This window comes from Acinetobacter sp. CIP 101966 (assembly GCF_000369725.1).
GTDB classification, from domain to species: domain Bacteria; phylum Pseudomonadota; class Gammaproteobacteria; order Pseudomonadales; family Moraxellaceae; genus Acinetobacter; species Acinetobacter lwoffii_Q.
This window is the reverse complement of sequence record NZ_KB850159.1, coordinates 554,832-612,502: the sequence shown is the minus strand read 5'-3', so window position 1 is coordinate 612,502 and position 57,671 is coordinate 554,832. Positions and strand designations below refer to the sequence as shown.

Genomic DNA, 57,671 nt, shown 5'->3' with positions numbered 1-57,671 from the left:
AATGTTTTGCTGCTCTACTGACCACCGTCGGCCTGTATTTTATTTATCAAGGTTTTATGGCCTGATTTAAATTTTTTAGGTTGGACTGATGTACCGTATTAGGAGAATAGCTCATTATTCTCCTTTTTTATGGGCCTAAGTTGGCTATATAGACATAAGATTGTCTGACAATGTCAAAGTATTTATGGATAAAAACCCGTTTAATAGCAACATAGTCCAAATAAAGGGCTAAACCAGTATCCATAAAAATAAAGACAGGAACGGTATGCCATTAGAACAAGCGCACAGTTTGTCTGAGCAGATTGCCAAGCACATTAGCGAACAGATTATTCGCGGTGAACTGGTCGAAGGCGAACGTATACAGGAGCTCAGGATTGCCTCGGAGCTCGATGTCAGTCGGGGTTCGGTTCGTGAAGCCCTGCTGTTGCTGGAACGCACCCAGCTGATTGAAATCTTTCCGCGCCGTGGGGCGATTGTCTCGGAAATGTCGGCCTTGCAGGTGCGTGCCTTATTTGATATGACCTCGTTATTGCTCGGGCAGATGGTGCATCGCATGGCGGAAACCTGGCGGGTGCATGAAGCTGAGCGTATTCAGCTATTATTAGAGCAATTGGAAGCAGAAACCCGCCAAGGACACACTGAAAAGTTTTATGATCTGATCTTTCAGGGCATGGCCCAGCAACATGAGATGGTCGGGAATCCTTATCTGATGCGCTACTATCAGGAACTGCTGCCTTCTTTACGTCGGAGCTATTTTTTGACCCTGAATATTTCCAGACGCGAGTTACAGGAATCTTTTGACTTATTTAAACTGGTCACTGAAGCAATTTTGATACGAAAAAGCCATCAGGCCACTTTATTTATGGAAGATTTTTGTCGACACTTGCGCAACCTTGTGTTGGAATCTCTGACACGGATGAAACAAATTGAACTCGCGTGGGCCAGACGCTCACGACGTTAAATCAGGACATTATGCGTTTAAGCAGTTTAAAACTTTCAGGCTTTAAATCTTTTGCCGACAGTACCACTTTGCATTTTAAAGATAATCGTACTGCGGTCGTGGGACCGAATGGTTGTGGTAAATCTAACGTCATTGATGCCATACGCTGGGTCATGGGCGAGTCCAGTGCGCGCCAGCTGCGTGGTGGCAGCATGCAGGACGTCATCTTTACCGGAACTGCGAAACGTAAACCGGTGGGCATGGCCAGTGTAGAACTGCGCTTTGACAATACCTATGGCAAGCTGGGCGGTGCTTATAATGCCTATAATGAACTGGCAGTACGCCGTCAGGTCAACCGCGATGGCAAGTCCGAATATTTCCTGAATGGCAGCAAATGCCGTCGTCGTGATATTACCGATATTTTCCTTGGTACCGGTCTTGGGCCACGTTCTTATGCGATTATCGAGCAGGGCATGATCAACCGTCTGGTCGATGCCAAGCCAGATGAAATGCGGGTTTATATTGAAGAAGCCGCGGGTGTATCACGCTATCAGGCGCGTCGCCGTGAAACGATGCTGCATCTGGATCACACCACACAAAACCTGTCGCGTCTGGGAGATATCGCCTCCGAACTGAAATCCCAGTTAAAAACCTTGAAACGGCAGTCGGAAAGTGCGATTCAATATAAAGAACTGGAAGGACAGATCCGAACGATCAAGATCGAAATTCTGTCTTTTCAATGTGAGCAGAGCCAGCGCTTACAGCAGGAATATACCCTTGAGATGAATACGCTCGGGGAAAACTTTAAGCTGGTACGTTCCGAACTGACCACTGTTGAACATGATTTGGGTAGCACCAGTGAGTTGTTCCAGCGTCTGATTCAGCAATCCACCCCTTTGCAAAGCGAATGGCAACAGGCCGAGAAAAAACTGGCTGAACTGGAAATGACCCTGCAACAAAAGCAGTCTTTGTTAGAGCAAAATTCTACAAGTCTGGTCAAACTGGAACAACAAAAAGCCCAAACCAAAGAGCGTTTGCAGTTGATTGAACTGCAACTCGATACTTTACAGCAGCAATTTGAAGATCAGCAGGCGCAGTTGCAGCAGCAAGATGGCCAGAGTCAGGCGCAAAGCCAAAACTTGACTGAGCTCAAAGCTCAACATAGCACTGTGGCAGCGCAATTTACCCAGATCAAAACCCAGGTCGAACAGCAGCAACAGCGTAAATTACAGATGTTGGCTCAAAGCGAGCAACTAGCAAAGAATATTGAGCGGATTGAACAGCAGAAACAGACGCTCCAACAGCAAAGTGCACAGATTCAGCAACAGGCGCAGCAAGATGAGCTGGAGCAGTATCAGGCAGACAAAGCCCAAGCTGAACAGCAAATCGCTGGCTATGAAATTCAATTAACAGATTTAAGAACTCAATTCGAGCAGTTTCAGGCAGAGCAGGCGGCCCATCAGCAGCGCTTGATGCAGCTCAAATCTGAAATTCAGGTGCTTCATTCAGAAAAGAAAAACCTGAGCCAATTACTGACCAAAGCCAATCCAAATGCTAAAAACGATGCGGTCCAGCTGATGCATGTACTTAAGCTCAATGATGCAGGCAAAGGACATGCCAGCCTGATCGAAAAGTTTTTGGCTAAGTGGCTGTCTGCCCAGATTTTGACAGAGGGCGAGCACTTCCTTGAAGATTGTGCGCGTCAGTTAAAGCAACAGGCTGTTCAGAATAAAATTCAGATTGCCAATACGATGTGTCTGGCCGATTGGATTGAATCTCCACATTATTCACTGTGGCAACAAGTCGCGGTCGTAGATACATTAGCGCAAGCATTGCCTCTTCAAACTGAGTTATTACAAGGCCAGACATTACTGAGTTTAGATGGCTACCATGTTGGTGCGGATTGGATGATTGCACTGGACTATGATGAAGCTAGTCAGGCCGGACAAGGTGCATTGAGTCATCGAATCCGTCTGGATGAAATCGAGCAGCAACTTGCAGAACTTGAACCTAAGTTTATGCAGTTGGAGCAGCAGTTACCTGAACTCACCGATCAGGTTAAAGCTTTGCAAAGCCGGATTCAAAGCATCAGTGAGCAGCACAAGCATACCCAAAAGCAGCTGCAGCAACTCGATGTCAATATTGCCAAAGTACAAAGTAGTGCTCAGGCTTTCGCATTGCAAAAGCAGCAATTACACCATCAGTTACAACAACTGGATGAGCAGCTTGAAGAAGATGCCATGCAGAAAGATGATCTGGAAATTGATCTGCATGCCTTGAATATCAAACTGGAACAGGCGCTACCAAATTATAAAACCCTGCAATTCCAGCTAGAAGAATTGAGTGCTCAGCTGGATGACTCACAGCAGCTCAATCAGCAAGCGCAGCAGGAACTGGAAGTGTTGCGCCGGCAAAATGTGCAAAGCCAGCAGCAGATTGAATTACTGGAAAAAGATCAGGTTTTCCTAAAAGAACAGTCTCAGCAAATTACTGCACAAATCGAACAAGCCAAAAAGTTTGTCGATCCGGCACAGTTGGAATTACCTGCTTTACAGAGCCAGTTCAATGAACAGGCGCAGATCACTGAAAAGCTGCAAAAAACCTGGGCCGACTGGCAGGTTGAATTAAATCAGGTGCAGAGCAAACAGCAGCAGCTGACCGAACAGCGTCACAGCTTCCAGCAGCAGGATGAAAAACTTCGCAGTACACTGGAAGAAAAACGTCTGGCCTGGCAGGCAGCCAAATCTGATTTGCAGCATTATTCTGAACAACTGAAAGAGTTGAATAGTGAAGTAATTTCCGGGCTGGATATTGATGTTAAAGCACATCAAGCCAAACTGGAAAAAGCTCAGGCTCAGTTCGATAAACTTGGTGCAGTCAATCTGGCGGCTTCTGAAGAATATGAAGAAGTATCAAAACGTTATGAGGAACTGAGTCACCAGATGCAGGATCTGGAAAATACGGTTGAACAGCTACAGGCTGCGATGAAGAGTATTGATCAGGAAACCCGTAAACTGTTTATGCACACGTTTGATCAGGTCAATGCTGAACTGCAAAACCTGTTCCCGAAAGTGTTTGAAGGTGGTGAGGCGAGTTTAAGCCTTGAAGATGGCTGGCAGTCGGGTGTAAAACTCATGGCCCGACCACCGGGTAAACGAAACAGCTCATTGGCCTTACTCTCTGGTGGAGAAAAGGCCTTAACTGCATTAGCATTGGTATTCGCGATTTTTCGCTTAAACCCGGCACCATTTTGCGTACTGGATGAAGTCGATGCACCGCTGGATGATGCCAATGTGGGACGCTTTTGTAATTTAGTCAAAGAGCTTTCTGAACACGTGCAATTTATTTATATTACCCATAACAAACTTGCAATGATGATGGCGACTGATCTTTTAGGTGTAACCATGCCTGAACCGGGAACATCAAAATTAGTGACAGTTAATTTGGAACAGGCAAAAGAATACGGACTAGCTGCGGAGGTATAATATGGAAATCACCACCATTATCGGGATTGTTATCGCAATTGTGATTATGCTGTTTGGTATAAGAATGCTGTTCAAAAAACCTGTAGAGGCTGTACCTTCACTGGATGCCAACCTGCATATCGACCCGGATAGCCAGACACCGATCATTCCAAGGCATGTACGTTCTCAATTGGCACAACAGGATGTCGAATCTGATCGTATCGAGCCAAGCCTAGGCATAGATGAACCAGCTCCTGAAAAACCTTCAGTATTTCAAAAGGCTGAATCAACTCCGGTTGAGCCGACAGTGGTCGAAACTCTTGCTGTTGTCCCGTCAACAGAAGCTGAAGGAGTGGCAAAGTCGGCAGCAACAGCAGCAGATATTCCGCAAGTAAAAGCAGAGCAGGAGAATAGCCAGACTGAAACCAAGGAAGAAACGCCTGAATTCAGCCTGAACAGCAACATCGAAAAAGCAGAAATTTCTGAATTTAATGATGAAAGCAGTATTCTGGATGCACATCTGCATGAGCAAAAAATAGTGGATGAAGAAAGTGCTTTGTCCAATGCTGAAACCATTATTTCTTTGCATATCTATCCGCAAGGCCGTGTACTTTCAGGTGATAAAACCCTGAAAGTTTTACTGAAATATGGCCTGCGTTATGGCGAACTGGCCTGTTTTCACCGTTATAGTGAAGACGGTTCAAAACTGCTGTTTTCGGTATTGCAAATGACCGATACTGGTATGGAAGGCTTTGATCTGGAAACACTTTCGACTCAGGAAGTGAAAGGTCTGGCATTCTTCCTGGCTTTACCGCATAGCGATGTACAAAATGCGTTTGATACCATGGACAGTATTTCACGTTTGATTGCACGTGAAGTGGATGGTCTGGTCTATGACCAGAACCAGCAGGAATTTACCCCACAATTACGTGAATTCTGGCGCCATCAAGCAATTGATTATCGTGCTGGACAAGGTACGGAAGTTTAAGGCTGCTTTGTTCAATCTCCAAGTTGAATCTGTAGACTGCAATTTTTATAATAGCCAAAAGCTGAATATTCTACAGGGCGGATTTTCCGCCCTTTTTTATGGTGAAATTATGACCCAAGATGCCACTGTCATTGCGCAAATGCGTCAACTGATTCAACTGCTTGCCAAGCATAACCATGCTTATTATGTGATGGATCAACCGAGCATTGAAGACAGTGAATATGATCAGCTCTTTCATCAGCTCAAAGCCTTAGAACAACAATATCCTGACCTGATCCAGTCCGATAGCCCGACCGATAAAGTGGGTGGGCAGGCGCTTTCAAAATTTGTGACCGTAACACACGCCGTGCCGATGCTGTCATTGGGTAATGTCTTTCATCAGGAAGAGCTGCTGGCTTTTGCCCGCCGTATTGAAGAACGTTTGCCAAATCAAAAAATTGAATATGATGTTGAACTGAAATTTGATGGTCTGGCCATTTCACTCTGGTATGAGCATGGCGTACTGACGCGTGGGGTGACGCGCGGCGATGGGGAAACCGGTGAAGACATCACCCAAAATGTCAGAACCATTCGTAACCTGCCGAAACTTTTATCTCCGGTGAATGGCATCATTCCCGATTTACTGGAAGTACGCGGCGAAGTATTGATGCCAAAATCCGGTTTTGAAAAATTGAATGCAGCCAATGCCGCCAAAGGTGAAAAGACCTTTGCCAATCCGCGTAATGCTGCGGCAGGAAGTTTGCGGCAGCTGGACCCGAATATTGCTGCCTCGCGGCCATTGGCTTTTTATGCTTATGGGATTGCTCAGTGCGTGCCGCATCATGGTCAAACCACTATGTCCGCCAGTCTGGAATGGTTACATCAGTTCGGTTTTGCGGTTGGCGAGCGTCACTTTATCTGTGACAGTATTCAAGACGTGCAAAAGGTCTATGAACAGATCATTGATGAGCGTGCCAGCCTCAGTGTCGAAATCGATGGCATGGTAATCAAGGTCAATGATCTGAAACAGCAACAAAAATTAGGTTTCCTGAGCCGTGAACCACGCTGGGCCACAGCCTATAAATTCCCTGCAGTAGCAGCCCTGACCACAGTTGAGAATATTAACTGGCAAGTCGGTCGTACTGGAACCCTGACACCGGTCGCGCGTTTAAATCCGGTCGCTGTCGGTGGAGTAACAGTTTCCAATGTGACCTTGCATAATATCGGCGAAATTCACCGTCTGGATGTACGTATTGGCGATACCGTCAGTGTCTATCGTAGTGGTGATGTGATTCCTAAAGTTGAAAAAGTCTGGCCAGAATTCCGTCCGGTTGATGCAGTCGAGGTGCATTTACCTGAACAATGTCCAGTCTGTGATTCACCCGTGGTCATGCCAGAAGGCGAAGCCTTAGCGCGTTGTTCGGGTGGACTATATTGTGCAGCACAGCGTATTGAGGCGATTCGTCACTTTGTCTCGCGCAAGGCTATGGATATTGAAGGTCTGGGTGACCGTTGGGCAGAATCGTTGCTGCATCTGAATCTACTTAAAGATGTCTCAGATATTTACCATCTGCATGAACATCGTGAGACTTTGCTCGGTATTGAAAAGATGGGCGCCAAATCGGTTCAAAATCTTTTAGATGCTATCGAAAACAGCAAAAAAACCACACTGGCTGCTTTTATCTATGCTCTCGGTATTCGTGGGGTGGGTGAAACTACGGCGCGGATGCTGGCTAATACTTTCCAGACGCTGGATGCCTTACGTGAGGCAGATCTGGAAGCATTAAAGAAAACTCCAGATGTTGGTGATATCACAGCAGAATGGATTCTGGATTTCTTCCAGGCACCGCATAATCTGGAAGTCCTGGATCGTTTGTTAGCTGCGGGTATTCACTGGGATGCGCCAATTGCAGCAACGCGCCAACCACTGAATGGCGAAAGCTGGGTGGTGACGGGTACTTTAAGTTCCATGGGACGTGATGAAGCGACGCAATTGCTGCAAGCCTTGGGTGCACGTGTTAGCGGTAGTGTTTCTAGCAAGACCAAATGTGTGGTGGCGGGTGAAAAAGCGGGTTCTAAGCTCGATAAAGCGGAAAAACTCGGTGTACCTGTGATCAATGAAGCGCAATTTATTGCTTTGATGAAAGAGTATGGGCAAATCGAAGACTAATCAGTTCTAAACAATGACTCAAATAAAAAAGACACCGAGGATGATGAATCTTCAGGTGTCTTTTTTATTGCTAGTTCAAAACTATAGGTGAATGAGAGGGGGAGGATAGACAAATACAAGGACGGGTTCGGCAATGTGAGTTGAATTCACGTACAATATCGATTCATTTGCAGGTATAGATCCTGCCTTATTGATTCTGTTCTCCCGTTGATGATTGGCATACACATGGCTCAAGCAAAGAAATCTTTTCCGCAACAAAAATCGGAATTACATGCACGAAATCTGCATCGTAGTCGTTACGATTTTCCTCAGTTAATCAAGAGTTGTCCGGAACTTGCCCCTTTTGTCAGCCCGAATCAATATAACGATCTTTCAGTCAACTTTTCTGATCCTCAAGCTGTGAAAATGCTCAATAAAGCATTGCTCAAGCATTTTTATGGTATTCAATATTGGGATATTCCTCAAGATTATCTTTGCCCACCTATTCCGGGTAGAGCCGACTATATTCACTATTTAGCGGACTTGTTGAGTGATAGCAATAAAGGTCAGATTCCAACAGGACACGCCGTTCACGTATTAGATATTGGGGTGGGCGCGAACTGTATTTATCCGATTATTGGTCATCGTAGTTATGGTTGGAAATTTGTTGGCTCAGACATTCATCCTGCATCGGTAAAAAGTGCTCAATTTATTGTGGAGGCAAATCCAAATCTCAGGAAGGGGATTCAAATTCGATTGCAAAAGACACCGAGCAATATTTTCAAAGGTGTGATTAAACCTTCAGATCGTTTTGATTTGACCCTGTGTAACCCACCATTTCATGCTTCGCAAGATGAAGCAAATGCCACAGCAACGCAAAAAATACGCAAACTTGGTAAACCGGTTGATCGGTCTAAAGTGGTGTTAAACTTTGGCGGACAAAAGAACGAGCTGTGGTGTGACGGTGGAGAAGAACGCTTTGTTTGTCAGATGGTACAAGAGAGCACACAGTTTGCTGAGCAATGTCTTTGGTTTAGTACACTGGTTTCTAAGAAAACCACATTGCCTATGCTGTTAAATACCTTGCGTAAGTGCGGTGCAGTGGAGGTAAAAACCATTAAAATGACGCAGGGGCAAAAAGAGAGTCGTTTTGTGGCTTGGACTTTTCTAGATGCAAAGCAACAGCAAGCGTGGAAAAATGCGCGTTGGACTTCTGCTTAGCTTGTTTTTAGGCAGGAATAGTGAGCTTGTGGGCGCATAAGTCGGTGTAGTAGCTCAAATTTAATCTGACAGACACAATAAAAAATCGGTAACTGTCAGATCAGGTTTGAGCTAGTACGATTAAGGAATGTATTTTTTTACGACGCCATCATCGAGCAGCTGCTGGAAATGTTCTACCAGACTTTCTTTCACCGGACGATACTCAATACCGAGCTCATCTTTACTTTTCTGCGCATTAAAGAAAATTGGATAACCCATATTCAGTTCTACAAATTTGCGGCTAAAACCTGCTACAGGCCCGAATATTTTGAAAGCTGCTTTGGGCAGTTGATTGCGTGGGAACGGAAACTTATTGCCGAAATGTGCCCGTAGAATTTGGCCCATTTCCAGCAGGCTCAAGCTTTCACTACAAATGATATAACGGCCATGCGCTTGCGGATTAAACGCAGCACGGATATGCGCTTCAGCGACATCCTGAACATCGACCACGCCATTCCACATCGGTGGAACGCCAAGCAGCATCATGCCATTGGCAAACTGTTGCAGGACTTCCACACTGCCGGATTGGGTATTTGGCGTTAAGGATTGACCAAAAACCAGTGCCGGATTGATACAGATCAGGTTCCAGCGATCTTGTGCTTCAGCCATTTCCCAGGCTTTGCGCTCTGCCATGACTTTGGAATAAGGATAAGGCTGATGCGTGGCCGAACTGGTGGTATTCCAGCATGATTCATCAAAACTGTTATTTTCAGTTTGTAGAATATCAATGGCATCGCCATAGGTGGATGCGATACTCGATGTGACGATCACGCGTTTCACTGATTCGGCCTGATTGACACTATTCAATACATTTTCAGTGCCTAACACCGCAGGTTTGATAATATCTTTGACTGCATCTTTATAATTGGTGACGACAAAAGGTGAGGCCATATGAAAGACAATTTCACAACCTTGCATCGCCTGATCAAAAGAGCCTGGGCTTAATAAATTGGCCTGAAATAACTTGAGAGTTCCCGGCGTGCTGTCGGCAATTTTTTCTAAATGAGCAAAGCTTTTACTTTTATTCAGGTCACGCACCGTGGCATGTACGGTATAGCCTTGTTTGAGTAATTTCTGGATGACCCAGCTGGCAATATAACCCGATGCACCGGTAACCAGAACAGGCGCTATTGTTTGTGGATGTGTCATATCGGAACCGTTGTTGTTTTAAATTTGTGTGAATGATAAGCGAAATTCAAGCATGAAGTACGCCAATGCAGTGATGTTTATACAAAAAGAATGAATCTCTCTGGTCAAAATTGAGATTTACAAATTTTAACGTATGTGTTTATTTGCCGGTTTTAGGTTATTGCCAAGCGTAATGAAAATGCAAAGTGTTGTTTTATAAATGGGATTTCATTAAGAACGAAGTGTAAATGCAAGTACTTCTCATTTTAATTATATAAAAATCAAATATTTAACCATGGTTAAGCTTTGCAAATTCAATTGCTTTTCGCCATAATAGCAAGATACAGGTAGGGAGTTATTCAAATGCGCGGAAATCCAGAAGTCGTAGATTATTTAAATATGTTGATCGGTGGCGAACTGGCTGCTCGTGACCAATACTTGATTCACTCTCGTATGTATGAAGATTGGGGATTGACCAAAATCTTTGAACGTATCGATCACGAAATGCAGGAAGAGTCCCAGCATGCGGATGCGATTATCCGTCGTGTTCTGTTCCTTGAAGGAACGCCAAACATGCAGCGCGATGACGTTGAGATTGGCGATGATGTAGTGAGCTGCCTGAAAGCCGATCTAAAACTTGAATACCATGTGCGGGAAAAACTGGCGCAGGGCATCAAGTTATGCGAAGAAAAAGGTGACTATATCAGCCGTGATATGTTACGCCAGCAAATGTCAGATACCGAAGAAGACCATACTTACTGGTTAGAAAAACAATTGCATTTAATCGAACTGATTGGTCTGCAAAATTATATTCAGTCACAGATGTAAAACCGGATGAATAAAAAACCCAGCATACGCTGGGTTTTTTTATATGTTGAAAATGCTTAGTTGTTGTTACTCATAATGCCAATTTTTTTGACTTCCAGCCGTTGAGCCGCCGCCATGACCATGGCGATATGTTTATATTCTGTCGCACGATCTGCCTTGATTTTAATCTGATCCTGATCCGCTTTTTGCGCTACTGTCTTGAATAAGTTTTCCAGAGCTTGGGTATTTGCTACCGGCTGTTCATTCCAGAAAATCTTGCCTTGTGCATCGAGACGTAATTCCACCAGTTCCGGTGGTTTTTCATCGGTTACAGGAGGTGTTCCATTCGGCAGGTCAATATTAATCGAGTTATTTGGCAAAGGAATCGTGATAATAAACATAATCAACAAGACCAGCATGACATCAATTAGTGGCGTCATGTTCACATCTAACATCACATCATCATCTTGATTTGAACCAACATTCATACCCATAAACTTAATCCTTCTTTGTGCTTAAGGTGTAGCGGGCGGAGTGGTGACAAAAGCAATTTTGCCAATACCGGCCTGTTGGGTGGTACTAATCACCTGATCAATTGCTTCATAAGGTGTTAACTGATCACCACGAATATGCACTTCAGGCTGCGGACGTTTCTGGGCTTCTGCCTGTAAACGGCTCAGTAAAACGGTTTTATCTGCGATATAGATTTCGTTCCAGAAAATATCGCCAGTTTTATTGACAGCCAGCTGAACATTTTCTGGCTTGGTTTCATACGGTACATTTCTTTCTTCGGGTAGATCGACAGGTACGGTATGAATGGCAACCGGTACAGTAATCAGGAAGATAATGAGCAGAACCAGCATAATATCAACCAAAGGTGTGGTATTAATGGTTCCAATTACCTCATCATCGCTGTCGTTTGAATTGACCATCATTCCCATGGCTGATGCCTCACTCTTACTTCACGTCACGATTAACAGGATTATTGGTTGTAATTTCACCGCTGAGTAATACTGCGTGTAAATCAGAACCAAAGGTACGGACTTCTTCCATGACCGCTTTATTACGGCGAGTTAACCAGTTGTAGCCAAGTACTGCCGGTACTGCAACTGCCAGACCAATTGCAGTCATGATCAGTGCTTCACCCACTGGACCTGCTACTTTATCAATGGATGCTTGTCCTGAAACACCAATGGCAGTCAGAGCATGGTAAATCCCCCAAACCGTACCAAACAGGCCAACGAAAGGTGCGGTAGAACCGACTGTGGCAAGGAAGGCTAGGCCGCCACTCAGATGGTTCTGGATCTTGTCAATTGCACGGGAAATTGAGATGGTGACCCAGGTATTGAAATCAATACGCTCAAGTAAATTGCCACCATGATTTTTGGTTGATTTAATCCCTTTTTCCGCAATAAAACGGTAGACGCTGGCTTCATCCAGGTTCTCGGTGGCATTATCTAGAGAAGAAGATTCCCAGAAAGTATTTTCAGCTTGCTTAGCCTGTTTGCGAATCTTGCCTTGTTGTAGGCATTTGCTGATCATGATGTACCAGGTGCCGATCGACATGACCACCAGAATAAACAAAGTGATTTTCGAAACAATATCACCTTCTTTCCACATGGCTTCTAGGCCATAAGGATTGTGAGCAGGTTCTTCAGCCGCAGCCGGTGCTGGAGGCGTCGGTTCAGCCACTGTCGCTGGTGTTGCCGCTGTTTCCGTTACGGTACTAGTTGGCGTAGCAGACGGTTCGGCAAAAACTGCTTGCAGGGGCAATAAAGTGCTCATGGCAATCACACCGGCAGCAGTCATGTTTTTTAAAGGTTTGAATGATTTTTTCATAGTGGATCTCCTGATTTTTCTTTATCTTTTGTATGTGTTAGTCAAGGACAAATTCATATGGAATGTCATACCAAGATTCTTGCGGCTCGCCATTTTTCATTGCTGGTTTGAAAGTACATAAACTGAAGGCCTTGGATGCTGCGCGATCCAGCGCACGGCTACCGCTCGACTTTTTCACTTTGGCATCCTGGACCTTGCCGGTGGTATTTACATATACAGAGATCAGAACTTCACCTTGCTCTTCATTCATCAGTGCATCACGTGGATAGTCTGGGCGTTTACAACCTGCTTCACCTTGTGAAACACCACGAGTTACGCCAGCGGGTGGAGGAGCTGGGGCTGGAGCGGCTGCGACTACTGGAGCCGGTGCTGCTACCGGACTTGGTGAAGGACTCGCTGCAACGGGAGTAGGTACTGCAACAGTTGTCGGTTGGGTTGGTGTTGGAAGTGTTTTCTGTACAGGAACGACTTTTTCAACCGGTTTCACCTCAGGCACTTGTGCTACTTTTTCCACGATTTTTGGTGGTTCAGGTGGTGTTTCTTTTGGTGGCTCAGGTTCAGGCGGCTTAATATCTTGAATAATCATTAGCTCAACTGGCTGTTCCGTCGGTTTAATAATGTCTTTTGCCATACCAGCCATGAGTACCAGGCCAACCAGGATATGCAAAAAAACAACGACCCCAATACCAGTCAGTTTTTTGGCGGAGTTTTTTTCTAAGTCTTCAAACTTTGTGCCCATCATGACTCCTAGAATTTAAGACAAACAGGAAATAGTGCACTGATGAGAAATTTTTTTTAGTTACAGGCAGCATTATTTTTTGTTTGGCTAAAATTAAACGGGGAAAACCGCAAACACCGCTTGACAGCAGTGTTTGCGAAGTAATTAATTAAAAGAATTTATAAGTACCACGTAGGAAGTAGGTACGGCCCATTGGATCACCGTGACGAGGGTCATAGCCATATTGAGCATTGTTGGTTGCATCAGAAGCAGGTGGTTCTGCATCAAACATGTTGCGAATACCTGCAGTTAGCTCTAAATTCTTGAATCCGCTATAGGTGCCTGCAAAGTTATAAAGCGTATAGGCACTTACATCACGTTCTTGAGAAAAGTCTTCATAACCACGGATATATTGTTGTTCTAGTCTCATTTTCCAGTCTTCATAAGACCAGTTGATATTGGCAATATGTCTCCAGCGGACGACTGCAGGATCATCATAGATGCCGACGAGCCCTTCCCATTCACCGTTTGGTTCTTCTTGCTCATCCATTTTGATGACATAGGTACCATCAATCCCAAAACCAAAACGGCCTGTTGCTGTCATTGGGCTTAAGTAGTTCAGGCTGAGGTCAATCCCTTCAGTTTTTAATCCACCCATATTTTGTAGAGTTGTATTTAAATACTGGATACGACCATCTGGAGCGTAAACGATCAGATTGCCATAGCGATCAAGGTCATTAAAAATGTCATTAGGAGTAACTGAGCTGACTAAACCTTCAATGTCAATATTGTAGTAATCAGCGGTGAATACCAGATTCTTGATTGGTTCATATACTAATCCGGCTGTAAAAGAGGTTGATTCTTCTGGCTGTAAGTCTGGGTTACCACCTTGTTTACGCTTGAACTGCATACCACATTGGTCTGCAAATTGGGTGCTGGTCGGTTGACCGTTAGCATCACAAAAACGTGGGTTATTGAAGTTAGTGCTAGTATTGGTTTCACTTTGTAAAGAGTTGATTTCCCACATACTTGGGGCACGGAATCCAGTACTATAAGAACTACGGAACATTAACTCTTTAACCGGTTCCCAACGTAGGGATACTTTTGGATTGAAAGTATCACCAAAGTCACTATAGTCATCATAACGTGCCGCAAGTTGAGCTTCTAGAGTCGGCAAGATCGGTACATGTAATTCAGTAAACACCGCAGTAATATCACGGTCACCTGAACTTGACGGTTTATTTGGATCAATACCAGAACCTGGAACCTGGCGAACAAGATCGGCATTCACCTTGGCTTCCCAGTCCTGAGTGGTGTAGCTACCACCCAAGGCAAATCCAACTTCACCTGCAGGTAGTTCATAGATTGGACGGCTGACGGTGAAATCTATAGTGGTAGAATCCAGACTTGCCATATTTGTTGGGCCTGCCACATCAAAAGTAGACCATTTCCCAGCATCTGCAGCGGCCTGAGGACCAAATGGGTTTAAGGTGCCATCATTAAGTGCGGCTTGAACCAAACTTTGATTCAGGTAACCACTGACGAAATTATCAGTTGCTTCACTTTTGGCATAAGTAACGCCACCATTTACATCCCAACCGTAGACTTCACCTTCAATCCCTGCAAAAAAGCGGTTTGATTCATTTTCTGATTGAGAAACACGGTTACCTGATTGTGAACGTAAATAAAGTGCTGCTCTTGGATCTACCAGACCAGCGATGTCTGGTGTAATGCCGTTGCCTGGATAATATTTGCTGGTATTTGGAATAGAAAGACTACCTCCCCATACATCAGGTGCTATCGAGGTTTTTACTTTACTTTCAGTATAAATATATTCAGCAACCGCATTTAATGAATCGGTTAATTTGAAGGTACCTTTACCTAGAGCTGAAAAAGTTTCTTCTTCTGGAGTAATACCAATGAGTGCTTGAGTGTTTAACAGGCAACGTGTACCAGATACAAACATATTTGGTGCATTATTACAGTTTTGATTGATATAAGGGTTAACTACACCTACACCTGAATCTAAAAGGTTGGCAGGGAAGCCGGCACTTGAACCGATCGCCATGTTCAACTCTGGAATTAAACCACCACGACGGCTGACTTTACGATCTTTGGCCATGATCATGTCAGAAGTACGATAATCGACTACACCGTAAACGTTGAAACCTTGTTCATCCAGATCACCATAACCACCGAAAATAGAGACATCATATTTGTCGCCATTCTTTTCTTCAGGTGCTTGCAGTCCACCAGAAATACCGAAACCTTGGTATTCCTTTTTGATAATAAAGTTAATTACGCCGGCAATTGCATCTGCACCATATACTGCAGAAGCACCATCACGCAGAATCTCGATTCGCTCAACCATCGCGAGCGGAATAATATTCAGGTTAACTTCAGAAGTACTAAATGGGCTGTTAGCCAAACGACGCCCATTTAATAAAACTAAGGTCTTATCAGTACCAATCCCACGCAGGTTGGCAGAAGAACCTGAAGTATTACTTTTACCAATATTTTGAGAAACAGCAAAACCAGCTTGGTTAGCACTTACTTTATTAATGGCTTCTTCAACCGTGGTGACCCCCTGATTCACCAGATCTTCGACTTTAAGCACAGTAATAGGAGATGCACTTTGTGCAGCTACTCCTTTAATAGATGAACCTGTCACTGTCACTTTTTGAACCTTGGTAGGTTGAGCGGCAGAGTTTTCTGGTTCATCGGCTGCATGTGCCAAAGACAAGCACATCATACTTAAGGTAAGCGTACTTAACTTGAGTATTGTCTTGCCAACTGTTGGAGCCCCCATAGATCCGACTAGTTTGTTTATTTTCATCGTAATTTTCACCCTTTTGTTATGTGAAGTAGTGCTGGGAGGAGTTAAGCAAAGCGGATGCCAACTTATAAATCATTATTTCTTATAATTATTAACTATATGAAAATATTGGATATAATTTGGTGTTTTTGGGGGTTGACTAAGTTCTGATGAAGAAATATCAAGATATTGAGGTTGAAAATGTGAACTAAGTCACTAAAGAAAACCATGGTAAAGTAAAAAATAAATATTTAATGAATAAGAAAGGAGTCTAAAACTGAAGGGGAAATTGAATAAAGTTTAATCATGGTGCATGATTTTTACATAAAATATACAATAATTTAATAAGATAATAATTATATATTTCATTTGCTTATGTATGTATTTTCTTGGGTTGAAGTAGTGGGAGGATGCAATAATATGAAACAGGTCTGGTTTATTTTTGTGCAGACTAGGCTTGGAGCTAGATTTTAAGAATAAATATTAAATTAATGATTCATGGAAAATATTATGTTATTGATAATGTTTTAAATGATTAATAAAAATAAGCTTTTTTGAGTTAATAACAGGAAAAAATCGTTATTTTTCGAGGATGGCATGAAATTCGCTTTGTTCATTTTATTCCATCTGTCCAGCTTTGACCCATCCATTGAAGCAAATATGGGATGATGTGTTAAAGACTTCCTATAGCAATAAAACTTCAAGATCAAGAATAGGTACAAATTTGAAATCAGCACTTTTCAGCATGACAATTTTGGCCTTGGCCATGACTACGGGGCAAGCCTCTTGGGCAAAATCATCTGCACATCCGGATAAAGTTTTAAACTTGGCTTTCGAAGCACCTGATGATGGTTTTGATATGGTCAAAACCTATAATTTTTATAGTGGTAGCGTTGCTGAAGCCATTTTTGAACCTTTATTGCGTTATGACTATCTGGCGCGGCCGGCAATTCTGGTACCAAATACCGCCGAATCCTTACCCAAGGTTGAACAGGATGGCAAAGTTTATACCTTTAAAGTCAAGCCAGGAATTTATTTTAGTCCTGATCCGGCATTTCAGGGCAAGAAGCGTGAACTGGTGGCGCGTGATTATATCTACTCCATGCAAAGGATCATGGATCCCAAAAACCATTCTCCTTCTTTTTCTTTTATTGAGGGAAAAATCCTTGGGGCAGATCAGGTCATCCAGCAGGCTAAAAAAACTGGCAAGTTCAACTACGATGTACCTATTCCCGGTTTAAAAGCACTAGATAAATATACTTTACAAATTACCCTGACCCGTTCCGATCTGAATTTTCCATATATTCTGGCCTATGTGGCTTTTAGTGGTACCGCACGGGAAGCGATCGAACATTATGGTCATCGGGCAGGTCAGCATCCGGTTGGAACAGGGGCGTATCAATTACACAAATATGTGCCGCGTAGCCGTATTGAACTGACCGCCAACCCGAATTATCGTGGTTTTGTCTGGAACTTTAAGGGTGATGGTTCCGAATGGGATCAACGTATTGTCAAAGCCATGCAAGGCAAGCAAATGCCGCAAATTGGCAAGATCAAAATCAGTATTATTGAAGAGGAACAGTCTCGCTGGCTGGCTTTAAAGTCTGGACAACTGGACTATGACAAACTCACTGCGAGCGGCGCCGAACAGGCACTGGAAAATAAGCAGCTGAAAAGCGAATACAAGAAAAAAGGCATCCTGCATTATCCGAATAAAGAACCGGAAATTACCTATACCATCATGAATATGCGTGATCCGTTAATTGGTGGAAATTCACTGGAAAAAATTGCCTTACGTCGTGCTCTTGCCTTGTCCTATAACCAGAAAGAAGCTATCCAGCAGTTGTACAAAGGTCATGCCGATAAAGCTGAAATGATTTTGCCAGAGGGAGTGGGTGGACATGACCCGAAGTATAAAAGCAGTATTGCTTATAACCCATTACTGGCCAATAAACTGCTTGACCGCTTTGGTTATAAGAAAGGCGCTGATGGTTACCGCACCTTACCTGATGGCAAGCCTTTGATACTAAAAATGAATTCAACCAGCTCAAGCTCTTCGGTGATTTCTGCAGAATTATGGAAAAAGAATCTGGATGCGATCGGGGTACGAATTGAGTTCAAGGTCAGTAATTTTGCTGACAATTTAAAAGAAGCCACCCAATGCAAGCATATGATGTGGGGTGGAGCCTGGATTGCGGACTATCCGGAAGGGGAAAACTTTGCCCAGTTACTGTATGGGCCAAATGCGCAGCAAGGCAACCTGAGTTGCTATACCTCAAAAGCCTATGACGCATTGTACCAGACTGCGATGAAACTGCCGCCGCAGCAGCGGACTCCATATTATGAGCAGATGAACCGCCAGATGGAGGCCGATAATCCGTGGATTCTGCACAATACCCGGATACGTAACTGGTTGGTTCATCCGCATGTACAGGGCTTTAAGGCCCATCCGGTGACCAGAGCAGTTTGGCAATATATGGATATTGAACCTGTTAAAAAATAACCTGAGAAGATTAAGAACCAGTATGAATGTGAATAAAAATACTTTAAAAAAACTGGCCAGTGGGGTGTTAATGGCTGGTTTGATGATGGCAGGGAGTGCACCGACATGGGCCAGCAATCCTGCCAACCCGAATAAGGTTTTAAAAACAGTATTTCCGGCGGCTGAAACCGGTTTTGATCCGGGTTATATCCATGACCGTTATTCAGCCAAGATTAATGCCGCGATTTTTGAGACCTTATTTACCTATGACTATCTGGCCTCGCCAGCGAAACTGATACCCTTGACTGCAGTAAGTCTGCCTCAAGTGAGTGCAGACGGTTTGACTTATACCATCAAAATCAAAAAGGGTATTTACTTTGCCGATGATCCGGTCTTCGGCGGTAAAAAACGTGAACTGACCTCGTATGACTATGCTTATAGCTTGAAACGTCTACTGGACCCAAAGCTGCATTCACCGAACAGCTGGTTGCTGGATGGTCGAATTAAAGGGCTGGACGCATGGATGGCCCTAACCAAAAAGAATGGCAAAGCCTATGAAAATCCGTTTGAAGGTATTCAGACCCCAGACCGCTATACCCTGGTATTAAAGCTGAATAATCCGGATCAGAACTTTCCGATGTTGCTGGCACATGGGCCTGCCGCTGCAGTAGCTCGTGAAGTGATTGAAAAATATAAAGACAAGGCGGGTTGGGTCATGAATAGGCCAGTGGGAACTGGTCCTTATGTGCTCAGCCGCTGGACACCCGGCTCACGGATTATTTTAAAACCAAATCCAGCTTATCGTGGTTTTGTCTGGGACTTTAAAGCCAGTGGTGCAGAAGATCAGGCTATTGTAAAAGCCATGCAGGGCAAAAAAATGCCTCAAATCGGCACTATTGATGTGCGTATTATTGAAGAAGCGCAATCACGGATGCTGGCATTTAAGAAAAATGAACTGGACCTGCTCGAAATTGAGGGCGATATCGTCGTACAGGCCCTCGATGGCGATAAATTAAAACCGGAGCTGGCCCAGCAGGGGGTGAAGCTGTCACGTATTTTAGAGCCCTCCATTAGCTACCATTACTGGAATATGCAAAACCCAGTCGTGGGTGGTTTCACGCCAGAAAAAATTGCCTTACGCCGTGCCATGGCGATGGCATTTTCTGTGGAAAACATGATCAATGTATTACTTAAGGGAGATGGAGCAAAACTGCATATGCCTGTTCCGCCAGGGATAGCCGGCTATTCGCCTGCTTATAAAAGCAGTATTCCCTATTCAGTCAAAGCAGCCAACATGTTGCTCGACCGCTATAACTACAAGATCGGTGCAGATGGCTGGCGAAAGACACCTGAAGGTAAACCTCTGGTGATTGAACTGATTACTGGGAATACCAGTCGGGGCCAGCAACAGGGTGAGTTCTGGAAAAAGACCCTGGACAGTATTCATATTCAGCTGACCAGTAAGGCTATGCCATTCGCTGAAGGCATCAAGCTGGAAAAGCAATGTAAAACCATGTTCAAGAGTTCTGCATGGATTGCCGATTATCCAGACGCTGACAACTTTATGCAGTTGTTCTATGGCAAGAATGTCAATGTCACCAACAATGCCTGCTTTAAACATCCTGAATTCGACCGTCTACACGAACAAACCCAGAGCATGCCGCCAGGCCCTGAGCGTGATCTGCTTTATCGCAAAATGACCCGGATTCTCGAAGTCAACATGCCGACCCTGATGCTCTATAGCACCTACCGTAATGCCTTGACCCAACCCCAAATTATTGGACATAAGTCCCATCCGATTCTGTCTTCAGAATGGATGTATATCGATATTAATACGAAAAAGTAAGAAAAAATCTGGAGATGAATATGAAATCAAAGTCTTTAAAATTAAGTACCTTATGTTTAATGATAATGGGGGGATATCAGGGTGTAGCGGCAGATACCCAAGTACAGCTGCTGCCATTGTTCAAGGCTGCAGAAATTCCGTCTTTATGTGATGCCAGTCTGGCTTCCATGCAAAAAGATATCCAGATATTTGAAAATAAGAAAATTAAAAATAAAGCCAAGGCAGGGCCTTATCTGGCTGAATGGGATGAGTTGCATGCCAAAGCCCGGGATTTCGGTGCTGCAGTAGGACTATATAGTAATGTCGATCCGGATCCTGCATTGCGTCAGGCAGCCGATGACTGTGAACTTAAAATCAGCAAATACCAGACCACCCTGTATCAGAATCCTAAACTGTATGCCCAGTTCAAGAAACTGAAAGCCAGCGATCCGATTGATCAGAAATTTTTAGAAGATATTCTGGAACAGTTTGAGAATACCGGGGTACAACTCAGTGCAGAAAAACAGAAACGACTGAAAGAAATTATTGAAGAAAGTACCAAACTGGGGCAGGACTTTTCCAAAAATGTGCGAGATAACCCTGAAAAAGTTGAATTTACTCCAGCTGAAATGAAAGGCCTGCCAGAAAGTTACATCGCAAATTTAAAGAAAAATGAAAAGGGCAATTATCTGCTTGGCTTTGATTATCCGGAATACCAGCCTTTTATGGAGCTGGCAGAAAGTGATGAAGCACGCAAACGTTACCAGACTGCTTACACGCGTCGCGGGACCGAACAAAACCTGCAATTCATGAAAAATGCCATTGATCTGCGTTATGAAATGGCACAACTTTTTGACAAGGAAAGCTATGCCCATTCTGCGCTTGAATTCCGCATGGCCAAAACTCCGGAAGCAGTGAACGGTTTTCTGGATGAGGTTTATGCCAAAGTTGCACCTCTAGAAAAGCAGGATGTAGAACAATTACGTCAGTTCAAGGCTGAAACTTTAAAAGTTCCATTAGAGAAAGCAGAAATTACACGCTGGAATCAGGGTTACTGGAGTGAAAAACTGCGTCAGGCCAAATACAAGGTAGACCAGGAAAAATTACGGGATTATTTCCCGACAGAAGCATCACAAAAATGGTTATTCGCTGTTTCTTCGGAACTCTATGGCATTGAGTTCAAGCCGGTGAAAGTCAAAGCCTGGCATGATGAAGTGGAATATTATGCGGTACATGACAAAGCTACGGGCGAATTCCTGGGCGGATTATATGTCGATAAATACCCGCGTGAAGGCAAATATGGGCATGCAGCTGTCTGGGGAGCTTATGGTGGCAGTACCCTGAATCAGCGTCGTCCGGTATCGGTACTGGTGACCAATTTTAACCGTAAGGGCTTGAATAGCAACGAGCTGGAAACCTTTGTGCATGAAATGGGTCATGCCTTGCACGGGATTCTATCGAAAACCCGCTATACAGAACAGTCTGGTACCTCGGTAGAGCGTGACTTTGTAGAAGCACCATCACAGATGTATGAAGAGTGGGCACGCCGTCTGGAAACCTTGTCAAAAGTAGCGGATTACTGTGAGCCGGCATGTCCTCGGGTGGATGCTGCCATGACCGAGCGCTTAAAGAATGTGAAGAATTACGGTCGAGGCCTGCATTACGCCCGTCAGGCTTTATATGCCCAATATGATATGGCCTTGCATGGTAAAGATGCAAAAAACATTGAGCCTTTAAAACTCTGGCAGGATATGGAAGGCAAGACCGCCTTGGGTTATGTCAGCGGTCAGCAGTTCCCGGGACAGTTCGGGCATCTGATGGGCGGCTATCAGGCAGGTTACTACAGCTATATGTGGTCTGAAGTCATTGCCCTGGATATGCTTTCATCCTTTGGTGATCAGCTCATGGACAAGAAAGTCGGTGCGCATTATCGTAATACGGTCCTGGCTCAAGGCGGACAAAAGCATGGCGAGCAAATGGTGAAAGACTTCTTGGGTCGTGATCCGGACAGCAAAGCTTTCTTTAATGAAATCTCTGGAAAAAATTAAGGAAGGCAAGCAATGCTGGCATATATTATTCGACGGCTTTGGCAAATGATCCCGACCATGCTCGGGGTGATTTTGCTGATTTTCCTGCTGTTTAACTGGGTAGGTGGAGACCCTGCCTATATTCTGGCCGGTAAAATGGCCAATGCGGAACAGATTGAGAACATCCGTCAGCAACTGGGTGTGGATCAACCGTATTACGTACAACTCTGGATCTTTATCAAGCAGATTTTAACCTTTGATTATGGGGTGAGCTGGAGTACCGGGGAATCGGTGGCACAGATTATCACCACCCGTTTGGGACCCTCACTGACCATTTTGATTCCACTGACTATTCTGCAAACTATTATTTCTATCATTCTGGCTTTAGGTGTAGCTTCTGTTCGTGGTTCTTTGACTGATCGCATGATCATGATGCTATGTACGATCGGTATGTCGATCAGTATTCTGGTTTACATCATCGTGTTCCAGTATTTCCTGGCTTATGAATTGAGCTGGTTTCCGGTACAGGGCTGGAGTGATAATTTCGCCGATAATCTTTTCAAATATGCCTTGTTACCTGTGCTGATTATGTTGGTGGTAAGTATTGCACCAACACTACGCCTGTATCGTAGTTTCGTACTGGATGAAGTTAATCAGGACTATGTACGTACTGCGCGTGCCAAAGGCCTGGGTGAAAACCGTATCATGGGCGTGCATGTCTTGCGCAATGCCTCGATTCCGATTATTACCGATGTCATGGCAGGACTTCCGGCACTGCTGATCGGTGCTTTCCTGATTGAACGTTTTTTTGGTATTCCTGGAATTGGCCGTGAAGTCATTATTGCGGTAGAACGTTCCGATTTTCCTGTGATTAAAGCCATTACGGTCTATGTTGCTGCTGCGACCATGATATTCAACCTGATTGCCGATCTGATCTATAAATGGGTCGATCCGCGTGTACAGTTGAAGTAGGTGAATTATGCTGAGTGCGATATTTAAAAAAGAACAAGCGGCTGAAGCAGCACCTGAATCGGCTTCAACAGGATTATGGCAACTGGCCATGCGCCGTTTGAAACGTGACCGGATTGCCATGTTTTCCCTGTATGTGGTGCTGTTTTATCTGCTGCTGCTGGTACTGTCAATGAGCGGCCTAATTGCCAAAGACTGGAATAAAGAAGTGGCGGTCAGCTATGCACCGCCGAGTTTTATCAGTGCAGCGCCAGTTCCGGCTGTATCTGATACAGAGCAGGGCGCAGAATCTGTACCTCTACCAGTCAATCCAGTTGATCCTTTAAAAGATGTCATTGCTGAATTGAATGCTGAAATTGCTGCTGAGCAGGGTGCTGGTGCAGGCATCGATTATTATGGAGTGGTCGATCCGCTGGCAGAAGACATGAAGGCCATTAATCAGGAACTCGGTGGCCAGCTGATGGATGAAAGTGGGGAACTCAAGCAAAGTCTGGTCTTCGGTGCCGATAAATGGGGGCAGGATGTTTTACAGAAAACCATTAAGGGGGCTGAAACCTCGATTCTGGTTGGACTGATTGCAGCCTTTGTCGCTGTACTGATTGGGACTGCACTGGGTGCAATAGCAGGTTACTTTGGTGGTTGGGTCGATGATGTCCTAAACTGGTTCTATAATATCTTTACCTCGATTCCCTATCTGTTGCTGGTTTTGGCCATTGCCGCAGTGTTACAGCAGAAAGGTATTTTATCAATCATCCTGATTTTAGGTCTGACTGGCTGGACCGGGGTCTTCCGTTTGGTTCGTGCTGAATACATGAAGCATACGGCACGTGAATATGTGCTGGCTGCCAAGGCGATTGGCGTGAGTAATATGCGTCGTATGTTTGTCCATATTTTTCCCAATGTCAGCCATATTGCCCTGGTACAGATGTCTATTCTGGTGGTGGCATTTATCAAGTCCGAAGTCATTTTGAGCTTCCTCGGTTTCGGTGTGCCTATCGGGGTAGTGTCATGGGGCAGTATGCTAAATGAAGCACAAAGCGAGCTGATTTTGGGTAAATGGTGGCAACTGGCGGCAGCCTCAATCGCCATGGCGGTATTGGTAACTGCTTTCTCGATGTTTACCGATGCACTCCGTGATGCATTAGATCCAAAACTGAAATAGGAGCGCAACGATGTCTGAAATCAATCCAAGCACAGCACCTGCGCTACTTCGCGTAGAAAATCTGCGAGTCAGTTTTAAAGGTGAAAATAAAGAATATATTGAGACTGTAAAAGGGGTTTCTTTCGAGATTCCGGCCAATACCACAGTTGCACTGGTAGGCGAATCGGGAAGTGGCAAGTCGGTCACTTCCCTCGCCACTATGGGCCTGCTTCCGGCAGAAAGCGCACGTATTTCAGAAGATAGCCAGATCATCTTTGAAGGGAAAAACCTGCTCAAGCTTAAAACCCGTGAAATGCGCAAGATGTGCGGCAAAGACATTGCCATGATTTTTCAGGAGCCAATGTCTTCGCTAAATCCGGTATTTACGGTAGGCATGCAGATTGCAGAAATCTTGCAACTACATTTAGGCATGAATAAAAAACAGGCGCGGCAACGTACCCTGGAGCTCCTCAAAGAAGTGGGGATCCCTGCGCCAGAAACTAAAATTGATGCCTATCCGGGGCAGCTTTCCGGTGGACAGCAGCAACGGGTCATGATTGCCATGGCTATTGCCTGTGAACCGAAACTGTTGATTGCAGATGAACCGACCACCGCTCTGGATGTGACTATTCAAAAGCAGATTCTGGACTTGCTGGAATCGCTACGTCAGCGTCGTCAGATGTCGATGCTGTTTATTACCCATGATCTGGCATTGGTTGGTGAAATTGCCGATCAGGTTATTGTGATGCGCCATGGTGAAATCCGTGAACAGGGTCCGGTTCGGGAGGTGCTGGACCGGCCTCAGGACATGTATACCAAAGCCTTGTTGCACTGCCGCCCGCAACTCTCGCAACGTCCGTTACGTTTGCCGATGATCAGCGATTTTATGAAACAGGATGGTTCAACCTGGCTGGAAGATATTCGTCTGAATACTCAGCTTCCGCAACGTTCACGTGGACTAAAGGGCGGAGAGGAAATTATTCTGGATGTACGGGATCTGCAAAAATCTTTTTATAGTCGTAAAGGACTGTTTGGCAAAGATGAGTTTCAAGCAGTAAAAGGAGTTTCTTTTCAGCTGGCCAAAGGCAAGACCTTGGGGTTGGTCGGGGAGTCCGGTTCGGGTAAAACCACCATTGGCTTGTTGCTGATGCGTCTGCAAAAGGCTACGGGCGGTAAGGCACTGTTTCAGGGTCGGGACATTCTGGACATGTCGGAACAGGAATTTACCCAGTATCAACGTAAAATCCAGATCATTTTCCAGAATCCCTATGCTTCTCTGAATCCGCGCTTTACCGTAGGGCAAATCCTGATGGAACCGATGCAGATTCACAAGATTGGTCAGGATGATGCCGAACGCAAACAAATGGCTCTGGATTTGCTGGAACGGGTCAGCTTGCCTGCTCAGGCTTTTTATCGCTACCCGCATGAGTTTTCCGGTGGTCAGCGTCAGCGGATTGCAATCGCACGTTGCCTGACCTTAAAGCCTGAGATTTTGATCTGCGATGAATCGGTCTCGGCACTGGATGTCTCAGTACAGGCGCAGGTGCTGAATTTACTGCAAGATTTGCAGGATGAATTCGGACTCAGCTATATCTTTATTTCACATGATTTGTCGGTAGTGAAATATATTTCAGATCAGATCATGGTGCTGAATCATGGTGAATTGGTGGAAATCGCCAATTCAGATGAATTGTATCAATCTCCACAGCATGAATATACCAAGCGTTTACTCGGTGCCATTCCGCAAGGGATTCCACAAAGTGCCTGATGCATAAGGCATAAAAAAAGTCAGGCAATGTGCCTGACTTTTTTTATTTATCTTAATTAAAACTTTTTAAAGCCTTTGTTGATACCGTATGGACGACGCGGCGCATTTTCATCACGCTCTTCACGACGACCAAAGCCTTGATCCGGACGGTTTTCACGACGCACAAACTGAGTGCCATTCTGGTTTTCAGCTCTGTCACGACGACCATAAGCATTGTCATCACGACGCTCACGGCCAGTATTATTTTGTGGTTGCTCATCACTGTCACGACGTTGCTGACGCAAGAAACCGCCACGGCGTGCAGCCATCGGCTTGTCCTGCATACGTTCATTACGGCGTTTCGCCATACCAAACAAACCAGTACCTTGACGTGGTTTCAATTCCACAGCTTTGGTCAGGTTGTCGATATCGTTTTTATCCAGTTCAATCCAGCGACCGGTACGCAGTTCGCGTGGCAAAATCACAGTACCATAACGGGTACGCAGTAGACGGCTGACTTTCAGGCCTTGTGATTCAAAGATACGACGTACTTCACGGTTACGACCTTCTTTTACTACCACCTGGAACCAACGGTTGATCCCGTCACCACCGAGTTCAGAGAAAGATTCGAATTTTGCCGGACCATCGTCTAGCACCACGCCTTTGAGCATGTTGTTACGAATTTGTGGTGTAACTTCACCCATGACACGAACTGCATATTCACGTTCGATTTCATTCGATGGGTGCATCAAGCGATTCGCAAGTTCACCATCATTTGTGAATAAAAGCAGACCGGTCGAGTTAATATCCAGACGACCCACCATTACCCAGCGATCGCCCGGAATAGCAGGCAGCTGTTCAAATACAGTCGGACGGTTTTCAGGATCGCTACGTGAGCAGATCTCGCCTTCAGGCTTGTAGTAAATAATGACACGACGACGGATTTCGTCTTCAATCTGGAAGGCAACTTTACGACCATCGATGCGAAGCTCATCACCTGGTTCGATTCGTTCACCCACTTGGGCAATTTGCCCGTTGACACTTACACGACCCGCGGCAATGACTTCTTCCATATAACGGCGAGAACCCAAACCAACGCGTGCAAGCACCTTTTGCAACTTTTCACTCATGACAGCATAACCTTAGAAATAATTATCAACAGTTCACCTATTTATGACTTCGGTGCATTCGCATCGAGGGCCATAAAAGCTTCCTTGGCATCCTGCAGGGGAGGCAATTGGCCCAAACTATTCAGGCCAAACGCATTTAAAAATTGTGGCGTTGTCATTAACAACGCAGGTCTTCCAGGGAGTTCACGAAATCCAGACTCTTTAATCCAGTTCCAGTCAAACAGCGTACGCAAGTTTTGACTGTTATTCGTGACACCACGAATTTGTTCAATATCCGCTCGGGTCACTGGCTGGTGATAAGCAATCACCGCAAGCGTCTCTAGTAATGAAGGCGACAAGCGAGCCGGTCGCTCAGGCCAGGTCTGTGCAATAATATTACGATATTTTGCACGCACTTGAAAACGATAACCTTGTGCTGTTTCAATCAGTTCGATTGAACGGCCATGCATCAGCATGGAAAGTTGTTGTAAATACTGACGTAATTCCTGCTTGCTATAGCGATCTTGAAAAGCTTCTTTCAGACGAGCCAATGAAACCGCAGAGTCGCTGGCAAAAATAATGGCTTCAAGCTGCATTAATACTTCATGCAGATTATCTTCTGCAGATAACAGCGTATTTTGATCGAGTGTCATTGACTGGCTCCTTGAATTGCGAGCGGGGCTTCAATACCTGTAGCAATAATCTGAATTTTTTGTTGTCGGGTCAGTTCCAGCACCGCCATAAAGGTTACCACCATACCCATACGGCCTTGGCTCGGTTTTAACAAGTCCTTAAAGCTGAGTATTGCGCCAGTTTCAATACAACTTTCAATATAGGCAATCCGTTCTTCCAACAGTACCGGTTCCTGTTGTACCTGATGAATCACGGGTTCAGGACGGTTAAATATACAAAACAAGGCATCACGCAATAAATCGCTTGAATAGCCTTCATTCGGCTGCTGGATTTCACCCAGACTGACATTGGTCGTGAAAGTGTCACGTTCCAGAATCGGCATCTGGCCCAGACGTTCTGCTGCCTGTCTAATTCTTAAATAATTTTCTAAACGGTCAATCAGTTCTTGTTTTGGATCCTGTTCAATCGCAGCCAGGCTTTTCGGTTTAGGTAACAGCAAACGTGATTTCAGATCTGCCAGTAAGGCTGCCATCACCATATAGTCGGCCGTCAGCTCGATGTTCAGGGATTTCATCGCGTCCATATAAGACAAATACTGCGCTGCAATCGGCGCGATATCGACCTGTAACAGATCAAAACCGTTTTTTTGAATCAGGTAAATTAAAAAGTCGAGTGGGCCTTCAAAATGTTCTAATAAGATTTCAAATGCCGCTGGAGGAATGTACAGATCCTCTGGAATTGTATCCTGCCATTCATCCAGAACCCGAATGTGCGGAGCAGATTCCATAGTGTTATGGATAATTTGAGTCATTACAATTATAGGCCACGCGAATTTTCAAAGGCATGCAAAGGCTTGATTTTCGGTATCTGATCGAAAGAAAAGCACAGGATTAAGCGTTGTCATTGTACTGGAAAAGTAACTTTAAATAAATTAAATAAGCCGTCAAAGCCATAAAAACTTAAAAAAATAATGGAATTTATCTACGATTTAAAAATAGCAACGAGAAAAACGGTAGAACCGGGCGGGAAATGCAGCGGTGATTTTCACTTTAAATTGGCTCTCATAATTAAGCGTATCTGGTAGATGATGCCAGTTGATTCACTTCAAAACTCGATCAATACAGTGATTCTCCTCAAAAGAGTAAATAAGCTAGCTGGCAGATATCGAATGATTTTTAAACGGATTTCCCATTAAAAAACATAAAATTAATAAGTATTAATAAAATATTTCCCCGTAATTTTTGGTCAAAAATACCGCTATACTCTCGAAAAATAGTCAAGAATCACAAAAATCAATAAAAAGGTGAAGAAAGCATGCCACTTATTCTGGTTGTTATTGGGATGATCGCATTCGGGGGATTTTGGGCTTATCCCAAATATCAGATTATGCAGCTTGAAGATGAAGCACGCACAGGACTGAAATCAGGCGGATTTTCAGCTTTTGCGGAACAGGCCCGACCTGTCATGCAGGCCATGAAAATGGATTTTAGTGTGCTGGACCAATATCCCAATATTCGTTTTTACATGCGGCATATGGCTTATGAGGGCGACCAGCTGGATGAGCGGATTAAACTGGATATGCAAGCCATGTCTTGTGAGTCGATCAATTCCTTTAAAGTCATGGAACCCAAAGCACGTACGGCGATGCTGAATGTACTGGAAGATGATCAGATCATTTTTCATGTGTATCTGAAAAATAAGCTGGGCGAGGAACTCATGCACCATGAACAGAAGCTATCGCAATGCCCAAATTTCATTGCAGTTCGTCATTATGAACGTAGTTCAGATTCCTAAACTGGTTTTGGCAACCATTGCATACCTGTCGAATTGAAAAGAATAGAACTGCAACCTCTCACCCTATGCTTTTTTAGATTTTCATGGTGAGGAATGATTGTATTCCTTGGTCGCAAATTCAATGATACGTTGGCAAGTCTCTGCCAGGCATACATTTTGGTTTGAATAGATCTGCAACAACTGTCTCGCTACAGCCAACGTCAGGAAAAATTGGTACTCAGTATGATCAATATTTACAGTGGGATGGGAAGGAAAATGTGCTTCGACCATGACTGCCTTGGATTGCAGTGTCCAAGGCAGTTCTGCATAGATTAAATCCTGTGCAGAAAATTCATGCTGATTTAGCAGGAGATAAAATAAATCCATTCATTTTGACTCCCCGAATGTTTGTAGGAATTTCTCAAGCGTCGTTTATTCAAAGGCGCTGACATCTCCCATACCACGACGAATCACTTCTGGATGATCACCAGATAAATCTACAATAGAGGTCGTGCTCAACGTGCCTAAACCACTATCTACAAAAACATCAATGCGTTTGCCCAGCTGCATTTCAATATCATAAGGATCATCGAGTGGGTCAGTCTGTCCCGGTAAAATCAGGGTAGAAGTCAATAACGGCTCACCGAGTTCTTTGAGTAACAGCTGACATACCGGATTATTCGGAATGCGTAGACCAATAGTTTTCTTTTTAGGATGCATCAACCGACGTGGCACTTCACTGGTCGCAGGTAAAATAAAGGTCGTGATGGCCGGTGTATTATTTTTCAGCAAACGGTACATGGCATTGTCCACTTTGGCATAAGTGGCAATATCGGATAAATCACAGCACAGAATCGCATATTGATGCTTTGGGCCCAAACCACGAATTTGCGCAATCCGCTCCATGGCACTCTTGTTCCCAATCTGGCAACCAATCGCATAAGCCGCATCAGTGGGATAGACCACCACATCACCCGCACGGATACGTTCCACTGCCTGACTGATTAAGCGGGGTTGCGGATTGTCTGGGTGTACGCGTAAATGCAGCATAGAGACTACTCCAAGCTTGGGCTGATGGCTTATTATGTGGCGCTCAGGCAAGATCTGGCAATCATAAAAAAGGTAGATTTGTGTAATTTAATCAAGCATTTCACGTATAAATTCATCAGATTGTAAACTTTTGCCACCTCTAATGCAGATACAGATACATTGGATAAAGCGCGCTGCATCACGTGGAAGTTTGGCTGTACCATTAAAATAAGCCTGAACTTGAGTGTAGACATTATCTTTAAAGCTGGCGCCATCACCGCCATCGCCAGTCAAGTTATCCAAAGAAACCCGGAATTTACGGCCAAAAGCCTGGGCAAACATCCACTCAATTGCCTGTGGCTTGATTTCGACCTGTTCAAATAAAGCCTGCTGTTCGCGAGTACGGCCATCCGGGGCATACCAGTAACCCAGATCAGGCAGCAGGCGGCGTTTGTCTCCGGCAATGCTCCAGTGGCTGATTTCATGCAAAGCGCTATTAAAGAAACCATGCGCAAACTGGATGCGGGCAGGACTGTTTGTACTTGCAGGGAAATATTCTGGTTCAAATTCGCCACGCACTAAAGTGACATTTAAATGGGAAAACCAGTGATTAAAGTGTAAGATGAGCCAGTCCACCTGCTGCGCTTCTGACGATAAATTCGCCCATGGCGAGAGTTGCACTTGTTGTGTTGAACTGTCAGAATCAAGGCTTGGAATTGTGCTAACGAGTGATGAAACATTCACTTCTGTTTGCGGCTGCAACAGATGCATGACTTGAGTTACCCAAATGGTCTGTCGAAATAAGTACAAAATTGTATCTTAATCTTTGACAGAGTACTGATGAATTTGTAGAATTGCCGCCTTAATTATGTCAGCAAATACCTTTCCGGCACAGATTGAGCCGTTTAAATGGGCTGAACAGGGCTTTAAATGGTCAGGTCAACTGCCTTTATCCCGCTTTGTTCGTATCGCTCGTGAAGCTGTTGGATCAATTGATGATCAATTGATTAACATAGACTGTAAGCTATCAATGGATGCCTATCATCGTATTGCATGGCTAGATGGTCACGTTGAAACAAAAGTTCCTATGGAATGCCAGCGTTGTCTGGAAACTGTAGAAATTGAACTGGTTTCATCGTTCCATTTAGCACTTGTGGATGATGAGTCACTGATAGAGCGCTTGGATGAGGATGCTGATTTCATCGTCCTAGGTGAAAGTGAAGCAACGACCAAAGGTGATTATGATGCACCGGCGACCGCTGATTTGCTCGCGCTGATAGAAGATGAACTGTTATTGTTGATGCCGTTGTCGCCTAAACATGAGTTTTGTGAACATAAGCATCAACCTGCCGTAGAAGAAGTGGCTGAAGAAAAACGGGACAACCCGTTTGAAGTTTTGGCTGCTTTGAAGGGTAAACTTAACTAATTTTTGTGTTATACTCTTGTGTATAAGACAATCGAATTTGTTCTGATCCATTTTTTCGATCTTTGTAAGGAGCCATCATGGCCGTTCAGCAAAACCGTAAAAGTCGCTCTCGCCGTGACATGCGCCGTTCACATGACGCTTTAACCGAGAATGCATTAACTGTAGACCAAGCTACTGGCGAGACTCACCGTCGTCACCACGTATCTAAAGATGGTATCTACCGTGGTCGTCAATTATTCGCTAAAGCATCTGCTGAATAATTGGTGATGTATTAAGCGTCAAGCTTAGTAGAAAAAATGGGAGCATTTAGCTCCCTTTTTTTTGTCTTTGATTTTTAGGTGTATCGGTTTTTTGTTGTATTTGGCAATTACCGCCGACAAAATTACATGCTAAATTGCGCTCCACAATGATTTAGGTGGTCTTATTGGTCAGTCTTCTTGTTAGGATTGAAGAAGCACACCTCTTGAATGAAAGGATTTTATTATGTCTGCTACACCACTCGAACAAGCAGCGCCAGCAACAAAAACTGCATTTGTGTTTCCGGGTCAGGGTTCCCAAAAAGCTGGTATGCTGGCTGAGCTTGCAGAACAGTTTGCGAGTATTCGCGAGACATTTGCAGAAGCATCTGAAGCCGTCGGTTTTGATCTGTGGCAGATTGCGCAAACTGGCGAAGGTCTGGATCAAACCGAATTTACCCAGCCGGTATTGCTGACTGCAAGTATTGCCTTATGGCGCGTGTGGTTGGAATCTGGCGGTGTAGCACCGAAATATCTTGCAGGCCATTCACTGGGTGAATACAGCGCACTGGTTGCATCAGGTGCTTTAAGCCTGGGTGATGCTGCGAAGCTAGTGAACTTGCGTGGCAAACTCATGCAGACTGCTGTACCTCAGGGTGTGGGTGCGATGGCTGCCATTTTGGGTCTGGACGATGCCAAAGTGATTGAGCTGTGTGCACAAGCAACTGCAGCAGGCGAAGGTTCTGTCGAAGCGGCGAACTACAATGCGCAAGGGCAGGTTGTCGTTGCAGGCAATAAAGATCGCGTTGAAGCAGTGATGGCATTGGCCAAAGAAAACGGCGGAAAAGCCATTGCATTGCCAGTATCGGTTCCATCGCATTGTTCATTGATGAAACCTGCTGCTGAACAGTTTGCTCCGGCATTGGAACAAACCGCCATTGAGCTGCCACGCATTCCTGTATTACAAAATGTAGGCGCGCAAGCGGCAACCAATGTAGATGAATTGCGTCAGGCGTTGACCGCGCAACTTTATGAGTCAGTACAATGGACCAAAACCTTACAATACCTTCAAGATGAAGGCATTGAGTACATCGTAGAATGTGGTCCGGGTAATGTATTGACCAACTTGGCGAAACGCTTGCCGAATATTCAAAAAGCACTTCCACTGGACAGTCAATCCCGTCTGGAAGATGCATTAAACACCGTATTGGCGGCAGAAGGGAAAAGTGCATGACACAGGAACGTAAAGTTGCTCTGGTAACAGGTGCAAGTCGTGGTATTGGTGCTGCGATCGCACAGCAATTGATTCAAGACGGTTATTTTGTCGTAGGTACTGCAACGTCTGAAGCAGGTGCGGAAAAATTATCGGCAGAATTTGCTGAAAATGGCGCTGGAAAAGTACTAGATGTACGTGATGGTGCTGCGATTGATGCGCTGGTAACGGACATCGAACAGAACTATGGTCCAGTCCTTGCGTTGGTCAATAATGCAGGTATTACCAAAGACAATTTGCTGCTGCGTATGTCTGAAGATGACTGGGATGATATTTTAAATATTCACCTGAAAGCAGTTTACCGTTTGTCTAAGCGTGTACTCAAAGGCATGACCAAGGCGCGTTTCGGCCGCATTATCAATATCAGTTCTGTGGTGGCACACTTTGCCAACCCGGGTCAGGCCAATTATTCTGCTGCCAAAGCAGGTATTGAGGCATTTAGCCGTAGCCTTGCCAAAGAAATGGGTAGCCGTCAAATTACCGTAAACTCGGTAGCACCAGGTTTTATTGCGACTGAAATGACTGAACAGCTAAGCGAAGAAATTCGTAAAAAGATGACTGAGCAGGTGGCATTAAACCGTTTAGGTGATCCACAAGATATCGCAAATGCCGTAAGTTTCTTGGCTTCGGATAAAGCCAGTTACATTACTGGTACAGTTATGCATGTAAATGGGGGCTTATACATGAGCTAAGCTCAAGTATAAACTTTCCAAATTTTTTAGATTCAATTAAACTAACGGCATTAAAAACGCCACAAGCAATGAGGAGAATTCCTGTGAGCGATATCGAACAACGTGTTAAGCAAGCAGTTGCAGAACAACTTGGTATCAAAATCGAAGAGATTAAAAACGAAGCATCTTTCATGGATGACTTAGGTGCAGATTCTCTAGATCTAGTTGAACTTGTTATGTCTTTCGAAAATGATTTCGACATCACGATTCCTGATGAAGATTCTAACGAAATCACAACTGTTCAATCTGCAATTGACTACGTTTCTAAGAAACTAGGTTAATCGCCGATTTCAGCTTTGCTGAACATAAAGACCACCCTAGAGGTGGTTTTTTTGTGTCTGCTTTTCACATGAATGGAGGTTTTACAATTCATTACCTTTCTGTCACCAATGACTAACTATCTCTCTAGAGTTTTCATTATAAAAATAAGAGTGATGTGACATTAACAACAAGAATGGAGTCCGCTATGGGTCTTTTTGATTTTGTAAAAGGTATCGGTAAGAAGAATACAGCTGCTGCGGAACCACAGGCTGCACCTGCAACGACAACGCCGGCTGCAGCACAACCTGCAGAGCCTTCTGCTCAGGAAGTGGCAAATAAATTACTCGGCCATGTGAAAAGTCTGGGCCTTCCAATCACTGGTTTATCCATCAGTTATAACTCAGCCTCCGATCTGGCGACGGTCAGAGGTCAGGTACAAAGTCAGGCCGATCGTGAAAAGATTGTTCTGGCCGTGGGTAATATTGATCATGTGGCCAAAGTGGATGATCAGCTTACAGTGAGCAGTCCTGAGCCGGAAAGTAAGTTCTACACAGTGAAATCAGGTGACAGCTTGTCAAAAATTTCAAAAGAATTTTATGGTGATGCCAATCAGTATAATAAAATTTTTGAAGCCAACCGTCCGTTGCTCAAAGATGCAGATGATATTTTCCCGGGACAGGTGCTACGCATTCCTGCTTAAGGTTTAATAAGTCCAATCAATATTCGATCTCAAAGCCCCGTTTGGGGCTTTGTTGTTTTTGTCCGTAGCTTTAAAAAGCCATCATTACTAAATACCTAGGTCCAGATATAAACTTTCTTTGACTTCTTCCATCACTACATAACTGTGGGATGAAGCAGAAGCGGGCAGTTTTTTTAGTAAATCTCCCAACAGGCGGCGATAGGCACTCATTTCCTTTAAACGCGCTTTGACCAGATAATCAAAATCACCGGAAATTAAATGGCATTCCAGTACTTCTGGAATCTCAGTTAGATTACGTGCCACCTGATCAAAGACATCACCTGATTTGGCGGAGAGTTTGATTTCCAGAAAAACCAGCAGGTTGCGCTCCAGCATTTCCGGATTTAAACGGGCGTAATAGCCCATGATAATGCCTTCGCGCTCTAGCCGTTTTACCCGTTCTGAACAGGGTGTGGTCGATAGATTGACGTGTGCTGCAAGTTCGCTAATGGCAATCCGGCCATCGCGTTGCAGGATATCCAGAATCATGCGGTCAATGCGGTCTAATTTGCGCATCAATATTTCCCTCTTTTTTTTAATTCTGCCCGAAAAAATATTTATTTCACTGAATATACAGTCTGAATATAGTGAATTTAACTATTAAAGCAAAAATATACTAGTGAAATAAACTGAAAAGATGTTTGAGGGTTAAGGTAATGCGCGTATTGGTTTTAGGTAGTGGTGTGATTGGTGTGGCAAGCGCTTACTATCTGGCGCAGCAGGGAGCAACCGTGACTGTGTTGGATCGTCAGGCAGGTCCGGCGCAAGAAACCAGCTTCGGTAATGCCGGGCAGATTTCTCCAGGATATTCGACCCCTTGGGCTGCACCAGGTATTCCATTTAAGGCAGTCAAATGGATGTTTCAGCATCATGCACCGTTGGCGATTAATGTCGATGGCAGCTTGTGGCAATTGCAGTGGATGGCACAAATGCTGAAAAACTGTAATGCCCAGCATTATGCAGTCAATAAAGAACGGATGGTGCGTGTGGCTGAATACAGCCGTGACTGTTTACGTAATTTGCGCCGTGATATTGGCATCTCTTATGAAAACCGCGCGAAAGGTACTTTGCAGATTTTCCGTAAACATGCGCAGCTGGATGCAGTTCAGCGCGATATCGAAGTTCTGAAGGAAACTGGAGTTGAGTTTGAACTGCTGGATCGCGATGGACTGGCGCGTGTAGAACCGGCATTGGCACAGGCAAAAGACAAACTGGTGGGTGGTCTTCATTTACCCAATGATGAAACAGGTGACTGCTATCTGTTTACCAATGCCCTGGCAGAACATGCCAAAGGGATGGGTGTAGAGTTTAAGTTTAATCAAAACGTTGAAAAGCTGATTGTAGAAGGTGACCAGATCAAAGGTGTTCTGGTGAATGGTCAGGTGCTCACGGCAGATAAATATGTGCTGGCCTTTGGTAGTTATTCACGTGATTTCCTCAAACCGCTTGAACTGAATTTACCGGTCTATCCGGTGAAAGGTTATTCACTGACCATTCCGATTTTAGATCCGGCCTATGCACCACAATCTACAGTACTGGATGAAACCTATAAAATTGCGATTACCCGTTTCGACCAGCGCATCCGCGTAGGGGGAATGGCTGAACTGAGCGGTTTTAATCTGGGATTAAATGAAGACCGTCGCGGCACGCTGGAAATGGTGACCCGTGATTTATTCCCGGGGGGTGACATGAATCAGGCCAGCTTCTGGACAGGCCTGCGTCCAATGACCCCGGACAGTACGCCAATTATTGGGAAAACCCGTTTTAAAAACCTGTTCCTGAATACTGGACATGGCACGCTGGGCTGGACCATGGCCTGCGGTTCAGGGAAATTAATCAGCGATCTGGTCTTGGCCCGTGATCCTGAAATCAGCACCGAAGGTCTGTCATTGGCGCGCTATCACCAGGCGGCCTAAGACCATCTGAGGCGGAATATTCAAGGAGGAATGTATGCCACCTCCCATTACTGCGATCATTCATCAGCAGGCGCTTGCGCATAATTTAAGTGTGGCGCGCCAATGTATGCCCAATAGTCAGGTATTTGCCGTGGTCAAGGCTAATGCCTATGGGCACGGGATTGAACGGGTCTATGCTGCACTTCAAGGTGCAGACGGTTTTGCTTTTCTGGATATTGAAGAGGGCACGCGCCTACGTGCGCTGGGATGCAAGAAGCCGCTGCTGTTGCTCGAAGGTATTTTCGCTCTCGCGGATTTATTTGAATGTGCGAAGCATGAAATGAGCTTTGCCATTCATTCCCGGCATCAAGTGCAATGGCTAAAACAGTTTGCCGAAATAGCGCCGGATGCACAGTTTGATGTGTACTTGAAAATGAACAGCGGCATGAACCGTCTGGGTTTCGAGCCACAGCAATATGCAGAAATCTGGCAGGAGCTGCACCAGCTAAATAATGTCCGTTCAATCACGCATATGACCCATTTCTCTGATGCGGATGGTGAGCGTTTTGGACAGGACGGGATTCAGCATCAAAACCTGATTTTTAGCCAGACCATTCAGGGACTTGAGGGTAAAACCTCACTCAGCAATAGTGCAGCCATTCTGCGGCATCATCAAACCCTTCATTCCGATATTGTACGTAGCGGCATCATGCTGTATGGCAGTTCACCAGATTATCCAACACACACGATTCAAGACTGGAATCTGCAACCGAGCATGAGCTTACGCAGTGAAATTATCGCCATTCAAATGATCCAGTCAGGTCAGAGCATTGGCTATGGTTCCAAATTTATTGCCACGCAGGAAATGCGGATCGGGATTGTGGCCTGTGGTTATGCGGATGGTTATCAACGACTATCGGCGACGGGTACGCCTGTGCTGGTCGATTCAATGAAAACGCACACATTGGGTCGAATCAGTATGGATATGCTGGCTGTAGATCTGACTGCACTGCCGCAGGCGAATGTGGGTAGTGAAGTGGCGCTTTGGGGGCAATCTTCCCAAGGTGCACTTTTGCCAATTGATGAAGTGGCGGCTAGCTCAGGCACCATCGGCTATGAGCTGATGTGTGCGGTGACCGCTCGGGTTCATTTTCAGATTGACGCTTAAATTTTTAATTTAAATTTTATTTAAATATCCCAAACAAGGAAGATCAACATGACACAGGACAATACAGCCATTCAGCGACTCAACAGCAATCAAATCATGAGTGCGGTGACGATTCATCATCAAACCGTCTATCTGTCAGGTCAGGTGCCGAATAGCACGGATATGGATGTACGCGGCCAAACACTGGAAGTCTTTGCAAAAATTGAGGAATTGCTTGCATTGGCCAATACTGATAAAAGCCAGCTGCTTTCTGCACAACTGTTCGTGAAAAATCTGGATGATTTTCAAACTGTGAATCAGCTTTGGGTGGAATGGTTACAAGGTCATGGCACGCCGGCACGTGCCACGATTCAGGCAGATTTGGTTAATCCGGACTGGCTGATTTAAATTGCAGTCATTGCAGCTCAAGCTTAATTTAATTTTTAATGTTGAAATCTCCCATGCAATGATTTAAGTCGTTTTAGTGCAGTAAATCTCACTGAACAGCGCAGTAAAAAGTATGAAAATGTCATAATAAGCGTTCGAGGACTGAACGTTGTAAATTCAGCTTGATGCTGTTGTAAAGATTAAAAAGGATGTAAAAATGAAAACCACCCCGGGCACAGAAGACGTAAAATCGTCGCCGCATGAGTTGCAACGAAAACTCTCAAACCGACATTTGCAGTTAATCGCCATTGGTGGCTGTATCGGTACCGGCCTGTTTATGGGATCGGGAAAAACCATCTCCCTAGCAGGCCCTTCAATTTTGATCATTTATATGATCATTGGTGGCATGTTCTTCTTCCTGATGCGTGCGTTGGGTGAAATGCTGCTGTCTAATCTGCATTACAAATCCTTTATTGATATGGCCCATGACCTGATCGGGCCGGGTGCTGGCTATTATATTGGCTGGTCGTACTGGCTGGGTTGGGTGCTGGTAGGGATTGCCGATCTCGCGGCGATTATTAACTATCTGAGTTTCTGGTTGCCCGAAGGCATGGCCTTTACCCCGATGGGGCAGGCGATGATTAGTGTGGGTTGTGTGCTGTTTATTCTCGCGATTAACCTGGTGACGGTCAAACTGTTTGGTGAGATTGAATTCTGGTTTGCACTAATCAAGATTTTAGCCATCCTTGGTTTGATCTTTGTCGGTGGTTATATGGTGTTTAGCGGCTTTCAGGCACCGAGTGGCGCCGTCGCCAGCTTTAGTAATGTCTGGGCACATGGTGGTTTATTTCCCAAAGGCTTTACCGGTTTTCTGGCAGGTTTCCAGATTGCCATGTTTGCCTTTGTCGGGGTGGAACTGCTCGGCACAATGGCGGCAGAAACCAAAGATCCGGAAAAGAACTTACCCAAAGCGGTCAACGCTATTCCTACGCGGATCATTCTGTTCTATGTATTGTCATTGCTGATGATCATGTCGGTCACACCGTGGCATCTGATTCCTGCGGATCAAAGTCCTTTTGTGAGTTTGTTCCTGTATGCCGGTATTCCAACTTCAGCCATTATCATGAACCTGGTGGTGTTGTCGTCAGTGATGTCCTCTATGAACAGTGGCGTATTCTCGACCAGCCGTATGTTGTTTGGTCTGGCACGTGACGGACAAGCACCTCAAGCTTTGGCGCGGTTATCTAGCAGAGCTGTACCAGCCACAGGGTTATTTTTCTCCTGTGCTTTTATTATGTTGGGGGCAGCATTTCAGTATTTTGTGCCAAACACCATGGAAGCCTTTACTCTGGCGAGTTCGCTGTGTGTGATCCTGTTTATTAGTATCTGGAGCATCATTATGGTGTGCTACATCCGTTACCGTAAGCAGCAACCGCAAAAGCATGCCGCCTCGACCTTTAAAATGCCGGGTGGAGTGTGGATGTCTTATGTGGTATTGGCATTCCTGTTATTCGCCTTGATTATTTTAAGTCTGGAACCCGATACCTTAAAGGCTCTGATGATCAGTCCTTTATGGTTAATTATTCTAGCAGTGACCTATCGTTTGCTGTATAAGCCGCGTATGCGTCAGCGTGGTAATCCTTAAATATTCAGACATAAAAAAATCCCCGACTGATCGGGGATTTTTTTATTATGCAGGTGAATTAGAAAGTAGGTTTAACTACGACTAAAATCACCACTGCAAATAAGATCAGGGTTGGCATCTCATTAAAATAACGCCAAAACTTGTGTGACTTGTAATGTGCATTATTAATTAGCTTCTTGCGGTAATAACCACACACCAGATGGTAAATCACCAATAAGCCGACCAGGCCGACTTTAAGGTAAAACCATAAGGCTTCATGATAGTGACGCGTTGCATCACCCCAATCCACCAGAAAGTGCGCTGTAATCAAGGTAGCCAACATGGCTGGCCACATGATGCCACGGTACAGCTTGCGTTCCATGACTTCAAAGCGTTGATGACTGACGGCATCTTCGCTCATGGCATGATAAACATATAACCGTGGCAAGTAGAACAAAGCCGCGAACCAGCAAACCACCGCAATAATATGTAATGCTTTTACCCACAAGAAAGCATCAGAAGGAGCATCCATCAAGTCACCCTAAATTGGGCAGCTTAGCCTTCCCACTTTTTGAAAATGAGACAAGCATTTACGCCGCCGAAACCGAAACTGTTACTCATCACAGTATTCAATTTTGCGTCACGTTTTTCAAGCACGATATCAAACGGTTTCGCGCCTTCATCCAGCTCGGTCACGTTGATGTTTGGAGCAATAAAGTCATTTTGCATCATCAGAACCGAATAAATCGCTTCCTGAACACCAGCAGCGCCAAGACTGTGACCCGTCATTGACTTGGTTGAGCTGAGTGGGGGAACCTGACCTTCACCGAAAGCACGTTCCATTGCTTTAAGTTCTGTGATGTCACCCGCTGGAGTAGAAGTACCATGTGTATTTACATAGTCAATTTTATCGACACCGTGTTGTTTGGCTTCTTCTAAAGCCATCAGTACGCAACGTGTTGCACCTTCACCAGATGGTGCAACCATATCAGCACCATCACTGTTTGCAGCATAACCAACCACTTCAGCTAAGATATTTGCGCCACGCGCTTGCGCATGTTCCAAAGACTCAAGGATCACAAAACCACCACCACCGGCAATCACGAAACCGTCACGGTCTGCAGAATAAGGGCGTGATGCTGTTTCAGGGCTGTCATTGTATTTAGAGCAAAGTGCGCCCATCGCATCAAACAACAAGCTTTGTGACCAGTGATCTTCTTCACCGCCACCTGCCAGCATTAAATCCTGTTTGCCGAGTTGAATCAGGTTGTAGGCATAACCAATCGCATCCGCAGAGGTTGCACATGCGCTGGTAATGGTATGTGCCACACCTTGCAGTTTAAAAGCGACACCCACGTTGGCCGTAATGGTATTGGTCATATTACGTGGTACAAAGAAAGGACCAACTTTACGCGCACCTTTGGTTTGCAATAATTCGTTCATTTCAATAACGGAAGCAGTTGAACCGCCACCTGAACCACCTGCAATACCATAGCGTGGGTTGCCAGCTAGATCTTCAACTTTTAAACCGGCATGTTCCACTGCAGCAAGAGCTGAGTTATATGCATACATCGCACATACGCCCATAAAGCGTTTCAGTTTGCGGTCGATCCCGTCGAAATCCTGCTCGGCTGCAGCACTGACATGACTTTTGAAATTGAGTTCAGCATAAGTCGGATTAAAACGTGTTCCTGAAATCCCGTTTTGTAAAGAATGGTTTACATCCTCTAATGTATTACCAATACATGAGTTAATACCCATGCCAGTGATGACAACACGTTTCATCTACAGATCCTTATAGTTTGCTCTATGCTCAGCGGCAGATATCTGGGTTTTAAAATCGCCCAATGCAGCGCTTAGCCTTATTTCATGATGGGGAACATGATAGCAGAAAGACTTTTGAAATCTTATGGCAAATGTTATGCCGTGTGACAGTCGGTTGACTTTGTGAGTCGGCGTGTAGGGGTTTTACTAAATGAAACAGAATAAAGTTGAGATAAACGCTGACTACACCTAGTATTTATACCAAATACAAGCACATGAATGCTGAGGTAAAAAATGGTAAATGCTAATAATAAACAATCTAATGGTCTGATTTCGAATGCCTTTGGAGTGGCGAAAAAGTTCAGTTCAACCGGATTGGATTTATTGAATCATGTTGCGCCGGATTCGGTGACTAAAGCACTGAAGCCTTCCAGCTCCGATCAGGTGATTGATGGTTCGGCGAAGACGAAAAGCGCTTTTTCAGCTAAAAAATATGACAATCCTCAGCAAATGCTTCGCGAGCATCTTCCAAATGTATCGCGCCAACTTCTCGGACGCCGTTTTAATACCGTGAATAATGTCGCGCATTTTGTTTCTCCCGATTTAACCGAAAAAGTGTCTAACTACTTTTATGATCGTCTGAATCAATTTAGTAATCAAACCAGTTCGGTTGATGCCATTCTGAATGAAGCGGGAGCGAAAGATTTAGAGGAACTCACTCAGGACGTCGATCGATCCAAGCGAATTTCACAGGCTTTGGGTGAACAAAACAAATGGATTGCGACGGTTCAGGGGGCAGTGAGTGGCGCTTCAGGGATGCTTGGCACCGCGATCGATATTCCTGCTTCTTTACTGATGGCATTGCGCACCATCTATCAAGTCGGTCGCTCTTATGGTTTTGACCTGAGCAAAGAAGATGATCAGGAAATCGTCCAGCATATCTTTAGACAGATTGACCTGAGCCTGATTGCAGAAAAGCAAACCTTATTATTAGGTTTGAAAGCGTTAAGCAATACGCTTAAAACTCATGATATTTCCCAGCTACAAGCCATGCTAGGTTCTGATAATGACGTGAGTGCTATCAAGCAATGGTTAAGTCGTCATGAGGGAGAGGCTAAATGGGAATGGATGAATCATCTGCCAAAAATTTCGATTCTGGAGCGATTAACCAAACTGACGCCTCTGGCGAGTGCAGGTATTGGCGCTGTATATAGCCATCGTTTTGTCGAGGATGTAAATCAGAAAGCTCAGGAAGCATTCTCACATGCACGCCAATACCTGATTCAGCATCAGGATTCGCAATTGTCTCCTTATGCTGCCTATGAAAAAGCAGTTAGCTTGTTGCAACAGGCAACTCCGAAACTCTTAAGTGGTGCCTCTCACGAAGTTGAGCCTGCGAAAGATAATCTGATCATGGATAAAGATATTGCGATTGAGGGCAATAACACGATTACCCAAGTGAAGCTAGTCAAAAAAGAGCAGAATGATTTGAGCTCTGAAGAAGCAGAAGTGAAGAAAGATGAAAAGGTGAGTGAAGGGCTGGAGGCGCTCAACGATGAGTTGGTTGAACCTGCGGCAGACAAGCAGTCGCAACAACCGGCTTTAACCAAAACTTCATTTGACCCGGAAATCGAAGCTGAACTGCATCCAGAAGCTGCTGACGAGGCAGAGGCTGCTACGGAAACTTCACAGCAGGGTGCAGAGGATCAAGAAAATTCGGAAACTGAATCTGAAGCTCAAGACGTTACCAAAAAAGCCGGTAAAAATTCAAAAAAATAAGCGAATTTTGAAGGTAAATAAAAGCAGGCAAATGTCGTGAGAAACGGCATTTGCCTGGCTTGAGTAGGTTGACCAATTTTGCATCTTGAATTACAATTGCATGCCCTCAAAAAGTAGTAGTTTTTTGGGGCTTTTTATTAACGGGAGAATTGCCAAATGGCAACAACAAATCAGTTGATCCGCAAGGGTCGTACGACTTTAGTTGAAAAATCTAAAGTTCCTGCGTTGAAGGCTTGTCCACAGCGCCGTGGTGTTTGTACACGTGTTTACACAACTACACCTAAAAAACCTAACTCAGCAATGCGTAAAGTTTGCCGTGTTCGCTTAACTTCAGGTTTCGAAGTTTCTAGCTACATCGGTGGTGAAGGCCATAACCTGCAAGAGCACAGTGTTGTTCTTATCCGTGGTGGTCGTGTTAAAGACTTACCAGGTGTACGTTACCATACCGTTCGTGGTTCTTTAGACTGTGCTGGTGTTAAAGATCGTAACCAGTCTCGTTCTAAATACGGTACTAAACGTCCTAAGAAATAATTCGTTAAGAATTAAATTTTAAGAACGTAGAACCGCAATCCTTTATCGTCTCGCTTGTCTGATTTCTGCATTAATTTTGTGAAAATTCCAAGCGACGTATAGTAAGGCCAGCGAGTAGTACATGACACTTTGTACTCATGCTGGATAAACCTGAAGTGTCATCTTTATAGGTAGTTTAAAATGCCAAGACGTCGCGTAGTCGCTGCTCGTGAAATCCTTCCGGATCCTAAGTTCAGCAGCCAAACAATCGCTAAATTCATGAACCACGTAATGCAAGATGGTAAAAAATCTATTGCTGAAAGTATCGTTTACGGTGCTTTAGACCGCGTTCAAGAAAAATCTAAAGTAGACCCAGTTGAATTTTTCGAGACTACTCTTGAAAAAGTTCGTCCTATGGTCGAAGTAAAAGCACGCCGTGTTGGTGGTGCTACATACCAAGTTCCTATGGAAGTACGCCCATCCCGTCGTACTGCTCTAGCGATGCGTTGGTTAGTAGATGCTGCTGCTAAGCGTTCTGAAAAAACTATGGCTTTACGTCTTGCTGGCGAGTTGCTTGATGCATCTGAAGGCAAAGGCGCTGCGGTTAAGAAACGTGAAGATGTGCACCGTATGGCTGAAGCCAACAAAGCATTCTCTCACTACCGTTTCTAAGCAGATAAAACAGGCCCTATTCAGGAGGGTGACAAGACCGTCATGGTTCTGTCACCAAAGCGCTTTAAGTTGCTATGCAGCTTAAAGCGTCCTGTTTTAAACAACAAAATTTAGGAATGCTAGAAATCATGGCACGTCAAACCCCAATTTCTCGTTACCGTAACATTGGTATTTCTGCGCACATCGACGCAGGTAAGACAACCACTTCTGAACGTATTTTGTTCTACACAGGTGAGAGCCATAAACTTGGTGAAACTCACGAAGGTTCGGCAACTACGGACTGGATGGAACAAGAGCAAGAACGCGGTATTACCATTACCTCAGCAGCTGTAACATGCTTCTGGAAAGGTATGGGCAACCAGTTCGAACAACACCGTATTAACGTAATTGACACCCCGGGACACGTTGACTTCACGATCGAAGTTGAGCGTTCTATGCGTGTTCTTGACGGTGCGTGCATGGTTTACTGTGCTGTAGGTGGTGTTCAGCCGCAGTCAGAAACTGTATGGCGTCAAGCAAATAAATATAAAGTTCCACGTATTGCGTTCGTTAACAAAATGGACCGTACTGGCGCGAACTTCTTCCGTGCAGTTGAACAAGTTAAAACACGTCTTGGCGGTAATCCAGTGCCAATCGTTGTTCCAATTGGTGCAGAAGAAAACTTCCAGGGTGTTGTTGACCTAATCGAAATGAAAGCGATTATCTGGGATGAAGCATCTCAAGGTATGAAGTTCGAATATGGCGAAATCCCTTCTGAATTACTTGAGCTAGCTCAAGAATGGCGTACTAACATGGTTGAAGCTGCTGCAGAAGCATCAGAAGAACTCATGGACAAGTACCTAGAAGGCGAAGAGCTTACTAAAGAAGAAATCGTTGGCGGTATCCGTAAGCGTACATTAGCGAACGAAATCCAACCAATGCTTTGTGGTTCAGCATTCAAAAACAAAGGTGTTCAACGTATGTTGGACGCAGTAATTGAATTCTTGCCAGCACCGACTGACGTTGAAGCGATCAAGGGTATCCTTGATGACAAAGCTGAGACTGAAGGTTCTCGTGAAGCATCTGACGAAGCACCGTTTGCTGCGTTAGCGTTCAAAATCATGAACGACAAATTCGTTGGTAACTTAACGTTCGTACGTGTTTATTCTGGTGTTCTTAAAGCGGGTAGCCCGTGTTATAACCCAGTAAAAATGAAGCGTGAGCGTGTTGGCCGTATCGTACAGATGCACGCAAATGACCGTCATGACATCGAAGAAATTCGTGCGGGCGACATCGCGGCATGTGTAGGTCTTAAAGACACGACTACTGGTGATACATTATGTGATGAAAACCACGTAATTACACTAGAGCGTATGGAATTCCCAGAGCCAGTAATTGCACTTGCAGTTGAACCTAAAACTAAAGCTGACCAAGAAAAAATGTCAGTTGCTTTAGGCCGCTTGGCGAAAGAAGATCCATCATTCCGCGTTCGTACAGACGAAGAATCTGGTCAAACGATTATTGCTGGTATGGGTGAGCTTCACCTTGACATCATTGTTGACCGTATGAAGCGTGAATTCGGTGTTGAAGCGAACATTGGTAAGCCAATGGTTTCTTACCGTGAAACGATCAAAAAGTCTGTTGAGCAAGAAGGTAAATTCGTACGTCAAACAGGTGGTAAAGGTAAATTCGGTCACGTATACGTACGTTTAGAACCGATGGATCCTGAATCTGAAAAAGATTACGAATTCGTTGAAGAAGTTGTAGGTGGTGTTGTACCTAAAGAATTCTTCGGCGCGGTTGACAAAGGTATTCAAGAACGTATGAAGAATGGCGTTTTGGCTGGCTACCCAGTAGTTGGCATTAAGGCGACATTGTTCGACGGTTCTTACCATGACGTCGACTCTGACGAATTGTCGTTCAAAATGGCGGGTTCTTATGCCTTCCGTGATGGTTTCATGAAAGCGGATCCTATCCTTCTTGAACCGATCATGAAAGTTGAAGTAGAAACTCCAGAAGACTACATGGGCGATATCATGGGTGACTTAAACCGTCGTCGTGGTATGGTTCAGGGTATGGACGATCTTCCTGGTGGTACTAAAGCCATTCGTGCTGAAGTTCCATTGGCTGAGATGTTTGGTTACGCAACTCATATGCGTTCTATGTCTCAAGGTCGTGCGACTTACTCTATGGAATTTGCTAAATATGCTGAAACTCCACGTAACGTGGCTGAAGGCATCATTTCTAAGTTCCAATCTGGCGGTAAAAAAGGTGACGACGAGTAATCTTTCGATTACTATAAGCCCAAACTAATTCATAGTTAAACCCAAGTGCTCATGCAGTGATCCTGCATGAGTAGTTTAAAAAGGAAGATCTCATGGCTAAGGCTAAGTTTGAACGTAATAAGCCACACGTTAACGTGGGCACAATTGGTCACGTTGACCATGGTAAAACAACTTTAACAGCTGCAATTGCAACTGTATGTGCGAAGAAATTCGGTGGCGAAGCGAAAGACTACGCTGCAATCGACTCTGCACCAGAAGAAAAAGCACGTGGTATTACAATTAATACTTCACACGTAGAATACGATTCTCCAACTCGTCACTACGCTCACGTAGACTGCCCGGGTCACGCCGATTATGTTAAAAACATGATTACTGGTGCTGCTCAGATGGACGGCGCGATCCTTGTATGTGCTGCGACTGATGGTCCTATGCCACAGACTCGTGAACACATCCTGCTTTCTCGTCAGGTAGGTGTACCTTACATCGTTGTATTCTTGAACAAATGCGACCTTGTAGACGACGAAGAGCTTCTTGAACTAGTTGAAATGGAAGTTCGTGAACTTCTTTCTACTTACGACTTCCCGGGTGATGACACTCCAGTGATCCGTGGTTCTGCTCTTCTTGCGCTTAACGGTGATGACAGCCAATACGGCGAGCCAGCTGTAGTTGCGCTTGTTGAAGCACTTGACTCTTACATTCCAGAGCCAGAGCGTGCGATTGATCTTCCATTCCTTATGCCAATTGAAGACGTATTCTCAATCTCTGGTCGTGGTACAGTAGTAACTGGCCGTGTTGAGACTGGTATCGTTAAAGTAGGTGAGTCTGTAGAAATCGTTGGTATCCGTGATACTCAAACTACTACAGTAACCGGCGTAGAAATGTTCCGTAAGCTTCTTGACGAAGGTCGTGCGGGCGAGAACTGTGGTGTTCTTCTTCGTGGTACTAAGCGTGAAGACGTACAACGTGGTCAAGTATTGACTAAACCAGGTGCGATCAAGCCACACACTAAATTCGATGCGGAAGTATACGTACTTTCTAAAGAAGAAGGTGGTCGTCACACTCCATTCCTTAACGGTTACCGTCCACAGTTCTACTTCCGTACTACGGACGTAACTGGTGCGATCGCGCTTAAAGAAGGCGTGGAAATGGTTATGCCTGGTGACAACGTTGAGATGTCAGTAGAGCTAATCCACCCGATCGCAATGGACCCAGGTCTACGTTTTGCGATCCGTGAAGGCGGCCGTACAGTTGGTGCTGGTGTAGTTGCTAAAGTAACTGCATAATCGCTGATTGTGTAAGAAAAGCGCCTCTTTGAGGCGCTTTTTTTTGATCTAAACTTTTATAAAACTAAGAACAAATTGTCTGACAATGATTTTAAAAGCTGTCCTTATCTGATATCGGCTTGACCTAAACTGCACTTATGTAAAAAAAATTACCACGTAATATACAGATAAGAATATGAATATTACATTTTCGGGTCTGGATTGGCCTGATGGGAGTGGTCACATGAACGCTAAAGTAAATATTACCAATCGTGCGGGTGCTAGTTTTCCAGTTCGTCGCATGAACTTTGATTTTGATGCTGTACCGGAATATTGGATGAATGGTTCAGCAGGTCTCACTCATTTTATGACCGCATTATCTGCGCTATTTCCAGCAGGTGAAAAGTTTTTTATAGATTCAGTCCGTGCGGTGCGTAAACATCCTGCAATTGCCAATAATGAAGCATTACAAAAAGAAATTTCCGCTTTTATTGGTCAGGAAGCCATGCATACTCACGAGCATATCGGCTTTAATGCATCTGCGCAAAAACATGGGCATGATGCCGAGACGCTTGATCGTTATACCGATAAAGTCATTCAAACGACACGTAAAGTCATGACTAAACTGGGTAAGCCTGTGGGAATTACCCAAGAAATGGTAGATTTGACTGCAACCACCGCACTTGAGCATTTCACTGCAACCATTGCCTCACAGCTTTTGACCAATAGCCATATTCAGGAATTGATGACAGATGAAACCATGAAAACCATGTGGTTATGGCATGCCATCGAGGAAAATGAACATAAGGCAGTTGCATATGATGTCTTTGAAGGAGTTTTTGGCAAAGGTTTAAAAGCCTATGCACTGCGTACTTCATCTTTGGTCATCGCAATGGCAACCTTATTTGTGGTGCAAAGCTATTTCCTCGCCCGTTTGCTTAAACAGGATCAGCAGTTTAATCTTGAGTCCTTAAAAGCCATTTATACCTATGCCTATAGTCCTTCTAAAGGTGTCATTACGGGTATGGCGAAAGAAATGCTGATGTATTTTAAACCGGGATTCCATCCGAATGATCATCATACAGATCAACTGTTGGCGACTTGGAAAGCTAAATTGGGTTTGTGACAGAACTGAAGATTGGAGAGCGACTAAAATCGCTCTTTTTTTTGCTCGATTTTTTGGATGAACTTTCTATAATGCGGAGGTTGATTCTATATAAGATGAACGAAGATGATTCGTTTAATGCAAGCAGCGGATGTAGAAGCCGTTGCAAAGATTGAGAGATCGGTTCAATCCCATCCCTGGACTTTAAAACAGTTCAAAGATGCTGTAACGGCTTATCAAAGTACCGTGATTGAAGTGCAAGGGCAGGTGGCCGGATTTTGTATTTTACAACCGGTGCTGGATGAAGCCAATTTATTGCTCATGGCAATTGATCCGGCACAGCAAGGTCAGGGTTTGGGCTATCAGTTGCTGGAGGCTTCAGTGACGATGCTAAAAAATAATCCGGTGCAGATTTTCCTGGAAGTGCGCGAGAGTAATCAGGCTGCGATCAAGCTTTATGAAAAATCAGGCTTTCATCAGATTGATCTGCGTAAGAACTATTATCCAAATGCCAACGGAAGCCGTGAACATGCCATCATTATGGTGAAAGCATGTACAGATGATTTTGCTAGTCTATTTAAATAATACAAACTGACGACTTTATTTAATAATCTGGTGATTCCATCCGCTGGGTAAGGTCGTCATTAATGAGTTTCCCAAGTGCTGAATCTCCGCCTCAGTGAGTGCATGGTTCAGGCGTCGCCATTGTCCATCGATCAAGAGTTCCAGTGGTAGATACTGAGATTTGTAATTCATTTTGCTAGAGTGCGGCACCCAATATCCCAGATAGATAAACTGCAAGCCCAACTTTTGTGCATGTTCAATCTGTTTCAAGATTGCAAAAGCACCGAGTGAACGACGATTTTCATCCGGATCAAAAAAGGTATAGACGGCAGAGATGCCATCATCCAGCAGGTCAGAGGTGGAAACGCTGATTAGACGCTCACCTTGCCATAATTCTAGAAAGAAGCTGTCGGTACAGCTTTGTAATAAAAATTTTTCGAACTGATCCCGAGTCGGTGGGAACATGTCGCCATCCGCGTGGCGTTCATTGATATAGCGTTCATACAGCGCATAATGCAGGTCATCGGCGTGCTCTGGGCTGGTAATTTTCATCACCAGATCCTGATTACGTTTCCAGGCTTTTTTTTGTGAACTGTTCATACGGAATTCAGTGACAGGCACGCGAGAAGACAGACATTGACGGCACAGATGACATTCGGGGCGATAGACGAAATCACCACTGCGGCGGAAACCGGTACGTGACAGTTCCGATAAAGTGACTACATCAATACGATGTGCAGGGTCCAGAAAAACCATGCGCGCCGACTTGTTGGGCAAATAGCTACAATCATGTGGCGGCGTAATATAATACTGTAAATCGTTCAGTAGGGCCTTTGGCTGATAAGAGTTCATAACAACTACCCTCTGTTATTTTCATTCACTTAAGCGCGCGTTTTGCGCTATTGTTTTACTTGAAAATACACCTTCCTGATACTTTTTCCAATCAATCGCAGGCTTTTTTACAATATCTTGTAACGAATTAAGATAGGTCTGGCGAGAAAGTGTGCAGGCGCCCAGGCTTAACAGATGATCGTTCACCAGTTGGCAGTCGATCCAGGGCAGCTTATTTTCCTGTCCAATCAGCATTAAAGTATAGAAAGCCATTTTAGAAACATCAGTTTGCGTACTAAACATGGATTCACCAAAACAGCCTTGACCGATGGTCACACCATAAAGTCCACCCACGACGCGGTCTTCATCCCAGACCTCAATACTATAGCCATATCCTGCGTCGAACATGTCGCAATAGCCTGCGATAATATCTTCACTGATCCAGGTATCGTCTGCATAAGCACGAGGCAATGAACAGGAACGAATCACTCTTTCAAAAGCATGATTGACCGTAATTTTATAGTCCTGCTTTTTCATATTGCGTAGCAGGGATTTGCTTGGATGATAATCTTCGGGGCGAATAATGCAGCGTGGTTCCGGACTCCACCAGCAAATCGGATCACCTTCTGAAAACCATGGAAATAATCCATGTGTATAGGCTTCATAAAGTGTAGAAGGGGAGAGGTCGGCACCAATACAAATCAGTCCTTCACCTTCAGGATCAACCTCGACTGGATTGGGAAAAATGAATTCTGAGGGAGGAAGTAAAGACATGGCAGACCCGACATAAATCTATGGATAAATCATCATCTCATTCTAGCAATAAAAAAGCCGCCCATAATGGACGGCGTTTTTATTCTTGCTGCTTAGTCTAGTTTACCCATCGCATCAAGATATTTTTCCGCATCCAGTGCAGCCATACAGCCTGAACCCGCAGAAGTAATCGCCTGACGATAAATGCTGTCTGCAATATCACCGGCTGCGAATACACCCGGTACCGACGTTTGTGTTGCATTACCTGCAGTACCGCTTTGCACCTGGATATAGCCGTCACGAAGTTCTAACTGGCCTTCGAACATGGTGCTATTTGGCTTGTGACCAATCGCCACAAACATACCCGTCACATCAATGTTTTGAGTAGAGTCATCTTGCGTTGATTTAATACGAACTGAGGTCACACCAGATTGTGCATCACCGAGTACTTCATCGACCTGATGGTTCCAGATAATGCTGATCTTGCCTTCTTTTTCTTTGGCAAATAAATGATCTTGCAAGATTTTTTCGGAACGTAAGGAATCACGACGGTGAACCAGAGTCACGTGAGAAGCAATGTTAGATAAATACAACGCTTCTTCAACAGCAGTATTACCACCACCTACGACCATTACTTTCTGGTTTTTATAGAAGAAACCATCACAGGTTGCGCAAGCACTGACACCTTGACCCATATAGGCTGCTTCAGATTCCAGACCGAGGTATTGGGCAGTTGCACCGGTACAGATGATCAGAGCATCACAGGTGAATTCTTCCATATCGCCTTTTAACACGAAGGGGCGCTGGCTAAGATCCACTTCATTGATATGGTCATACACGATTTCAGTGCCAAAACGCTCTGCATGTGCCTGCATACGTTCCATCAATGCTGGACCAGTCAAACCTTCGGGATCACCCGGCCAGTTATCGACGTCAGTCGTCGTGGTCAGCTGACCGCCCAGTTGCAAGCCTGCAATCAGGGTAGGTTTCAAGTTTGCACGCGCTGCATACACTGCTGCGCTATAGCCTGCAGGGCCAGAACCTAAAATAATCAGTCGTGAGTGACGTGCGCTCATCAGCTGTATCCTTTTTTATTTAGAAATTTATTGAATTATACGTGAAACTGTATAACAGTGGTGTGAGATTAAAGTCGATATTATTGATCATTGAAATCGATTTGGGCTATATAGCATAAGTAACATTGTGCTTGCACAATAGTGCATCTTTTTTCACAGAACAGGTGCATAATATGCATTTTATTGCGTCGCTTTTTTCAAGCATTGAAGCAAAAGAATATTCATGAAGAATTGGTTACAGGACAGTATATGACAGCGGTGTCGAGTGCCTATGCACAGCGCTTAGTAATGACATTATTTTTAGTCTCATTTGGGATTTATCTGTTTCTTGCAACAGTGACCTATACGCCATTTGATCCGGGGTGGATGCATATCTCTAGTGATACGCAGACCGTTTCGAATGCTAGTGGGGTAGCGGGTGCCTGGATTGCAGACCTTTTGTTTGGCTTTCTCGGTTGGGCAAGTCTGCTGATCCCTGTCTATCTGTTTATGGAGGCGATTCAGGTCTGGTGGCCGCGTAGCTTCCTGAACCGGCCATTTCGCTATGCTGCGCAATTCTTCCTGTTGCTGAGCACCTCAGCGCTTTTGTTTTTATTCTGGCAAGTTCCTGCTGATACGCTGGATAATTCTTCCGGCGGTATTATTGGCTATGAATTAGGCCAGAGTCTGGAACAATTGCTGACAGTCTATGGTGCAGCATTCTTCCTGCTAGTGCTTTGGGTGGTGTTATTTACCTTGGCTTTTGGGGTGAAGTGGAACAAGACCTGGAGCAGCCTCAAAGCAACGCCTGCTTATCTACAAGACCTGTTCTACCGTAATGTGCCTGAAGGCATGTCTGATTTTGATCGGACTGCACCTGTCGCCAAAAAAGAGCCAGTCATTAGTGCAAAAAAAGTAGCGGTTGCAGTAACACCTGCGCCTGAGCATCAACTGGTAGAAATAGATCCGGTGGTACGTGATCAGGTGGCTGAACGCTTATTTGATGATTTTGCCGATAAAGAATCACAACAACCGCAGTTTTATGATGATCTTCCCGAAGCTGAGCAGCAGGCTCCTGAGCCAGTCGAGACATTTAAGCAAGTACAGCAAGTGCCTCAACAGCCGGATCGTGTGGTAGCCACAGGCGAGGTGTGGCGTGCCTTACATTCAAATGAAGATCAGCGGCATAAACAGGATATTGATGCCTTACTCAAAGCAGCCGAAGAAGAACAGCTTGATTCTCCAGTCTCACATATAGCTGCTCCACAATCTGTTGCAGCACAGACTCATGCTCATACCAGAACCGCATCGACTTCACATACAGGCCTGGACTGGGATGATGATGAAATCTTTGATGAACTTCTGGCTGCAGTTCCGCAAGGTAAAACTGCGACCGATGTGCATAGTCCATTCAATACAGCGTCAGCCGAAAAGACAGTAAGAATTGTGGAAGACATGACCAATGTTGCACCTGTCATGGCATCTATGGCGACTGCACATGTCGTGAAAAATAGCGCATTACAGGCCGATCTGGATGACCTGGGTGATTTGCTGATTGAAGAAGATGAGCCAAGCCCACCAGTACGTGCATCAAGCTATGCCCAATCTTCTGCATTTGTACAGGCACCAATTCAGCATCAGGGTATAGAGCAACCAGTATCTCCTCCTTCTGCAACTCATGCAGCAGTACGCGAAGCTTTATCTAAAGAAGAATTTGTAGAAGCCTGGCAAGAAACGGCTGGCAAGCCACAGGATGAAGACGAGTTTGATTTTGATGCGCCTTTAACTGATGCTTCAGGCCGTCCGATGTCACGTGCCATGCAGGTGGTTGAGCGCCGTAAAGATTTATCGCCGCTTCCAGGTCTGGATTTACTGGATGAAGTTGATCCCAATAAAAAAGTGAATTTTACCGAAGAGCAGCTGGCACGTTTATCTGAACTTCTTGAAATCAAGTTGCAAGAATTTAATGTCAAAGCCAAGGTGGTAGAAGCACAGCCAGGCCCAGTCGTAACACGTTTTGAACTGGATCTGGCGCCAGGGGTAAAAGCCTCTAAAGTGACGAATATTTCGCGTGATCTGGCACGTTCGATGTCGATGGCATCGGTGCGTGTGGTTGAGGTCATTCCGGGCAAGCCGTATATTGGAATTGAAGTACCGAACAGTACCCGTGAAATGGTCCGTTTAATTGAACTTTTAACTATTCCAGCTTTCACTGATCCGAATAGCATCCTCTCCATGGCAATGGGTAAGGATATTTCCGGTAATCCGGTGATTGCTGATCTGGGTAAAGCACCGCATATGCTGGTGGCAGGGACCACGGGTTCAGGTAAATCGGTGGCGGTGAACTCGATGATTTTATCGATGTTGCTGAAATATACCCCAGATGAATTGCGTTTAATTCTGATCGATCCAAAGCAGCTGGAACTGGCAAACTATAATGATATTCCACATTTGTTGACGCCTGTAGTCACTGATATGAAAGATGCAGTCAGCGCATTGAACTGGTGTGTCAATGAGATGGAACGTCGTTATAAACTGATGTCTTTCCTGAAAATCCGTAAACTGAGCGATTATAACCGCAAGGTGGAAGAGGCGATTGCCAATGGTGAAGATCTGATCGATCCAACATGGAAAGCCAGCGATTCTGTTGTGGGTGAGCGTGCGCCGCGTTTGACGCCGTTGCCTTCCATTGTAATTGTCGCGGATGAGTTCGCGGACATGATCATGCAGGTCGGTAAGAAAGCCGAAGAAATGATTACCCGTCTAGCACAAAAATCACGTGCTGCTGGTATTCACCTGTTGCTTGCGACCCAACGTCCATCGGTGGACGTGATCACCGGTTTGATCAAAGCCAATATTCCAACACGTGTCGCATTACGGGTTAACTCCAAGATCGACTCGCGTACTATTCTGGATGCGGGTGGTGCAGAGGACTTGCTCGGTCACGGTGACATGCTGTTCTTGGGCCCAGGTAAAATCGAACCTGAGCGTGTGCATGGCGCTTTTATTGCCGATGACGAAGTCAACCGGATCTGTGATGCATGGCGTGAACGTGGTTCACCAAATTATGTCGACGAGATCCTGACACCATTCGATGAAGAACCATCTAGCCGTGGTTTTGAAGATGGTGGCGACGGTGGATCAGACCGCGATGCGCTGTATGACCAGTGTGTAGCTTTTGTTTTGGAAACCCGTAAGGCTTCCACTTCATCCTTACAGCGTAAATTCAGTCTGGGCTACAACCGTGCTGCGCGGATCATTGACCAGATGGAAGAAAATGGCATTGTCAGCGGCATGGGGGCCAACGGCAAACGCGAGATTCTGGTTTAGTTTCAGTGTATCTTCAATAAAAAAGCCTGCTTTCAAAGCAGGCTTTTTTATGTATTTTTGACTCAGGCAAACTTCGCTAATACATCCAGAAACTCGGCACTTTGACGCGGGAAAGTGGCAATCACGTCATGAATCCGCTGTCCTTCCGGATTGGTTGCATTGACATCACGGCCATCAGCGACAAATTTCGTCAACAGGCGTTCATAATCGAATGGACGCATATGCTTGAAAGCATGATACAGCACGTGAAAATCAGCATTAACACCTGCAGGAGGAAGCTGATTTAAATAGGCAAATACACGCTCATCTGACCATTCTTCGTTAAAGGTCGCTGGTTGAGATAATGCCATCGCAATTTCCTTGATCTAATGTAGTTTTTTCGGCATGAAAAAAGGCAAAATATGAGACTAGATTAGCAAAGCACTGCTTTGCCTAGTCGCAAGACTTGAAGCTATGCTTCAAGTGGGCGGAATATAGCTAAACTACTATTTCTACCACTCTCATATTTTGCCTTGAATCAATTTACTTGACCAATCAAAAATCAGATTATCGTTCTTCAGGTAAATTGATATTCATTTCAAGCATTTCAATATTGGCTTCAGAACGGACCTGCATTTGAATATGCTGTTCATCGACACCGCGAACATAACGATTGACCACTTGCATGATTTCAGTCTTCATCTGGTCAATTTTGTCCTGGCTCAAGCGACGACCCAAGCCTTGTTCGGATGCAACGATCACCTTCAAACGGTCTTTAGCAGTCCGTGCGCTTGATGGTTTATCCTCGCCACTAAAAAGTTTACTCCAGAATCCTGCCATGTCTACGCTCCAAATAGTCGTGCTAACCAGCCCTTAGGTTTTACCTCGATATGACGGTAAGGACGCTCTTCGCCAAGGAAACGCGCAACCAGATCATCATAGGCCTGACCTGCAGAAGCTTCAGTGAAAAGAATCACCGGCTTACCTTCATTCGATGCCTGTAAAACGCTTGGACACTCAGGAATAACGCCCAAGGTCGGTACACGTAAAATATCCTTAGAAATATCATCAATCGTTAGCATTTCCTGTTTATCGGCACGTTCCGGATTGAAACGGGTAATACACAGATGCTTACGAATGCGACCTTCGTTTTGTTCTACTTTTTTAGTTTTACTGTCGAGCATACCAATGATACGGTCAGAGTCACGTACTGAAGAAATCTCAGGGTTGGTCACAATGATGGCTTCATCCGCATGATACAT

Annotated in this window: 53 protein-coding genes (2 of these 53 cut by a window edge); 32 read left to right on the top strand and 21 right to left on the bottom strand. The window is 44.8% G+C overall.

Annotation, left to right across the window (positions count from 1 at the left end; genetic code table 11):
- The 6 genes from F891_RS05755 to rlmF all read left to right on the top strand — a co-directional run.
- Positions 1-65, top strand: the end of a protein-coding gene (locus F891_RS05755; protein WP_005247146.1) for a sulfite exporter TauE/SafE family protein. The gene continues 739 nt to the left of window position 1, outside the view; 65 of the gene's 804 nt are visible here — the last part of the coding sequence; the start codon falls outside the window, past its left edge; it ends in the stop codon at positions 63-65.
- Positions 66-265: 200 nt separating this feature from the next.
- Complete coding sequence (locus F891_RS05750) at positions 266-961, top strand: GntR family transcriptional regulator (RefSeq protein ID WP_005262529.1); 696 nt, start codon at positions 266-268, stop codon at positions 959-961.
- A gap of 11 nt (positions 962-972) precedes the next feature.
- Positions 973-4,425 (top strand): chromosome segregation protein SMC, encoded by a 3,453-nt coding sequence (smc, locus tag F891_RS05745; protein ID WP_005262527.1) that lies wholly within the window; start codon positions 973-975, stop codon positions 4,423-4,425.
- 1 nt (position 4,426) lies between these two features.
- Positions 4,427-5,392 (top strand): cell division protein ZipA C-terminal FtsZ-binding domain-containing protein, encoded by a 966-nt coding sequence (locus tag F891_RS05740; RefSeq protein WP_005262524.1) that lies wholly within the window; start codon positions 4,427-4,429, stop codon positions 5,390-5,392.
- Positions 5,393-5,501: 109 nt separating this feature from the next.
- Positions 5,502-7,541 (top strand): NAD-dependent DNA ligase LigA, encoded by a 2,040-nt coding sequence (gene ligA / locus F891_RS05735; RefSeq protein ID WP_034439280.1) that lies wholly within the window; start codon positions 5,502-5,504, stop codon positions 7,539-7,541.
- 225 nt (positions 7,542-7,766) lie between these two features.
- A complete protein-coding gene (rlmF, locus tag F891_RS05730; protein WP_017397973.1) occupies positions 7,767-8,741 on the top strand; it encodes a 23S rRNA (adenine(1618)-N(6))-methyltransferase RlmF in 975 nt (324 codons plus the stop codon).
- A 120-nt stretch (positions 8,742-8,861) separates the two neighbouring features.
- Here rlmF and F891_RS05725 read toward each other — a convergent pair whose 3' ends face one another.
- Positions 8,862-9,929 carry an SDR family oxidoreductase gene (locus F891_RS05725; RefSeq protein WP_005262518.1) on the bottom strand — a complete coding sequence of 356 codons (1,068 nt, stop codon included), beginning with the start codon at positions 9,927-9,929 and terminating at the stop codon, positions 8,862-8,864.
- Between the two features lie 342 nt (positions 9,930-10,271).
- On the opposite strand from F891_RS05725, the gene ftn reads away from it, so the two are divergent.
- Positions 10,272-10,736 carry a heteropolymeric bacterioferritin subunit Ftn gene (ftn, locus tag F891_RS05720; protein WP_005262516.1) on the top strand — a complete coding sequence of 155 codons (465 nt, stop codon included), beginning with the start codon at positions 10,272-10,274 and terminating at the stop codon, positions 10,734-10,736.
- A gap of 56 nt (positions 10,737-10,792) precedes the next feature.
- Here ftn and F891_RS05715 read toward each other — a convergent pair whose 3' ends face one another.
- The 5 genes from F891_RS05715 to F891_RS05695 all read right to left on the bottom strand — a co-directional run bounded on the left by F891_RS05715 (position 10,793) and on the right by F891_RS05695 (position 16,108).
- On the bottom strand, positions 10,793-11,209 hold the full coding sequence (locus F891_RS05715; protein ID WP_004279208.1) for an ExbD/TolR family protein: 417 nt from the start codon (positions 11,207-11,209) through the stop codon (positions 10,793-10,795).
- A gap of 21 nt (positions 11,210-11,230) precedes the next feature.
- Complete coding sequence (locus F891_RS05710; RefSeq protein ID WP_004279209.1) at positions 11,231-11,656, bottom strand: ExbD/TolR family protein; 426 nt, start codon at positions 11,654-11,656, stop codon at positions 11,231-11,233.
- A 16-nt stretch (positions 11,657-11,672) separates the two neighbouring features.
- Entirely contained in the window at positions 11,673-12,554 is an 882-nt protein-coding gene (locus F891_RS05705; protein ID WP_005262515.1) for a MotA/TolQ/ExbB proton channel family protein, read from the bottom strand.
- Between the two features lie 37 nt (positions 12,555-12,591).
- Positions 12,592-13,293, bottom strand: coding sequence for an energy transducer TonB (locus tag F891_RS05700; RefSeq protein ID WP_004646084.1), 702 nt, complete (start codon positions 13,291-13,293; stop codon positions 12,592-12,594).
- A 148-nt stretch (positions 13,294-13,441) separates the two neighbouring features.
- Positions 13,442-16,108 carry a TonB-dependent receptor gene (locus F891_RS05695; protein WP_005262514.1) on the bottom strand — a complete coding sequence of 889 codons (2,667 nt, stop codon included), beginning with the start codon at positions 16,106-16,108 and terminating at the stop codon, positions 13,442-13,444.
- 724 nt (positions 16,109-16,832) lie between these two features.
- Between F891_RS05695 and F891_RS05690 the strand changes: the two genes are divergently transcribed.
- The 6 genes from F891_RS05690 to F891_RS05665 are packed head-to-tail and all read left to right on the top strand — an operon-like array spanning position 16,833 to position 26,299.
- A complete protein-coding gene (locus F891_RS05690; RefSeq protein WP_005104843.1) occupies positions 16,833-18,590 on the top strand; it encodes an ABC transporter substrate-binding protein in 1,758 nt (585 codons plus the stop codon).
- Positions 18,591-18,612: 22 nt separating this feature from the next.
- Positions 18,613-20,415: an ABC transporter substrate-binding protein gene (locus F891_RS05685; protein WP_005104842.1), complete on the top strand. Its 1,803-nt coding sequence runs from the start codon at positions 18,613-18,615 to the stop codon at positions 20,413-20,415.
- Between the two features lie 20 nt (positions 20,416-20,435).
- Positions 20,436-22,442, top strand: coding sequence for a M3 family metallopeptidase (locus F891_RS05680; RefSeq protein WP_005104835.1), 2,007 nt, complete (start codon positions 20,436-20,438; stop codon positions 22,440-22,442).
- 12 nt (positions 22,443-22,454) lie between these two features.
- On the top strand, positions 22,455-23,393 hold the full coding sequence (locus F891_RS05675) for an ABC transporter permease (protein WP_004279216.1): 939 nt from the start codon (positions 22,455-22,457) through the stop codon (positions 23,391-23,393).
- A gap of 7 nt (positions 23,394-23,400) precedes the next feature.
- Positions 23,401-24,552, top strand: coding sequence for an ABC transporter permease (locus F891_RS05670; protein ID WP_005104834.1), 1,152 nt, complete (start codon positions 23,401-23,403; stop codon positions 24,550-24,552).
- A 10-nt stretch (positions 24,553-24,562) separates the two neighbouring features.
- Entirely contained in the window at positions 24,563-26,299 is a 1,737-nt protein-coding gene (locus tag F891_RS05665) for an ABC transporter ATP-binding protein (protein ID WP_005262511.1), read from the top strand.
- A 56-nt stretch (positions 26,300-26,355) separates the two neighbouring features.
- Here the strand turns inward: F891_RS05665 and rluB are convergent, their stop codons facing one another.
- The 3 genes from rluB to F891_RS05650 are packed head-to-tail and all read right to left on the bottom strand — an operon-like array spanning position 26,356 to position 28,831.
- Complete coding sequence (gene rluB / locus F891_RS05660; protein WP_004646093.1) at positions 26,356-27,408, bottom strand: 23S rRNA pseudouridine(2605) synthase RluB; 1,053 nt, start codon at positions 27,406-27,408, stop codon at positions 26,356-26,358.
- 41 nt (positions 27,409-27,449) lie between these two features.
- Positions 27,450-28,040 carry an SMC-Scp complex subunit ScpB gene (scpB, locus tag F891_RS05655; RefSeq protein ID WP_005104832.1) on the bottom strand — a complete coding sequence of 197 codons (591 nt, stop codon included), beginning with the start codon at positions 28,038-28,040 and terminating at the stop codon, positions 27,450-27,452.
- Entirely contained in the window at positions 28,037-28,831 is a 795-nt protein-coding gene (locus F891_RS05650; RefSeq protein ID WP_005262510.1) for a segregation and condensation protein A, read from the bottom strand. Before F891_RS05650 ends, scpB begins: the two co-directional genes overlap by 4 nt.
- Positions 28,832-29,334: 503 nt before the next feature.
- Here F891_RS05650 and F891_RS05645 point away from each other — a divergent pair.
- Positions 29,335-29,814 (top strand): hypothetical protein, encoded by a 480-nt coding sequence (locus F891_RS05645; RefSeq protein WP_004279222.1) that lies wholly within the window; start codon positions 29,335-29,337, stop codon positions 29,812-29,814.
- Between the two features lie 81 nt (positions 29,815-29,895).
- On the opposite strand, the gene F891_RS05640 is transcribed toward F891_RS05645, so the two are convergent.
- The 3 genes from F891_RS05640 to F891_RS05630 form a co-directional block, all read right to left on the bottom strand.
- Positions 29,896-30,180: a hypothetical protein gene (locus F891_RS05640; protein ID WP_004279223.1), complete on the bottom strand. Its 285-nt coding sequence runs from the start codon at positions 30,178-30,180 to the stop codon at positions 29,896-29,898.
- A 45-nt stretch (positions 30,181-30,225) separates the two neighbouring features.
- The gene (locus F891_RS05635; protein WP_004730625.1) at positions 30,226-30,843 is read right to left on the bottom strand and encodes an L-threonylcarbamoyladenylate synthase; all 618 of its coding nucleotides are present in this window, start codon (positions 30,841-30,843) and stop codon (positions 30,226-30,228) included.
- An 87-nt stretch (positions 30,844-30,930) separates the two neighbouring features.
- Complete coding sequence (locus F891_RS05630; protein WP_004730623.1) at positions 30,931-31,593, bottom strand: elongation factor P hydroxylase; 663 nt, start codon at positions 31,591-31,593, stop codon at positions 30,931-30,933.
- A 97-nt stretch (positions 31,594-31,690) separates the two neighbouring features.
- Here F891_RS05630 and F891_RS05625 point away from each other — a divergent pair, with 97 nt between their 5' ends.
- The 6 genes from F891_RS05625 to lysM all read left to right on the top strand — a co-directional run bounded on the left by F891_RS05625 (position 31,691) and on the right by lysM (position 35,449).
- Positions 31,691-32,248 (top strand): YceD family protein, encoded by a 558-nt coding sequence (locus F891_RS05625; RefSeq protein ID WP_004279226.1) that lies wholly within the window; start codon positions 31,691-31,693, stop codon positions 32,246-32,248.
- Between the two features lie 77 nt (positions 32,249-32,325).
- Positions 32,326-32,508 (top strand): 50S ribosomal protein L32, encoded by a 183-nt coding sequence (gene rpmF / locus F891_RS05620; RefSeq protein WP_004279227.1) that lies wholly within the window; start codon positions 32,326-32,328, stop codon positions 32,506-32,508.
- Between the two features lie 223 nt (positions 32,509-32,731).
- On the top strand, positions 32,732-33,718 hold the full coding sequence (gene fabD / locus F891_RS05615; protein ID WP_004730620.1) for an ACP S-malonyltransferase: 987 nt from the start codon (positions 32,732-32,734) through the stop codon (positions 33,716-33,718).
- Positions 33,715-34,449 carry a 3-oxoacyl-ACP reductase FabG gene (gene fabG / locus F891_RS05610; protein WP_004646100.1) on the top strand — a complete coding sequence of 245 codons (735 nt, stop codon included), beginning with the start codon at positions 33,715-33,717 and terminating at the stop codon, positions 34,447-34,449. Before fabD ends, fabG begins: the two co-directional genes overlap by 4 nt.
- 83 nt (positions 34,450-34,532) lie before the next feature.
- A complete protein-coding gene (gene acpP, locus F891_RS05605; protein ID WP_004646101.1) occupies positions 34,533-34,769 on the top strand; it encodes an acyl carrier protein in 237 nt (78 codons plus the stop codon).
- Positions 34,770-34,954: 185 nt separating this feature from the next.
- Complete coding sequence (lysM, locus tag F891_RS05600; RefSeq protein ID WP_005104830.1) at positions 34,955-35,449, top strand: peptidoglycan-binding protein LysM; 495 nt, start codon at positions 34,955-34,957, stop codon at positions 35,447-35,449.
- Positions 35,450-35,536: 87 nt separating this feature from the next.
- Here lysM and F891_RS05595 read toward each other — a convergent pair whose 3' ends face one another.
- Positions 35,537-36,004 carry an Lrp/AsnC ligand binding domain-containing protein gene (locus tag F891_RS05595; protein WP_005104829.1) on the bottom strand — a complete coding sequence of 156 codons (468 nt, stop codon included), beginning with the start codon at positions 36,002-36,004 and terminating at the stop codon, positions 35,537-35,539.
- A gap of 140 nt (positions 36,005-36,144) precedes the next feature.
- Here F891_RS05595 and F891_RS05590 point away from each other — a divergent pair, with 140 nt between their 5' ends.
- The 4 genes from F891_RS05590 to F891_RS05575 all read left to right on the top strand — a co-directional run bounded on the left by F891_RS05590 (position 36,145) and on the right by F891_RS05575 (position 40,562).
- A complete protein-coding gene (locus F891_RS05590; RefSeq protein WP_004730614.1) occupies positions 36,145-37,404 on the top strand; it encodes a D-amino acid dehydrogenase in 1,260 nt (419 codons plus the stop codon).
- 34 nt (positions 37,405-37,438) lie between these two features.
- Positions 37,439-38,551 (top strand): alanine racemase, encoded by a 1,113-nt coding sequence (alr, locus tag F891_RS05585; RefSeq protein ID WP_004730613.1) that lies wholly within the window; start codon positions 37,439-37,441, stop codon positions 38,549-38,551.
- Positions 38,552-38,599: 48 nt separating this feature from the next.
- Positions 38,600-38,938, top strand: coding sequence for a RidA family protein (locus F891_RS05580; RefSeq protein WP_005262507.1), 339 nt, complete (start codon positions 38,600-38,602; stop codon positions 38,936-38,938).
- A 196-nt stretch (positions 38,939-39,134) separates the two neighbouring features.
- Entirely contained in the window at positions 39,135-40,562 is a 1,428-nt protein-coding gene (locus F891_RS05575) for an amino acid permease (RefSeq protein WP_005104822.1), read from the top strand.
- 58 nt (positions 40,563-40,620) lie between these two features.
- Here the strand turns inward: F891_RS05575 and F891_RS05570 are convergent, their stop codons facing one another.
- Both F891_RS05570 and F891_RS05565 read right to left on the bottom strand, forming a co-directional pair.
- Positions 40,621-41,073 (bottom strand): CopD family protein, encoded by a 453-nt coding sequence (locus F891_RS05570; RefSeq protein ID WP_005104820.1) that lies wholly within the window; start codon positions 41,071-41,073, stop codon positions 40,621-40,623.
- 23 nt (positions 41,074-41,096) lie between these two features.
- Positions 41,097-42,326: a beta-ketoacyl synthase N-terminal-like domain-containing protein gene (locus F891_RS05565; RefSeq protein ID WP_004730606.1), complete on the bottom strand. Its 1,230-nt coding sequence runs from the start codon at positions 42,324-42,326 to the stop codon at positions 41,097-41,099.
- Between the two features lie 273 nt (positions 42,327-42,599).
- On the opposite strand from F891_RS05565, the gene F891_RS05560 reads away from it, so the two are divergent.
- The 7 genes from F891_RS05560 to rimI all read left to right on the top strand — a co-directional run bounded on the left by F891_RS05560 (position 42,600) and on the right by rimI (position 50,482).
- On the top strand, positions 42,600-44,084 hold the full coding sequence (locus tag F891_RS05560; RefSeq protein WP_005104815.1) for an EcsC family protein: 1,485 nt from the start codon (positions 42,600-42,602) through the stop codon (positions 44,082-44,084).
- 156 nt (positions 44,085-44,240) lie between these two features.
- Complete coding sequence (gene rpsL, locus F891_RS05555; RefSeq protein WP_002050319.1) at positions 44,241-44,615, top strand: 30S ribosomal protein S12; 375 nt, start codon at positions 44,241-44,243, stop codon at positions 44,613-44,615.
- 180 nt (positions 44,616-44,795) lie between these two features.
- A complete protein-coding gene (gene rpsG / locus F891_RS05550; protein ID WP_004279240.1) occupies positions 44,796-45,266 on the top strand; it encodes a 30S ribosomal protein S7 in 471 nt (156 codons plus the stop codon).
- Between the two features lie 128 nt (positions 45,267-45,394).
- Positions 45,395-47,530: an elongation factor G gene (gene fusA / locus F891_RS05545; protein WP_005104814.1), complete on the top strand. Its 2,136-nt coding sequence runs from the start codon at positions 45,395-45,397 to the stop codon at positions 47,528-47,530.
- A 92-nt stretch (positions 47,531-47,622) separates the two neighbouring features.
- Positions 47,623-48,813: an elongation factor Tu gene (tuf, locus tag F891_RS05540; RefSeq protein ID WP_004646112.1), complete on the top strand. Its 1,191-nt coding sequence runs from the start codon at positions 47,623-47,625 to the stop codon at positions 48,811-48,813.
- Positions 48,814-49,036: 223 nt separating this feature from the next.
- Positions 49,037-49,918, top strand: a complete 882-nt coding sequence (locus F891_RS05535; protein ID WP_005262505.1) for a metal-dependent hydrolase — start codon at positions 49,037-49,039, stop codon at positions 49,916-49,918.
- A gap of 105 nt (positions 49,919-50,023) precedes the next feature.
- A complete protein-coding gene (gene rimI, locus F891_RS05530) occupies positions 50,024-50,482 on the top strand; it encodes a ribosomal protein S18-alanine N-acetyltransferase (protein WP_004730600.1) in 459 nt (152 codons plus the stop codon).
- Between the two features lie 15 nt (positions 50,483-50,497).
- On the opposite strand, the gene F891_RS05525 is transcribed toward rimI, so the two are convergent.
- The 3 genes from F891_RS05525 to trxB all read right to left on the bottom strand — a co-directional run bounded on the left by F891_RS05525 (position 50,498) and on the right by trxB (position 53,121).
- A complete protein-coding gene (locus F891_RS05525) occupies positions 50,498-51,313 on the bottom strand; it encodes an arginyltransferase (RefSeq protein WP_004730598.1) in 816 nt (271 codons plus the stop codon).
- A 21-nt stretch (positions 51,314-51,334) separates the two neighbouring features.
- A complete protein-coding gene (aat, locus tag F891_RS05520; protein WP_004730596.1) occupies positions 51,335-52,066 on the bottom strand; it encodes a leucyl/phenylalanyl-tRNA--protein transferase in 732 nt (243 codons plus the stop codon).
- 92 nt (positions 52,067-52,158) lie between these two features.
- Positions 52,159-53,121: a thioredoxin-disulfide reductase gene (trxB, locus tag F891_RS05515; protein ID WP_004730595.1), complete on the bottom strand. Its 963-nt coding sequence runs from the start codon at positions 53,119-53,121 to the stop codon at positions 52,159-52,161.
- A 249-nt stretch (positions 53,122-53,370) separates the two neighbouring features.
- On the opposite strand from trxB, the gene F891_RS05510 reads away from it, so the two are divergent.
- On the top strand, positions 53,371-56,430 hold the full coding sequence (locus tag F891_RS05510; protein WP_004730593.1) for a DNA translocase FtsK: 3,060 nt from the start codon (positions 53,371-53,373) through the stop codon (positions 56,428-56,430).
- A 62-nt stretch (positions 56,431-56,492) separates the two neighbouring features.
- Here F891_RS05510 and F891_RS05505 read toward each other — a convergent pair whose 3' ends face one another.
- The 3 genes from F891_RS05505 to minD form a co-directional block, all read right to left on the bottom strand.
- Positions 56,493-56,780: a PA4642 family protein gene (locus F891_RS05505; protein WP_004279254.1), complete on the bottom strand. Its 288-nt coding sequence runs from the start codon at positions 56,778-56,780 to the stop codon at positions 56,493-56,495.
- 196 nt (positions 56,781-56,976) lie between these two features.
- Positions 56,977-57,249 carry a cell division topological specificity factor MinE gene (minE, locus tag F891_RS05500; RefSeq protein ID WP_004279256.1) on the bottom strand — a complete coding sequence of 91 codons (273 nt, stop codon included), beginning with the start codon at positions 57,247-57,249 and terminating at the stop codon, positions 56,977-56,979.
- A 2-nt stretch (positions 57,250-57,251) separates the two neighbouring features.
- On the bottom strand, positions 57,252-57,671 hold the 3' portion of the coding sequence (gene minD, locus F891_RS05495; protein WP_004646120.1) for a septum site-determining protein MinD. 393 nt of this gene lie beyond the right edge of the window; 420 of the gene's 813 nt are visible here — the last part of the coding sequence; its start codon lies off the right edge, out of view — the gene reads right to left on this strand; the stop codon is at positions 57,252-57,254.

Bases quoted from the DNA above. Each gene is read 5' to 3' on its own strand.
- F891_RS05685 (WP_005104842.1), top strand. From the start codon at position 18,613: ATGAATGTGAATAAAAATACTTTAAAAAAACTGGCCAGTGGGGTGTTA.
- fabG (WP_004646100.1), top strand. From the start codon at position 33,715: ATGACACAGGAACGTAAAGTTGCTCTGGTAACAGGTGCAAGTCGTGGT.
- F891_RS05650 (WP_005262510.1), bottom strand. From the start codon at position 28,831: ATGACTCAAATTATCCATAACACTATGGAATCTGCTCCGCACATTCGG.
- F891_RS05695 (WP_005262514.1), bottom strand. From the start codon at position 16,108: ATGAAAATAAACAAACTAGTCGGATCTATGGGGGCTCCAACAGTTGGC.
- rlmF (WP_017397973.1), top strand. From the start codon at position 7,767: ATGGCTCAAGCAAAGAAATCTTTTCCGCAACAAAAATCGGAATTACAT.
- fusA (WP_005104814.1), top strand. From the start codon at position 45,395: ATGGCACGTCAAACCCCAATTTCTCGTTACCGTAACATTGGTATTTCT.
- F891_RS05630 (WP_004730623.1), bottom strand. From the start codon at position 31,593: ATGCATCTGTTGCAGCCGCAAACAGAAGTGAATGTTTCATCACTCGTT.
- scpB (WP_005104832.1), bottom strand. From the start codon at position 28,040: ATGACACTCGATCAAAATACGCTGTTATCTGCAGAAGATAATCTGCAT.
- F891_RS05510 (WP_004730593.1), top strand. From the start codon at position 53,371: ATGACAGCGGTGTCGAGTGCCTATGCACAGCGCTTAGTAATGACATTA.
- F891_RS05715 (WP_004279208.1), bottom strand. From the start codon at position 11,209: ATGGGTATGAATGTTGGTTCAAATCAAGATGATGATGTGATGTTAGAT.
- rpsG (WP_004279240.1), top strand. From the start codon at position 44,796: ATGCCAAGACGTCGCGTAGTCGCTGCTCGTGAAATCCTTCCGGATCCT.
- aat (WP_004730596.1), bottom strand. From the start codon at position 52,066: ATGTCTTTACTTCCTCCCTCAGAATTCATTTTTCCCAATCCAGTCGAG.
- smc (WP_005262527.1), top strand. From the start codon at position 973: ATGCGTTTAAGCAGTTTAAAACTTTCAGGCTTTAAATCTTTTGCCGAC.
- F891_RS05665 (WP_005262511.1), top strand. From the start codon at position 24,563: ATGTCTGAAATCAATCCAAGCACAGCACCTGCGCTACTTCGCGTAGAA.
- F891_RS05560 (WP_005104815.1), top strand. From the start codon at position 42,600: ATGGTAAATGCTAATAATAAACAATCTAATGGTCTGATTTCGAATGCC.
- F891_RS05595 (WP_005104829.1), bottom strand. From the start codon at position 36,004: ATGCGCAAATTAGACCGCATTGACCGCATGATTCTGGATATCCTGCAA.
- F891_RS05725 (WP_005262518.1), bottom strand. From the start codon at position 9,929: ATGACACATCCACAAACAATAGCGCCTGTTCTGGTTACCGGTGCATCG.
- alr (WP_004730613.1), top strand. From the start codon at position 37,439: ATGCCACCTCCCATTACTGCGATCATTCATCAGCAGGCGCTTGCGCAT.
- rpmF (WP_004279227.1), top strand. From the start codon at position 32,326: ATGGCCGTTCAGCAAAACCGTAAAAGTCGCTCTCGCCGTGACATGCGC.
- F891_RS05740 (WP_005262524.1), top strand. From the start codon at position 4,427: ATGGAAATCACCACCATTATCGGGATTGTTATCGCAATTGTGATTATG.
- F891_RS05635 (WP_004730625.1), bottom strand. From the start codon at position 30,843: ATGCTGCATTTACGCGTACACCCAGACAATCCGCAACCCCGCTTAATC.
- F891_RS05705 (WP_005262515.1), bottom strand. From the start codon at position 12,554: ATGAAAAAATCATTCAAACCTTTAAAAAACATGACTGCTGCCGGTGTG.
- F891_RS05565 (WP_004730606.1), bottom strand. From the start codon at position 42,326: ATGAAACGTGTTGTCATCACTGGCATGGGTATTAACTCATGTATTGGT.
- rpsL (WP_002050319.1), top strand. From the start codon at position 44,241: ATGGCAACAACAAATCAGTTGATCCGCAAGGGTCGTACGACTTTAGTT.
- minE (WP_004279256.1), bottom strand. From the start codon at position 57,249: ATGGCAGGATTCTGGAGTAAACTTTTTAGTGGCGAGGATAAACCATCA.
- fabD (WP_004730620.1), top strand. From the start codon at position 32,732: ATGTCTGCTACACCACTCGAACAAGCAGCGCCAGCAACAAAAACTGCA.
- F891_RS05525 (WP_004730598.1), bottom strand. From the start codon at position 51,313: ATGAACTCTTATCAGCCAAAGGCCCTACTGAACGATTTACAGTATTAT.
- F891_RS05710 (WP_004279209.1), bottom strand. From the start codon at position 11,656: ATGGGAATGATGGTCAATTCAAACGACAGCGATGATGAGGTAATTGGA.
- ftn (WP_005262516.1), top strand. From the start codon at position 10,272: ATGCGCGGAAATCCAGAAGTCGTAGATTATTTAAATATGTTGATCGGT.
- F891_RS05505 (WP_004279254.1), bottom strand. From the start codon at position 56,780: ATGGCATTATCTCAACCAGCGACCTTTAACGAAGAATGGTCAGATGAG.
- F891_RS05590 (WP_004730614.1), top strand. From the start codon at position 36,145: ATGCGCGTATTGGTTTTAGGTAGTGGTGTGATTGGTGTGGCAAGCGCT.
- F891_RS05690 (WP_005104843.1), top strand. From the start codon at position 16,833: ATGACAATTTTGGCCTTGGCCATGACTACGGGGCAAGCCTCTTGGGCA.
- F891_RS05750 (WP_005262529.1), top strand. From the start codon at position 266: ATGCCATTAGAACAAGCGCACAGTTTGTCTGAGCAGATTGCCAAGCAC.
- F891_RS05670 (WP_005104834.1), top strand. From the start codon at position 23,401: ATGCTGAGTGCGATATTTAAAAAAGAACAAGCGGCTGAAGCAGCACCT.
- F891_RS05645 (WP_004279222.1), top strand. From the start codon at position 29,335: ATGCCACTTATTCTGGTTGTTATTGGGATGATCGCATTCGGGGGATTT.
- F891_RS05675 (WP_004279216.1), top strand. From the start codon at position 22,455: ATGCTGGCATATATTATTCGACGGCTTTGGCAAATGATCCCGACCATG.
- F891_RS05570 (WP_005104820.1), bottom strand. From the start codon at position 41,073: ATGGATGCTCCTTCTGATGCTTTCTTGTGGGTAAAAGCATTACATATT.
- ligA (WP_034439280.1), top strand. From the start codon at position 5,502: ATGACCCAAGATGCCACTGTCATTGCGCAAATGCGTCAACTGATTCAA.
- F891_RS05580 (WP_005262507.1), top strand. From the start codon at position 38,600: ATGACACAGGACAATACAGCCATTCAGCGACTCAACAGCAATCAAATC.
- trxB (WP_004730595.1), bottom strand. From the start codon at position 53,121: ATGAGCGCACGTCACTCACGACTGATTATTTTAGGTTCTGGCCCTGCA.
- F891_RS05680 (WP_005104835.1), top strand. From the start codon at position 20,436: ATGAAATCAAAGTCTTTAAAATTAAGTACCTTATGTTTAATGATAATG.
- F891_RS05700 (WP_004646084.1), bottom strand. From the start codon at position 13,293: ATGGGCACAAAGTTTGAAGACTTAGAAAAAAACTCCGCCAAAAAACTG.
- tuf (WP_004646112.1), top strand. From the start codon at position 47,623: ATGGCTAAGGCTAAGTTTGAACGTAATAAGCCACACGTTAACGTGGGC.
- F891_RS05625 (WP_004279226.1), top strand. From the start codon at position 31,691: ATGTCAGCAAATACCTTTCCGGCACAGATTGAGCCGTTTAAATGGGCT.
- rimI (WP_004730600.1), top strand. From the start codon at position 50,024: ATGATTCGTTTAATGCAAGCAGCGGATGTAGAAGCCGTTGCAAAGATT.
- rluB (WP_004646093.1), bottom strand. From the start codon at position 27,408: ATGAGTGAAAAGTTGCAAAAGGTGCTTGCACGCGTTGGTTTGGGTTCT.
- F891_RS05575 (WP_005104822.1), top strand. From the start codon at position 39,135: ATGAAAACCACCCCGGGCACAGAAGACGTAAAATCGTCGCCGCATGAG.
- F891_RS05535 (WP_005262505.1), top strand. From the start codon at position 49,037: ATGAACGCTAAAGTAAATATTACCAATCGTGCGGGTGCTAGTTTTCCA.
- F891_RS05640 (WP_004279223.1), bottom strand. From the start codon at position 30,180: ATGGATTTATTTTATCTCCTGCTAAATCAGCATGAATTTTCTGCACAG.
- lysM (WP_005104830.1), top strand. From the start codon at position 34,955: ATGGGTCTTTTTGATTTTGTAAAAGGTATCGGTAAGAAGAATACAGCT.